General features: G+C 47.4%; 42 protein-coding genes, 3 tRNA genes and 2 rRNA genes (2 of these 47 running past the window's edge). 16 read left to right on the top strand and 31 right to left on the bottom strand.

All coding sequences use genetic code 11. The features are described 5' to 3' along the window. A protein-coding gene (locus tag LOZ80_RS01305) for a YheC/YheD family endospore coat-associated protein (protein ID WP_238169736.1) crosses the window boundary here: on the top strand, positions 1 to 759 show its 3' portion. Its footprint begins 342 nt before the window's first position; the window shows 759 of its 1101 coding nt (coding positions 343-1101); the start codon falls outside the window, past its left edge; the stop codon is at positions 757 to 759. Between the two features lie 1155 nt (positions 760 to 1914). Here LOZ80_RS01305 and nagZ read toward each other — a convergent pair. Continuing rightward, positions 1915 to 3210 carry a beta-N-acetylhexosaminidase gene (gene nagZ, locus LOZ80_RS01300; protein ID WP_238169735.1) on the bottom strand — a complete coding sequence of 432 codons (1296 nt, stop codon included), beginning with the start codon at positions 3208 to 3210 and terminating at the stop codon, positions 1915 to 1917. Between the two features lie 70 nt (positions 3211 to 3280). Next, the gene (locus LOZ80_RS01295; RefSeq protein WP_238169734.1) at positions 3281 to 3580 is read right to left on the bottom strand and encodes a transposase; all 300 of its coding nucleotides are present in this window, start codon (positions 3578 to 3580) and stop codon (positions 3281 to 3283) included. Positions 3581 to 4127: 547 nt separating this feature from the next. Here LOZ80_RS01295 and asd point away from each other — a divergent pair. Continuing rightward, the gene (gene asd / locus LOZ80_RS01290; protein WP_238169733.1) at positions 4128 to 4919 is read left to right on the top strand and encodes an archaetidylserine decarboxylase; all 792 of its coding nucleotides are present in this window, start codon (positions 4128 to 4130) and stop codon (positions 4917 to 4919) included. A 33-nt stretch (positions 4920 to 4952) separates the two neighbouring features. Beyond that, complete coding sequence (locus LOZ80_RS01285) at positions 4953 to 6212, top strand: MFS transporter (protein WP_238169732.1); 1260 nt, start codon at positions 4953 to 4955, stop codon at positions 6210 to 6212. Between the two features lie 73 nt (positions 6213 to 6285). Here the strand turns inward: LOZ80_RS01285 and LOZ80_RS01280 are convergent, their stop codons facing one another. Beyond that, the gene (locus tag LOZ80_RS01280) at positions 6286 to 7725 is read right to left on the bottom strand and encodes an NAD-dependent malic enzyme (protein WP_238169731.1); all 1440 of its coding nucleotides are present in this window, start codon (positions 7723 to 7725) and stop codon (positions 6286 to 6288) included. Between the two features lie 83 nt (positions 7726 to 7808). Further along, entirely contained in the window at positions 7809 to 9239 is a 1431-nt protein-coding gene (gene pdxR / locus LOZ80_RS01275; protein ID WP_238169730.1) for a MocR-like pyridoxine biosynthesis transcription factor PdxR, read from the bottom strand. 162 nt (positions 9240 to 9401) lie between these two features. Here pdxR and LOZ80_RS01270 point away from each other — a divergent pair, with 162 nt between their 5' ends. The 3 genes from LOZ80_RS01270 (at position 9402) to LOZ80_RS01260 (ending at position 11692) form a co-directional block, all read left to right on the top strand. Then, positions 9402 to 9992 (top strand): GNAT family N-acetyltransferase, encoded by a 591-nt coding sequence (locus LOZ80_RS01270; protein WP_238169729.1) that lies wholly within the window; start codon positions 9402 to 9404, stop codon positions 9990 to 9992. Positions 9993 to 10107: 115 nt separating this feature from the next. Then, the gene (locus LOZ80_RS01265) at positions 10108 to 11418 is read left to right on the top strand and encodes an aminotransferase class I/II-fold pyridoxal phosphate-dependent enzyme (RefSeq protein WP_238169728.1); all 1311 of its coding nucleotides are present in this window, start codon (positions 10108 to 10110) and stop codon (positions 11416 to 11418) included. A gap of 172 nt (positions 11419 to 11590) precedes the next feature. After that, on the top strand, positions 11591 to 11692 hold the full coding sequence (locus LOZ80_RS01260; RefSeq protein ID WP_238169727.1) for a YjcZ family sporulation protein: 102 nt from the start codon (positions 11591 to 11593) through the stop codon (positions 11690 to 11692). A gap of 98 nt (positions 11693 to 11790) precedes the next feature. On the opposite strand, the gene LOZ80_RS01255 is transcribed toward LOZ80_RS01260, so the two are convergent. From LOZ80_RS01255 to LOZ80_RS01190, 14 genes are all read right to left on the bottom strand, one after another. Further along, the gene (locus LOZ80_RS01255) at positions 11791 to 13230 is read right to left on the bottom strand and encodes a glycosyl hydrolase family 18 protein (protein WP_238169726.1); all 1440 of its coding nucleotides are present in this window, start codon (positions 13228 to 13230) and stop codon (positions 11791 to 11793) included. A gap of 115 nt (positions 13231 to 13345) precedes the next feature. Next, on the bottom strand, positions 13346 to 14653 hold the full coding sequence (locus tag LOZ80_RS01250) for a 6-phospho-beta-glucosidase (protein ID WP_238169725.1): 1308 nt from the start codon (positions 14651 to 14653) through the stop codon (positions 13346 to 13348). Between the two features lie 13 nt (positions 14654 to 14666). After that, positions 14667 to 15632, bottom strand: a complete 966-nt coding sequence (locus LOZ80_RS01245) for an N-acetylglucosamine kinase (protein ID WP_238169724.1) — start codon at positions 15630 to 15632, stop codon at positions 14667 to 14669. A 24-nt stretch (positions 15633 to 15656) separates the two neighbouring features. Then, entirely contained in the window at positions 15657 to 16670 is a 1014-nt protein-coding gene (locus tag LOZ80_RS01240; RefSeq protein WP_238169723.1) for a LacI family DNA-binding transcriptional regulator, read from the bottom strand. A gap of 58 nt (positions 16671 to 16728) precedes the next feature. Continuing rightward, positions 16729 to 18105 carry an ABC transporter substrate-binding protein gene (locus LOZ80_RS01235; protein ID WP_238169722.1) on the bottom strand — a complete coding sequence of 459 codons (1377 nt, stop codon included), beginning with the start codon at positions 18103 to 18105 and terminating at the stop codon, positions 16729 to 16731. A 20-nt stretch (positions 18106 to 18125) separates the two neighbouring features. Continuing rightward, positions 18126 to 18992, bottom strand: a complete 867-nt coding sequence (locus LOZ80_RS01230) for a carbohydrate ABC transporter permease (RefSeq protein WP_238169721.1) — start codon at positions 18990 to 18992, stop codon at positions 18126 to 18128. After that, on the bottom strand, positions 18989 to 19870 hold the full coding sequence (locus tag LOZ80_RS01225) for a carbohydrate ABC transporter permease (RefSeq protein ID WP_238169720.1): 882 nt from the start codon (positions 19868 to 19870) through the stop codon (positions 18989 to 18991). The genes LOZ80_RS01230 and LOZ80_RS01225 overlap by 4 nt, the downstream gene beginning before the upstream one ends. A 595-nt stretch (positions 19871 to 20465) precedes the next feature. After that, positions 20466 to 20547 (bottom strand) — tRNA-Leu (locus tag LOZ80_RS01220). 10 nt (positions 20548 to 20557) lie between these two features. Next, positions 20558 to 20629: transfer RNA gene (locus LOZ80_RS01215), tRNA-Gln, on the bottom strand. 16 nt (positions 20630 to 20645) lie between these two features. Next, a tRNA-His gene (locus LOZ80_RS01210) sits at positions 20646 to 20718 on the bottom strand. A gap of 131 nt (positions 20719 to 20849) precedes the next feature. After that, positions 20850 to 23764 (bottom strand): 23S ribosomal RNA (locus tag LOZ80_RS01205). Between the two features lie 203 nt (positions 23765 to 23967). Next, a 16S ribosomal RNA gene (locus LOZ80_RS01200) occupies positions 23968 to 25511 on the bottom strand. Together the 16S and 23S rRNA genes with 3 tRNA genes alongside form the textbook arrangement of a ribosomal RNA operon. 311 nt (positions 25512 to 25822) lie before the next feature. Beyond that, entirely contained in the window at positions 25823 to 26092 is a 270-nt protein-coding gene (locus LOZ80_RS01195; RefSeq protein WP_238169719.1) for a hypothetical protein, read from the bottom strand. Between the two features lie 154 nt (positions 26093 to 26246). Further along, positions 26247 to 27449: an S-layer homology domain-containing protein gene (locus tag LOZ80_RS01190; protein ID WP_238169718.1), complete on the bottom strand. Its 1203-nt coding sequence runs from the start codon at positions 27447 to 27449 to the stop codon at positions 26247 to 26249. 223 nt (positions 27450 to 27672) lie between these two features. Here LOZ80_RS01190 and LOZ80_RS01185 point away from each other — a divergent pair, with 223 nt between their 5' ends. From LOZ80_RS01185 to LOZ80_RS01170, 4 genes are all read left to right on the top strand, one after another. Further along, positions 27673 to 29331 carry an FAD-dependent oxidoreductase gene (locus LOZ80_RS01185; RefSeq protein WP_238169717.1) on the top strand — a complete coding sequence of 553 codons (1659 nt, stop codon included), beginning with the start codon at positions 27673 to 27675 and terminating at the stop codon, positions 29329 to 29331. A gap of 129 nt (positions 29332 to 29460) precedes the next feature. Next, positions 29461 to 30237: a DeoR/GlpR family DNA-binding transcription regulator gene (locus LOZ80_RS01180; RefSeq protein WP_238169716.1), complete on the top strand. Its 777-nt coding sequence runs from the start codon at positions 29461 to 29463 to the stop codon at positions 30235 to 30237. After that, positions 30230 to 31054, top strand: coding sequence for an HAD family hydrolase (locus LOZ80_RS01175; RefSeq protein WP_238169715.1), 825 nt, complete (start codon positions 30230 to 30232; stop codon positions 31052 to 31054). The genes LOZ80_RS01180 and LOZ80_RS01175 overlap by 8 nt, the downstream gene beginning before the upstream one ends. Next, positions 31051 to 32229, top strand: a complete 1179-nt coding sequence (locus tag LOZ80_RS01170) for an MFS transporter (RefSeq protein ID WP_238169714.1) — start codon at positions 31051 to 31053, stop codon at positions 32227 to 32229. Before LOZ80_RS01175 ends, LOZ80_RS01170 begins: the two co-directional genes overlap by 4 nt. Before the next feature lie 985 nt (positions 32230 to 33214). Here the strand turns inward: LOZ80_RS01170 and LOZ80_RS01165 are convergent. From LOZ80_RS01165 to LOZ80_RS01150, 4 genes are all read right to left on the bottom strand, one after another. Then, positions 33215 to 33760 (bottom strand): hypothetical protein, encoded by a 546-nt coding sequence (locus tag LOZ80_RS01165; protein ID WP_238169713.1) that lies wholly within the window; start codon positions 33758 to 33760, stop codon positions 33215 to 33217. A 47-nt stretch (positions 33761 to 33807) separates the two neighbouring features. Then, positions 33808 to 35208 (bottom strand): DEAD/DEAH box helicase, encoded by a 1401-nt coding sequence (locus LOZ80_RS01160; protein ID WP_238169712.1) that lies wholly within the window; start codon positions 35206 to 35208, stop codon positions 33808 to 33810. Between the two features lie 112 nt (positions 35209 to 35320). Next, positions 35321 to 35797, bottom strand: a complete 477-nt coding sequence (locus tag LOZ80_RS01155; RefSeq protein WP_238172874.1) for an RNA polymerase sigma factor — start codon at positions 35795 to 35797, stop codon at positions 35321 to 35323. A gap of 208 nt (positions 35798 to 36005) precedes the next feature. Continuing rightward, a complete protein-coding gene (locus LOZ80_RS01150; RefSeq protein WP_443147005.1) occupies positions 36006 to 36830 on the bottom strand; it encodes an alpha/beta hydrolase family protein in 825 nt (274 codons plus the stop codon). A gap of 83 nt (positions 36831 to 36913) precedes the next feature. Here LOZ80_RS01150 and LOZ80_RS01145 point away from each other — a divergent pair, with 83 nt between their 5' ends. Further along, on the top strand, positions 36914 to 37171 hold the full coding sequence (locus LOZ80_RS01145; RefSeq protein WP_189019429.1) for a DUF2573 family protein: 258 nt from the start codon (positions 36914 to 36916) through the stop codon (positions 37169 to 37171). Between the two features lie 36 nt (positions 37172 to 37207). Here the strand turns inward: LOZ80_RS01145 and LOZ80_RS01140 are convergent, their stop codons facing one another. Beyond that, positions 37208 to 37984, bottom strand: a complete 777-nt coding sequence (locus LOZ80_RS01140) for an SDR family NAD(P)-dependent oxidoreductase (protein ID WP_238169710.1) — start codon at positions 37982 to 37984, stop codon at positions 37208 to 37210. 94 nt (positions 37985 to 38078) lie between these two features. After that, the gene (locus LOZ80_RS01135) at positions 38079 to 38537 is read right to left on the bottom strand and encodes a chemotaxis protein CheX (RefSeq protein WP_189019425.1); all 459 of its coding nucleotides are present in this window, start codon (positions 38535 to 38537) and stop codon (positions 38079 to 38081) included. Between the two features lie 285 nt (positions 38538 to 38822). On the opposite strand from LOZ80_RS01135, the gene LOZ80_RS01130 reads away from it, so the two are divergent. Together LOZ80_RS01130 and LOZ80_RS01125 are read left to right on the top strand one after the other, a co-directional pair. After that, a complete protein-coding gene (locus tag LOZ80_RS01130; protein ID WP_238169709.1) occupies positions 38823 to 40520 on the top strand; it encodes a PAS domain-containing sensor histidine kinase in 1698 nt (565 codons plus the stop codon). Then, on the top strand, positions 40517 to 41308 hold the full coding sequence (locus LOZ80_RS01125; protein WP_238169708.1) for a TIGR01457 family HAD-type hydrolase: 792 nt from the start codon (positions 40517 to 40519) through the stop codon (positions 41306 to 41308). The genes LOZ80_RS01130 and LOZ80_RS01125 overlap by 4 nt, the downstream gene beginning before the upstream one ends. Positions 41309 to 41377: 69 nt before the next feature. On the opposite strand, the gene LOZ80_RS01120 is transcribed toward LOZ80_RS01125, so the two are convergent. Both LOZ80_RS01120 and LOZ80_RS01115 read right to left on the bottom strand, forming a co-directional pair. After that, positions 41378 to 41956 (bottom strand): PadR family transcriptional regulator, encoded by a 579-nt coding sequence (locus LOZ80_RS01120; protein ID WP_238169707.1) that lies wholly within the window; start codon positions 41954 to 41956, stop codon positions 41378 to 41380. 12 nt (positions 41957 to 41968) lie between these two features. After that, positions 41969 to 43495, bottom strand: a complete 1527-nt coding sequence (locus tag LOZ80_RS01115; protein WP_238169706.1) for an MDR family MFS transporter — start codon at positions 43493 to 43495, stop codon at positions 41969 to 41971. Between the two features lie 213 nt (positions 43496 to 43708). On the opposite strand from LOZ80_RS01115, the gene LOZ80_RS01110 reads away from it, so the two are divergent. Together LOZ80_RS01110 and LOZ80_RS01105 are read left to right on the top strand one after the other, a co-directional pair. After that, positions 43709 to 44611 (top strand): LysR family transcriptional regulator, encoded by a 903-nt coding sequence (locus LOZ80_RS01110; RefSeq protein ID WP_189019415.1) that lies wholly within the window; start codon positions 43709 to 43711, stop codon positions 44609 to 44611. 44 nt (positions 44612 to 44655) lie between these two features. Continuing rightward, entirely contained in the window at positions 44656 to 45462 is an 807-nt protein-coding gene (locus tag LOZ80_RS01105; RefSeq protein ID WP_238169705.1) for a histidinol-phosphatase, read from the top strand. A 171-nt stretch (positions 45463 to 45633) separates the two neighbouring features. On the opposite strand, the gene LOZ80_RS01100 is transcribed toward LOZ80_RS01105, so the two are convergent. Continuing rightward, positions 45634 to 47949: a putative bifunctional diguanylate cyclase/phosphodiesterase gene (locus LOZ80_RS01100; RefSeq protein WP_238169704.1), complete on the bottom strand. Its 2316-nt coding sequence runs from the start codon at positions 47947 to 47949 to the stop codon at positions 45634 to 45636. Positions 47950 to 48152: 203 nt separating this feature from the next. Here LOZ80_RS01100 and LOZ80_RS01095 point away from each other — a divergent pair, with 203 nt between their 5' ends. Continuing rightward, entirely contained in the window at positions 48153 to 49202 is a 1050-nt protein-coding gene (locus tag LOZ80_RS01095) for a ParB/RepB/Spo0J family partition protein (RefSeq protein WP_238169703.1), read from the top strand. Positions 49203 to 49229: 27 nt separating this feature from the next. Here the strand turns inward: LOZ80_RS01095 and LOZ80_RS01090 are convergent, their stop codons facing one another. The 4 genes from LOZ80_RS01090 to LOZ80_RS01075 all read right to left on the bottom strand — a co-directional run. Continuing rightward, positions 49230 to 49733, bottom strand: a complete 504-nt coding sequence (locus LOZ80_RS01090; protein WP_238169702.1) for a GNAT family N-acetyltransferase — start codon at positions 49731 to 49733, stop codon at positions 49230 to 49232. A 12-nt stretch (positions 49734 to 49745) separates the two neighbouring features. Beyond that, positions 49746 to 52973, bottom strand: coding sequence for a hybrid sensor histidine kinase/response regulator (locus tag LOZ80_RS01085; RefSeq protein WP_238169701.1), 3228 nt, complete (start codon positions 52971 to 52973; stop codon positions 49746 to 49748). Between the two features lie 114 nt (positions 52974 to 53087). After that, on the bottom strand, positions 53088 to 55253 hold the full coding sequence (locus LOZ80_RS01080) for an EAL domain-containing protein (protein ID WP_238169700.1): 2166 nt from the start codon (positions 55251 to 55253) through the stop codon (positions 53088 to 53090). 48 nt (positions 55254 to 55301) lie between these two features. Continuing rightward, on the bottom strand, positions 55302 to 57671 hold the 3' portion of the coding sequence (locus tag LOZ80_RS01075; protein ID WP_238169699.1) for a chemotaxis protein CheW. 141 nt of this gene lie beyond the right edge of the window; the window shows 2370 of its 2511 coding nt (coding positions 142-2511); its start codon lies beyond the right edge, outside the window; its stop codon occupies positions 55302 to 55304.

Here is a 57671-nt window from a genome sequence, read left to right as displayed (position 1 = left end):
ATACATGATATCCTGTTGAAAAATGACCGCATACGCCCCCATCTCCCCGGCACTTATCCCGCTACCATGAAAAACATGAGGATCATGATGTCCGCCTACGATTCGCTCATTATTAAACCCACCAATTCGAGCATTGGCCGGGGTGTAATGAAGATGGATCGTTTGGCGCGCAGTTGGCAGCTCATCTATCCCGCAAGCATGAAGCTCAGCAACAAAATCTATCGCACGGTGCGCTTTCGGCAGTACTTCCCTTTGACGCTGCGTCATAAAATTCAAAGCCGCACCTACATGATTCAGCAGCGCCTGCCGCTCGCCACCTTTGAGGGTCGGCCTTTCGATTTACGAATTTCGGCGCAGCGCGGCGCAACGGGCGAGTGGGGAATAACAGGTATCGTTGCAAAAGTAGCATCGCGCAAGCTCTTTCTGACTAATGTGGCACAAGGCGGAGAAGTCCGTACCTTGCCCGACATTTTAACTACGGAGTACCCGCAGCTGAATCTTGAGCACGTATTGAGTCAAATTACCGACTTCTCGCTGCTGGTTGCCAATCATTTGAGCACGGAACTCCCCTATTTGGCTGATGTAGGACTCGATGTTGGCATAACGAAGGATGGCTTTCCACTCTTCATTGAATGTAACGGCAAGGACCAACGTTACAGCTTTTTGGAAGCCAACATGCAGGACATATGGAAAGCAACCTACTACAATCCGATCGCCTACGCCAAATTTTTACTGGATGGCGGCACGCCGGCCTTGTGACAATCTAGCTAGTTTGGTACCTTATTGGAGGCTCGGTTGGGGCTCAATGGGCTTAATCGGTTCGGCGAAGGGGCGGTTGGGGCTCAGTCGGTTCGGCGGGGGCTCGGTTGGGGCTCAGTGGGCTTGATGCTGGTTCTGTGCTTGATTGGGGATAGCTAGTGACTGATAGGCAAGCTAGAAGTGCTTATTCCCGCTAGATTCGCCATTTTTCGTGAAATAAGATCACAGAACTTGCTTATTTGCTGTATTTTCCCACTTGCCGAGCGAATTAACGAACACTAAGCACACCAACCTTGCTTATGTCTTCCTCACAGGAGCCATTCCAACAAATAAGCACTTTCAACTGTCCTATTTTCGTTCAGACCACCTTCAGTCCACGTTCTGTCCACGTTCCAACCATGATCCAACCACGTTCCAACCACGTTCCAACCACGCAAATGTTCCCACGATTTTGGGGATACGCATATAAGCTCGTCCCATAAGAAAAGCGGCTTTGCCACTCTGAGAGATGAGCATCTTCATAGCGGTTTTCAACAATCTAGCGGATCGTAGTTCCCTTTGGGCTTTGCAATGACAGAGAGCCTCGTGTGAAAAGGAACTATGATCCGCTAACTGGCGGAAATTGGGGTAAACGCAGCATGAAAGGGAACTGAGATCCGCTATTTCAGCGGAAACTGCTGATTCCAACCAGGGAAAAGGTGAATTAGCGGATCGTAGTTCCCTCTGGCGTGGAATATGGCTGTTTTCAGAATTATAACGTACTATAGTTCCCTCGAACTCGCTATCCTGACACATTTTGCTAGTATCGCGGCTTGACGTTCCCTTATCTCCGCGCGTTGGCAAGCTAGCGGATCTCATTCTGCCAAAAAGCTTGTTTACACCTCCAAACCAGCAAGTACGTTCGCAGCTATCTTGTTCTTATTCGCATCTCTTCTCGTCCCTTCGCCTCTCTTCGCATCTCCTCGCATCTCTTCGCATCTCTTCGCGTCGCATCGAACCACTCCATCGTGCTGGTTTGGCCTACAACCCAAGCCTGGAGACTAGCGTCAATCTCCAACATTTAACTTCTAGGCAAGCTTCACTCACCCCAGCCCAAAAACATATAATGTTCAAAAAAACACCGTGCACTGCGCCATTCGGCACAATCACACGGTGTTATTTGCTTTTGGCGATACCGAGTACGTCCTGTACCTCGGCATTTAATTTTTTAACATCAGGCACTTTCACGGCGGCATCTTGGAGATGGTACTTCTGTTTCAGCTTCATCACCTGATTCACACTTTGATCAATCATGTCCACAGGTATTCGTCCGGATCGAACCGCTTCTCGCAGCGCGTTGATGACTTTCATGACATTGGCAGGCTCATGTCCGACCATTACAATATTCGCTCCGGCCAGCACAGACTTCACAGCCGCTTCACCTAAACCATAATTGGTCGTAATCGCCCCCATCGTCATATCATCCGTCATAATTAGACCTTGGAAGCCCATTTCCTTCCGCAGCATATCCGTCATGATCGTCTTGGACATCGATGCGGGATTGTCAGGGTCCACCTTAGGCAGCAAAATATGCGCTACCATCACAGCATCAGCCTGATGCTTTATCGCTTCGGCGAAGGGCACAAGTTCAAGCTTGCGCAGACGGGCGAGATCATTTTGCACGATCGGCAAGCCAATATGCGAATCCACCGAGGTATCCCCATGTCCGGGAAAATGCTTGACTACCGAAACGACCTGCTGACTCTGCAAGCCGCTCATCACCTGAATTCCCTGACTGCTCACAATCGATGCGTTCGACCCAAAAGAGCGGTCCCCAATCACCGGATTGTTAGGATTGCTGTTCACATCTAGATCCGGAGCGAAATCCATATTAAGCCCATAGGCATTCAATTCTTTCCCTAGCAAATGACCGATATTATAAGCAAATTTTGTGCTGCCTTTGCTGCCAATTTCTTTGCTTGTCGGCGTCTTGATCAGTTCATCCGGCAACCTGGTCACCCTGCCGCCTTCTTCATCGACTCCAATCCATAGTGGAAGCTTATTACTCGCATTAGTCTTTTTCAAACTATTCGTTAACTGAACCAATTGATTCGTATTCTGCACATTCGGTTTGTATAAAATAATGCCGCCAACATGCTGCTCGGCCAGCAATTCACGAGCTGCTGAATCCACCGTGTACCCGTCGATCCCGGCAATAATCATCTGCCCGATCTTCTCTTCCACGGACATCGACTGGAGCACGCTTGCAGAAGCAGGCGCCGGTGTCTGGGTAGCCTTCGCTGTCGCTGCTGGTGCTGCCGATACCGCAGCAGAAGGAGCGGAACTGGATGTCGCTATGGGGGAAGCCGCAGACGGCGGCTCTCCTCGATGAGACGAGCAGCCTGACACAACCAGAGCAAGCGAAGTTAGACCAATCAGGCTCCTGAACAAATTCTGCTGATTTCGTTTCATGTGTTGTTCGCCTACCTTCCATTTCAACCATACAAATATGACGCAAGCCTGCCTTAATTAGTTGCATGAATTACTGTTCAGCCCGCATCTCCTGGAGCGTCCATTTCAATAGGATATAAATCCCGTAGCTGCCTAAGTAGCTTCCTGTAACCAGGAAATACTTATTTTCAAACACACGATGAATATTCGTCATAAATACCGTTTCATCTCTAAGAATCTCGTAGACAGCCAGTGCGGAAATAATGCCAAATACATACGCGCAGCAAGCAGCCAGTGCATGAAACACGACACGAAGCGCAGCGAACAGCCAGGACATCATCAGCATGCATAACGGGATCAAAATGATAAACAGTGTGATTACAAAAGACATTTTCATTTCACCTCACTACCATCATTGACGGTTTCCACGTTGGAAATACTAATGACATAACACAAAGGGTTGTGCTATCATTATTGATATAAATGAAGCGTTTACATTTCCCTTTTCTACTAGGATCCGGCTCATATCCATAACAAGGAAGAGAGGTCCGTTTAATGAAAAAGAATGTCGACTTTCAGCATTCGCTATCCCTGGAAATCGCTTTTGAGCTGATAGCAAGGTGCGCGTCCTGTGCGAGTATTTCTGATCATTCCTCACGAACCCCTGTCCAATGTACCAAGTTTGCCGGTTCTTCCACTCCCATCTCGGTTAATCTGGCTGCCTGCCAAACCTGTGGGGATTATAAACTCAACTAGCTTATTTCTGATAAAAACAGCCGCAAGGCTGTTTTTTCATACCTGTAACTCCCCCTAACTTGGCTATTCGACAATTGATTCTTTTACCTATCTGTGGCAAGATTAGCGAAGAACACTATATAGGGATCTTGGATCACGATCTGCAGATCTCTAACCACGAATCGAACAGGAGTAATTGATCTATGTCTAAACCGTTTTTTCGATTGCTTACGGAGCTATCCTCGCGCAAATGGGTGTCCCAATTGACAGGCGCATTTGCCAGATCCAAAGCAAGCCGGATATTTATTACTCGCTTTGCCCAAACCTATGGCATATCGATCCAAGATGCTGAAAAACATGTGAAGGATTATAAGTCCTTGAATGACTTTTTCACACGCAGATTGAAACCCGGTCTACGTCCCATTCACGAGGATCCAACCCGTGTGGTAAGTCCCGTTGACGCGATGATCACAGGGATTGGCGATATCAAAGAAGGGCAGATTGTGAATGTCAAAGGCCAAGATTACACGATCGAAGAGCTGCTGAATCGTTCACCGCGCACCGTCAACTACAAAAACGGTTTCTATTTCGTCTTGTACCTTAGTCCTACTGACTATCACCGCATTCACTCTCCCGTTACAGGCGATATTCTTGAGAAAGAGCACGTGCTCGGCAAGGTGTATCCGGTCAATGAGTTCGGCCTGCGTCATATGAAAAGGGTACTCAGCCGCAACGAACGGCTTATTACCTTTATTCAACATGAAGCGGGTGAAGTCGCCGTTGTCAAAGTCGGCGCTTTGAATGTCAGTTCCATCCAATATGTGAAGCCTCTTCCCAAAAAGCTGGAGCGCGGCCAAGAACTGGCCTATTTTGAATTCGGCTCAACGGTCGTCCTGCTCTTTGAAGATGATATGTTTGAACCTCGTTCAGACCTGCAGCTTGGCTCCAAAGTCAAAATGGGAGAAGACCTCGGCCGTTTCCTAGACAACAAATAAAACAGGGAACAGTGACATCGAGAGGAGAGAATCATGGCTGCTGTTACGACATCATCTCCGGATCCCAGCTCCACGAGCTTGCAGGGTGCAGGAGACATCAAACCTACTGTTTATCGTATTTTATTTGCTATCGGGCTTGTTCATCTACTGAATGATTCCATTCAATCCGTTATTCCTGCAATCTTCCCCATCCTGAAAAGTGAAATGGGATTAAGCTATACGCAAGTGGGTTGGGTGCAGTTCGCGATTAACTTCACGGCTTCCATCATGCAGCCGGTTGTCGGGTTGTACACCGACCGCAAGCCATCGCCATATATGCTGCCGATCGGCATGACATCTACCTTAATCGGGATGCTCTTGCTCGCTTTCGCTCATTCCTATTGGGTTGTGTTGCTGTCTGTTTGCTTTGTAGGTCTAGGTTCCGCTGCTTTCCATCCTGAAGGCTCGCGAGTTTCCCATATGGCGGCTGGCGCACGCAAAGGTCTGGCCCAATCGATCTTCCAGGTGGGCGGGAATGCCGGTCAATCGCTGGCACCGATTATGACCAAATGGATCTTCATACCGCTTGGACTGTTTGGCTCTATTTGGTTCACTGGCGTAGCGGCAGTCGCTATTGCCGTGCAGCTATACATAGCTCGCTGGTACAAAGCCGTACTCGTTTCAACACCGGTTAAAGCCAAAGCGATTGTGAAAAGAACCGTCAATCCCGAGCAACGCAAGCGTGTAACATTCGCTATCTGCCTGCTGATCTTCCTGGTATTTATCCGATCTTGGTACGGAGCAGCCATGAGTGGATACTTTGCTTTTTTCCTGCAAGACTCGTATGGCATTACGATAGACCGAGCGCAGGACTTCATTTTCTTGTTCCTAGCGGCTGGAGCCGTGGGCACGTTTTTTGGCGGTCCGATTGCTGACCGTTTCGGCAAGCGGAATGTCATCTTCTTTTCCATGTTAGGTTCCGCGCCATTTGCCCTGCTTTTACCGCATGTCTCGATCACTTGGGCTTATGTGCTGCTCGTCATTACAGGTATAATCTTACTTTCCAGTTTCTCGGTCACCGTTGTTTATGCGCAAATGCTGTTTCCTGGGAAAGTTGGGACCGTATCCGGCTTGATCACCGGTTTAGCTTTTGGACTCGGGGGCATCGGAAGTGTCGTTCTTGGAAATCTTTGCGATACCATTGGCACGACGCGAGTGATGGAACTGTGTGCATTCCTGCCGCTTTTCGGTATCCTGACCTTTCTCCTGCCCTCTGACCGCAAACTCAAAGAATGGACAGAAGAACAAGCCTAAAACCCAAAAAAACCTTGTCAAGCCATCTGATAGGAATATCAGCTGCTTGTACAAGGTTTTTGTGCATTTGGGCTTACTCGTGATTAGCGTCTTGCAAGTCACGCTGGTTGCGCCGGCGAGCTACACCAGACTCATACGCTGCTTCCATAACGGCTTCGCGCACTTTCTCAACCACCGAGTGATTGAACACGCTTGGAATAATATAATATTCATTGAGTTCGTCTTCACTCACCACGGAAGCAATCGCCTTGGCCGCAGCCAGCTTCATCTCCTGTGTGATGCGTGAAGCCCGGCAATCCAGCACACCGCGGAAAATACCTGGGAAACATAACACATTATTGATCTGGTTCGGATAATCGGAACGTCCGGTAGCCATGACACGTACGTAAGGCTCCGCTTCTTCAGGCGTAATTTCCGGTGTAGGGTTCGCCATGGCGAACACAATCGGATCAGCAGCCATATTCTTCACATCGTCAGCTTTGAGCACACCAGGCCCCGAAAGCCCGATAAAAATATCAGCGCCCACAATCACCTCAGACAGCAATCCCGATTGCCGGAACGGATTCGTATTCTCGGAGTACCAGGTCCACGCTGAATTCGAATAGCTTTCACCGCTAACAATGGCCCCTTGACGATCAACACCGATGACATTGGTTACGCCCGCTGCCAGAAGCATCTTCGTGCAGGCAATCCCTGCTGCCCCGATGCCTGTGATAACAACTTTGCAATCTGCCAATTGTTTGCCTACAAGTTTAACCGCATTGAGCAAACCTGCTAGAATAACAACAGCTGTACCGTGCTGATCATCATGAAATACCGGAATATCCAGTTCGTTGATTAATCTTTCCTCAATTTCAAAACAACGAGGCGACGAGATGTCCTCCAAATTAATGCCGCCGAACCCTGGAGCAATCGCTTTAACAGTCCGAATAATCTCCTCTGTGTCCTGCGTATCAAGGCAAATTGGAAAAGCGTCAACGCCCGCCATCTGCTTGAACAGCATCGCTTTTCCTTCCATAACAGGCATCGCTGCCTCAGGGCCAATATTTCCTAACCCCAATACTGCCGTACCATCGGATATAACAGCAACCGTATTTCGTTTAATTGTCAAAGAGTGCGCCTTCGATGGATCTTCATGAATCGCCATACAAACTCTGGCAACCCCCGGTGTATAGACACGGGATAGGTCGTCCCGGTTTTTGATAGGCATTTTGGGAGTAACTTCAATTTTGCCGCCTAAATGCATCAGGAAAGTTTGATCTGAAACGTTGATTAAACGCACGCCCGGAATATCATTTAAAGCGCTAACAATCGACTCCGTATGCTCGGGATCACTAACTTTCACAGTAATATCTCGCGTTGTTGTCGTTTTACTCGCTCGCGTTACGTCGATCGCAACAATATCCCCGCCTGCATCGCCGATTGCCGTAGCAATCTTACCGAAGGTAACCAGTTCCTTATGTATTTCCAAACGCACAATAACGCTTGTGCCCCCACCGTTTAAACCTGCCATCTTAAGGACCACTCCTACGATTTATATTAATTGACCACATGTTAGATCATAGCACACAATAGCTTTCCTGCCAAAAACATTATTTATCTCAAAAGCTGCACGCCGCGGCGGATCTCGTCTTCGGTCAGATGGGCAAAAGAGAAGCAAGCTCCCGCGCGGCCTGGCGGCAAGCCGTATGAAGCAGCATCACTCCACGTGACGCCCGCTTCTTGGCATTCGGCTGCATAGCTCGCGTAACTGGCGGCATTGCCGCGCCACCAACCGAATAAATGCAGCCCCGCATCGCTCTCTACCCAGTCGAACCGGGTAGACATTCGTTCCTGCAGCAGCCCTTGCAGGAGCAGGAACTTGCTCGCGTACACCCGCCGCATCCGGCGCAGGTGCCGCTCGTAGCCGCCGCTCGCCATGAAAGCGGCGAGCGAGCGCTGCTCGAGCAGCCCCGAAGGGTGCGGCTCGAACAGCCGCTTTGCGGCCACGAAGGCGCCCACCAGCGCCTTCGGCAGCACAACATAGCCGATGCGCAGCTCCTGCAGCATCGTGATGGAGAAGGTGCCGATGTAGACCACTCGGCCCTCTTGGTCCAGCACCTTGAGCGGCTCGATGGGCCGCCCGCGGTGCCTGAACTCGCTGTCATAGTCGTCTTCGACGATGACAGCGCCCTGCTCGGCCGCCCAGCGCAGCAGCTGCTGGCGGCGCTCTAAGCCCAGCACCGCTCCCGTAGGGAACTGGCGGCTCGGGGTCACGAACAGCAGCCGCGCATTCCACGGCTGCGGCACTAGACCTTGCCCATCCACCTCAGCGTGGATGGGCACCCCGCCAGCCGCCAGCACAGCGCGCGTGGCGCCTTGATATCCCGGACGTTCCACGACCACGGGATCGCCCGCATTCACCAGCACTTGGGTCAGCAGCGCTATCGCTTGCATCGACCCATTCACGATGACGATGCGCTCGGGAGGCGCATCGATGCCACGCATACGCCTTAGGTGCTGTGCGATTGCTATGCGCAGCGCTTCATGCCCCTCAGCGGCGAAGGCCTCCTCCTGCGGCGACTCCGTCATGCGCCGCACCTGCTCATACATCCCGCGATTCCACAGCTCTCGCGGGAACTCATCAAGATGGGGATGCCCCATCCTGAAAGAAATGTGATCGGGGCGATACGGCTCTTTCCCCTGCCCCCTTCCCCTTTCTTCCGCACGAACACGCTCCCCCCAATCGGACAAGCGAATCTCCCTTTCTTCGAGCTCATCTTTCTTCCGCTGTCCACTCGCATAGACAACATAAGTCCCTCTCCCAACATCAGCCTGCAAATATCCTTCAGCAATCAACATATCATAGACCTGATTCACCGTCCCCCGCGATAAACCAAATAAACGGGCTAACTCACGACTGGACGGCAGCTTCGTATGCAGTGGGAGCCTGCTCTCCAAGATCTCGTCATGCAGCGCATGATACAAAGCCGCGTACTTGCTTGCATATTTCATACGATAGGCATCGTAAGGCAAATGAAACTCCATGCCGCTCCCCCCAGTCATCACACAGCATCCTCTTTATTCAGTCCATTACAACCTATTGGTACATAAAATTAAAACCAAATTGGATCTTTTGATGAATCCACTTTTCCCTTATGCTATCTAAAATCTCATAAATTTGATCCAATGACAAGGAGAATCAGCACTATGCAATTACAAAACCCCATTCTAGAAGGAACACGTGTCGCTCTACTTCCTATGCAGGAATCCCACATTGACAGTCTAGCGGAGGCTGCTTCTGACCCGCGGATTTGGGATTATATGACGCCGCTGCCTCGAACATCCGATGTGGAAACCTATGTCCAGCAAGCGCTTGAGGAATTCAATGCCGGCCTTGCGATCCCTTACAGTGTCTATGATAAACATACGGATACGTTTGTGGGCAGCACGCGGCTCTTCGACATCTCCACTGCTCACCGCCATCTAGAGATTGGATATACCTGGTACAATCCGCTCGTTTGGCGGACCCGTGTGAACACGGAATGCAAATATTTACTGCTGCGCCACTGCTTTGAAACCCTCAATCTGCTGCGCGTCCAAATCAAAACAGATTTGCGAAATGAACGCTCGCAAGCTGCGATTGCCCGTTTAGGCGCCAAACAGGAAGGAATTCTCAGGCAGCACCGTGTGCTTCACGATGGCTATGTGCGTGACACCGTCATGTTCAGCATTCTGGATCACGAATGGCCTGAAGTGAAGGAGCGATTGGAAGGATTTTTAAATCAAGTCCGCGTCTAAATCCCCGATCACGTTCTTTCCGAAAAAATTTAGCAAGCGCAGTGACGTACTACTGTGAAAGTGGTATAATAACTGCAAAAAATGAATAGCTCATTGGAAGGAATGACCCACTCTTATGAATCCTCTGGCACGACAGTTAAACGAGACCCTGGAACGTGAAAATTCTCACGTGCATGACATGCTTTCTGCATTAGGTAAATCGATTTACTTCCCGAAAGAAGGCATTCTCAGCCAATCGGCTGAAGCAAAGGCAAAGGCCAAGAAATTCAATGCTACTATCGGTATTGCGATCGAAAATGGTCAACCTATGCATTTGAAGGTCATTCAAGACACACTTTCTACCTATGCGCCAAAAGATATATATGAATATGCACCACCTGCAGGCAAGCCGGAGCTCCGCAGCGCATGGCGCAAAAAAATGCTCGAAGAAAATCCAGAAATCGGCAGCAAGCTGATCGGCAATCCAATCGTAACGAATGCCTTGACGCATGGTCTAAGCATTGCAGCTGATCTTTTCGCCGACGTAGGCGACGCTGTTATTATCCCGGACAAAAACTGGGAAAATTACGAGCTGACTTTCGAAATCCGCCGCGGTGCCCAAATCGTGAACTACCCGCTGTATAACGACCAAATGAGATTCAACGCTGCTGGTCTGCGCGATGCACTGCTAGCTCAAAAATCCAAAGGCAAAGCGATCGTTGTTCTTAACTTCCCGAACAATCCAACAGGCTACACGCCTGATGCACAAGAAGGACGGGAAATTACGGCTGCGATCAAAGAAGCAGCAGAAGCTGGTATTAACGTAGTCGTCCTGACAGACGATGCTTACTTCGGTCTTTTCTTTGAAGGCTCGCTGCATGAATCCTTATTCGGTCAATTAGCTGATTTGCACCCGCGCGTGCTGGCAGTCAAAATTGACGGCGCCACCAAAGAAGAATACGTTTGGGGCTTCCGCGTAGGCTTCATCACGTATGCAAGCCAAAGTGAAGCTATTCTCAGCGCTCTGGAACAAAAAACGATGGGAATTATCCGCGCAACGATTTCCAGCGGTCCTCACCCATCCCAGACGTTCGTGCTGCATGCCCTGAACTCACCTGAGTTTGCTGTGCAAAAGCAAGAGAAGTACGACATCATGAAGGGCAGAGCCAACCGTACCAAAGCGATCCTGGACAGTGGCAAGTTCGATGATGCCTGGGGCTACTACCCATTCAACTCTGGTTACTTCATGTGCCTGAAGCTCAAAACGGTAGATGCCGAAGCCTTGCGCGTACACTTGCTGAACCAGCATGGTGTTGGAACAATCGCTCTTGGTGCAACGGACCTTCGCGTTGCTTTCTCTTGCATAGAAGAAGTGAACCTCGAAGAGCTGTTCAACCTGATTTATCAAAGCGTAAAAGAAATCGAAACGGTTGCTGCAAGCAAATAATACGAAGAGGCTGCTCTAGGTTTTCAACCTTGGAGACAGCCTCTTCTTTTTATCCAAAGTATTCCGCTCTGCTAGGCATAAGCACAATCATACATTTCGCCCATACGGTTCCGCACTTACCTCATACAATGATCACGTAGCACAAACAAATCAAGTTGAAAGGGTGATTTGAATGTCTGGTGTCGCAGGTGCAGGTATTGGTTATACGTCTTCCGCAGCTATTTTGGTACTTTTCATCTTGTTAGTCATTATCACAAGCGCATTCGTTTGGTAGTTCACAATTGATGTATAAAGCAAGGCTGCCCCACAAGTCATATTTGACTTATGGAGCAGCCTTTTATCATCTTCTTAAATTTCGACTGGGTCGATAGCTTAAGGTGTTTTCACAAAATTCAACCAGTTCAAGTTCGGTTCACCTTTTACAAGATTTACTCTTAACGTTTGACTGCCTGCTGGCAGCGTAATCGTTGTATTCACCGTTTGCCAAGTTTGGTATCCGCCCGTTTTGGGGATGGTGACCGAAGCCAGAACGGTACCCGAGGCATTTTTGATTTGGAATTGCCCCCCTGCAACTGGGCTGGCTACCCGGAGACCAACCGAATAGCTGCCTGCGGTTTGGACATTCACTTTGTAATCCATCCAATCGCCTGCATCGATATAGCCCACATTCATGCCGCCGCCAGTATCCGTCGTAGTCTCCTTCACAACGCCTTGCATCGCAGTGAAGCTTTCAGCTTCAATCTTCCCGGGAATAGCTGCCCCGTCTGGTGCTGGTGTATTCGTAGCCAACGCTTTCCAGAAGCTGGTATCATCCAAGCCGATTGCCCACACCGAAATACCACCCAAGTGATACTTCGCATAATACCCGGACTTTTCAGTAATACTGCGCTCATTCTCATACCAAACCACGTGTTTGGAACCATCGCTTGCTTGATAATTGAAATAAGGAGAGGATGAAGCCGTGTCCCATTTCACTGCAGCTTTGGTCTTGGAAATAAGGGCAGGGATTTCCCTCCAAGGAACTTGTTTACCATCGCTGGCGTTATTCGTGGTTAAATTCCAGTCATAACCGTAAGCGGGAAGTCCCATCAGCACTTTGGCTGGCGGAACCGCGGAAACTGCATATTGCAAAGACTCTTCCATCCAATCCTTTCCAGCTACAGGGCCTGGCGAAGCCCATATACCATGCTCATCGTAGGTCATGACTTGCACATAATCCACCAGTTGACCCAGAACTGGGTAATCGAAGGCTCCTCCCCAATCATCATTCGGGTCCTCAACTGTTTTGGCAGGAACTGAGATTAAAGCTTGCAAACCTAGTGAATGCATGGAAGTTGCCAGTTCGCGCATGAAACTAGTCAATGCCGCCCGATCCGTATTAGGCACAGCTTCGAAATCGAAATTAACACCTTTATAGCCGTTGTTTTTCACCAAAGCGATCAAGTTCGCCATAGCCTTGTTCCTAATTGTCGGATTCGTTAAAATCGTATGTGCTAAATCAGCATCAAAGTCATTTGGACCATAATTGGAAATGCAAGCATACGTGGTAATATTCTTGGACTTCGTAAAGGCAATCGCTGTGGTCGGAATTGTTCCTACAATATTCCCTTCACTATTGAAGTTGAAACTGTCCGTAGACACATGTGTGATGTAGCTATAGTTCGTCGTTAAGGAATTATCTGATGCCTGATCTGGTGTGTAATAACCTAAAATGACAGGTGAACTGGCGCTGGCCGTAGAAACACCACTAACAAGCACAGCGGAAAACATGGCACCGGAAATAAGCAGCTTGATTGATTTTCTCAAATTCATGAAAAATCCTCCTTATTGGTTGCATATATGAAACATCGTTCCAAACGGGCTGTCTCCATCCAGCCTGACACAAGATCATATAGAAGAGAGCATCACCCCCTTAATATATAAACGTTTATATTTTAGGGTAAAATTGAGGAAGCAATTCTTTGTTTTGTTCCAATAATTCCTCCAGCATTTTCTCCGCCACATTAATTGAAGGAACAAGTGGATGATGAGCCAAGGCTTGCAGAGCTAAACCACGATCACCCAGTACGGCTGCTTCGATAGCAAGCTGTTCATACGTTTTGACTGAAGCAATGAGTCCTTTAACCGCCTCAGGAACTGTCGTCACTTGCAAAGGAATCGGTCCCTTCTTCGTAATGATACAGTTGACTTCAATACACGCATTCTCCGGAAGAAAATCAAGATTCGACCCATTGCGAACATTCAGTGTCTGAACATCCCTTGTATCGTTGTAGATTGATTTCATCAATTTCACAGCTGCTTCTGAGTAGTACGCGCCACCGCGCTGCTCCAGTTGAGCCGGTTTATGATTCAAATTCGGATCTTGATACAATTCAAACAATTCATCCTCAAGCCTCTTAACAACCTCAGCGCGTGTTCCTTCCTGGGCCGAGGAAGTCAACTGATCTTCCAACATTTCTTTATTTAAATAAAAATACTTCAAATAATACGACGGGATCGCCCCCAAAGACCGCATGAATGCTGCGTTCCAGCTGTACTGCGGCACGTTTTTCGCTGAATAGCTGTCATTGCTTTGCAGCAGTTCCTCCAGTTTGGATTGGCCATCCACCTGAATGTCCGTCACCCAATGCAGATGATTGAGTCCGGCAAACTCGGCATAAATCCGACTAGGTTCTACTTCATACAGCTTCGACAACCATTTGTAAACCGAAATAGGCGAGTTGCATATGCCAATGGCTTTGATGGATGAATGGGTATAGATCGCTTCAGTGACCATTCCTGCGGGATTCGTGAAGTTCAGCATCCATGCTTCAGGACATAACTCTTCCATATCCTTGCAAATATCGAGCAGTACCGGAATTGTACGGAATGCTTTCATCATCCCGCCAGGGCCTGTTGTTTCCTGACCAATTACACCATACTTCAGCGGTATCGTCTCATCCCAAACCCGTGCTTGCAGCATCCCAACCCGCATCTGCGTAGATACGAAATCCGCATCCTTCAGAGCCAACCTGCGATCAAGCGTCATATGCACATGAATCGGAAGACCCGATTTCTCCACCATTCGCAAAGCCAGTTTCCCAACAATATCCAGCTTATGTTTGCCAGCTTCAATATCTACAAGCCAAATATCTGTTACAGGAAACTCTTGATAATGTAAAATAAATCCTTCAATCAGTTCCGGCGTATACGAGGAACCGCCGCCGATCACGACCACTTTGACTTGCTTCTTCAATCGAGACAACTCCCTATACGTGAGATACTTGCGTAATATTCGCATAGATGGCATCGGAAGGAATAATGCCATCTCTTTCCATGGCTAAGTAAACAGCCCCGATGACGGGCTCAATGCCCAGTATCTTTAATTGACAGCCTTTGGCGACTTGGGCGACTTGCTCAGCAATGTAAGGATGCAAGAAGGAACTCTCACCTTTCGTCAGCACGCTGCCCGCCAATACCAGATCAAACTCTTCATTCTGCATCCCCAGCTTTTGAATAACAGCCTTGGCTGATGTTCCCAGCTCTTCACCCTGCTTTTTAAGAATCTCACGGGCAATCACGTCTCCACCCGAAGCGGCAGTGAACACCAATGGAGCCAAATCTGCCGGAATCTGCAGATGAGTATCCAGAGAATGATGAAATAATTGCTCGACAGAATCATATTTCAGCTGGGCAAGAACTAGATCCGTAAGCAGTGTTGGTCCTGTACGACCTTCCCATGCACGTATGACGGATCGAAATGCTTCGACAGACAGCTCGCTACCGCCGCCAAAGTCACCGTAGGCGTAGCCAAATCCGCCGCACTGAAAGATCTCGCCCTGCGGATTCATACCTGCACAGTTCGTGCCGGTTCCACATATGGACACAACCCCATAGGCCCTTGTTGTCCCTGCCCGCAACGCAATAATCGTATCGCATACGATTTCAGACTGGGCAAACCCAAGCTCTGCAACAATCGGATGCAAGATGCGATAATCCGCCTCGCGATCAGCTCCCGCTAAACCGAACCATGCAACGGAGATATCTTTGACCTGAAGCGCTGCGCTCCTTAACGCCTCTTGAACAGCGCTATGAATATTGGTTCTGGCCATTTCAACATCAATTTGGTGATTGCCTGGACCAGCTTTACCGATGGCAAGCAATCTGCCTTCTGCATCGGTAATCATGGCATTCGTTTTTGACCCGCCGGCGTCCACACCTAAATAAGCTTTCAAATTCGTTCGGCTCCATCCTTTTAACTACGTATGTTCTTTCCATTCCGCTGTCGATTCCCGGACAATGAGTTCAGGCGTCAAACAAACCGATTTACTCCGTTTGGAAGATCCATCTATCATTTCGAGCAGAATCCGCACAGCCTCTTGACCCAGTTTCTCCATGGGCTGCCTGATTGTTGTTAACCGCGGATGAATCGCCTTGGCAAAATATTGATCATCATAGCCCACAATCGAGATATCACGCGGGATGTGATAACCTTCATCCCGGAACGCATCCATTGCGCCAAGCGCCAGACCGTCCTCACCGGCAAATACAGCCGTAGGCCTAAGCCCGTGCTCAAGACATGTTTTGACGGAATCGAACCCGCAGCGTATATCAAATTGCTCTGCTGTGATAACCGTTGGCGCTAAATCAGCTTCCGCCATCGCCTGTTCATAACCTCTTCGTCTATCCCTGGCACTGAGGTATAACTCAGGTCCGCTGATATGCATGATCTTCGTATGACCAAGATTCAATAAGTGCTTAGTCGCCTCATATCCGCCCAAAAAGTTATCCACATTGATTGTGATAGCCTTCGTATCTTCAATATGATTATCAATGATGACGAAGGGAATCTTCTTTCTTTTCAACTCCAGCACATACTCCTTCTCCGCAAAAGTGGATAGCAAAATGATACCGTCTACCCGATCCTCCTGGAACAAAAAGTGATTCACTGCGCTATTGTCCATTTGAGCTGGAGAGGCGATGGATAAAGCCAAGAAATATCCTTTGGCCTCCAAGCTCTCATTCACAGCGTGAATAATACCATCAAACACAGTGTCCCCGAGCGTTTGCAGAGTAATGCCAATGAGTCCGGTCGATCCACGCGCCAGTGAACGGGCAGCAGAACTTGGCGTATAGCCCAAATCCTTCATGGCTTGCAGAACTTTCTGCCGGTTGATCTCCCGAACCGTCGTCGAGTTATTCAACACTCTGGAAACCGTTACCAGAGATACGCCTGATTTTTCTACCACATCTAAAATACTAACTTTTTTCATCCTCATGATCTCCCGAAGTTGATAGTATAATCGTTTTCGGTTCCATTATAGCAGATTCCTAATTCTTCTTATATTTCGCATTCAATTCTGTCAGCAGTTCATTCACTTTCTTATCCAAAACGGCATTTATCGGTGCTGCATTCGCCTTTTCATTATCCAGCTGATCCATCTCGTTATTGACCAAGTCCAAAATATGTGAATAGCTTGAGATTAAATGGTTGTAGGATTCCGTGCCATGCTTTAATCCGCCTTCAACGACTTTCTTTAAATCTTTAGGATCAATAGCTGGCGCGTAGAGATTGAAATACTTCTCAGCGGCCTGCTGATTAGATGGCGGCGTACCACCGCTTAGTTCTATCGCTTTCTCTTGTACGTCTTTCTGCAGTTGGTATTTAATCCATTCATAAGCTTCCTTCGGATGCTTGGAATCCTTCAAAATGACGAGCGGATCGATATACAGCACATCGCGTGCCTTATCATTGTAGCCCACTGGCACAGCAGCGACACCGACTTTAAAACTGTAATCCTTCACTGATGCAAGAATCCATGCGCCTGCTACAGACATGCCGACTTTACCTGTTGCAAAGGGATCTCCACCTTGACCCGCAACCGCTTTCGTAAACTCTTTGGATGGCATCACTTTATCTTTATAAATCATATCGTGTATCCTTTGATTCGCTTTGATAGCCTCAGGGGAGTTGAAGTAGGATGCCGTCGGATGGCCGCCATTGGTCCATGTATCGTCCGAATATACTTTGGCCCCGAAATAAATGAGCCTCATGTCTTTCTCAGCCCAACCCCAATCAACGCCAAATTCGGCTTTTTGCGGATCATCACTCGGCTTGGACAGCTTCTTAGCCACTTCTATCATCTTATCGAAAGTCCAAGATTTGTCCTCAAAATCTGCTGGAGGATACGGCAATCCCGCTTTATCGAACATATCCTTATTGTAAAGCATCAAGGAAGTATAGCTATAAACAGGTATCCCGTAGTTTTTGCCATCCACTTTGTAAATGTTCATTACATCGTCGGTCATTCCGTGATCTGTCGCTTTGAAATTATCTGCTTTGATCAGATCTGACATATCCCTTAGCATGCCTTTGTCTATGAACTCAGCGAAACCCATCTCCCCCCAGTGGGAAGTTACATCCGGCGCAGTCCCTGCTGCCACAAGAGATTGTAGCTTCGAATCGAATTCCGAATAAGGTGCCTTCATAATCTTCACTTTGATATTCGGATGCGCGGCTTCAAAATCCGGGACAAGCTTCTCGACGAAAGTTTTGTCGGGCAAGTCAGGCACAAACTGCGTAATCGTCACATTTTTACTATCGCCGCCTTCATTGTTTGTACCTTTCGTATCCGAACATGCCGTTAAAACCGAACTTACCAAAAGCATGAAAGCAAATGAACCTACCGTTAGCTTGCTTTTTTTCATAGCTAGATCCTCCCTATTTTTCACTTTACTCCGGTCATGGCAATACTTTGAACGAAATACCTTTGTGCGAATGTAAATAAGAGCAAAATTGGAATCACTGCCAAAATAGCCGAGATCATTACCAAATTCCAAGGAACCAGGCGAGTAGCCGACGAATACATCGACGTCATGCCAATCGTAAGCGTGAATTTCTCCGTAGAACTAAGGTATAGCACCTGTCCGAGCAAATCGTTCCAACTCCCAATGAATGAGAAAATGGCAACAGTCGAAAGCGCCGGACCTGATAACGGTAATGCGATGCTCCACCACTGACGAAACTCCGAACACCCATCCATTCTCGCTGCATCAAATAGCTCATTCGACAGGGAAGTGAAAAATTGCCGTATGAGAAAAATCATATAAGCAGAACCGAAAAATGCAGGCACGGTAATCGGCAAGAATGAATCCATCCAATTCATTTGTTTGAACAGAATAAACTGAGGAATCATGAGCACAGGATAAGGCAGCATCATCGTACTGAGCAATAAAGCGAACAAAAGATGTTTGCCCTTCGCTTGGTATCGCGCAAATCCAAAAGCTACGAATGAGGACGAGAGAACCGTTCCCAGAACAGTAATAAAGCTAATAAATAAGCTATTTCTGTACCACAGGCCGTATTGGTAAGTAGTGAAAAGCTTTTTGAAATTGCTTAATTCAATATGTTCAGGGATGATTTTTGGCGGAAATCTGAGAATTTCAGCTTGTGACTTCAAGGCCGTTGAGAACATGTTAATGGAAGGAAACACCATGATAACCGCTAAAGCGGTGAGAATCACAAACACTAAAATTTTCGGAAGATTACTTGTAAGCGTATTCTTTTTAGATAATTTGACTGAACTCTGACTCATGCACCATCCCCCCCTTCATAATGCACATATCTCTTGGAGATCTTCATGACCAAGTAGGTCATCACCATGACTAGGATTAACAGCACCCAGGCCAAAGCCGATGCGTACCCCATTTTGAAAAATTTAAAGCCATTTTGCCATAAATAGTACACGTAGAATTGTGTCGCATAATGCGGCCCGCCTTTGGTCATCACAAACGCTTGCGTAAACACTTGAAACGAATCATTGATCCCCATGATTAGCTGGAACAAAATGACTGGTGAGATCGCCGGCAGCGTAATGCTGCGCAGCATTTGCCAGCGGCTTGCGCCTTCCAATCTGGCAGCCTCGTACAAGTATGTCGGCACGCCCTGCAGCGCAGCCAGGAAAATGATCATCCCTGCACCTGCTCCCCACATCGTCATTATGACCATGGCAGCAAGCGCCCAACGCTCGCTCTCCAACCAGCTCGGTCCATCGATGCCGATCAAACCTAGCATGTAGTTCATCATGCCTGTTTGTGAATTGAACACCCACAACCACAAGAGTGAAAGCGCTACGCCAGAAATCATACTTGGAAAATAGAGCGCTGTACGAAAAAACCGCCTGAATGGCACTTTCTGATTCACCAGTATAGCGAACAGCAAGGACAGGATCAGCTGCAGCGGTACACTGAAGACTGTGAAGATCAGCGTCGCTTTGACTCCCCGCCAGAAAAGCTCGTCATGGAACATCTTCGTGTAATTCTTTAACCCTATCCACTTTGGCGAATGAATGATATCATATTCTGTAAAGCTGAAATAAAGCGAAGAAATAATCGGAAAAACCATGAACACGAGAGCTCCAATCAGCCATGGCATGATGAAAAAGTAAAAATAGCGCGTATTGCGTGTTAACATCTTTGTTTCCCCCCCTTCTATATGCACACAAAGTATAAACGTTTATACTTTATGAAGATAATATTAATATGGGCTGATGAAGTTGTCAATCGCTTTTTAAAAAATAACAAAAAACCCTTAATTAGTAAGGGTTTTCTGCTAGCGTTGAGATTCGGGGCGGAGCGATTTGAACATACAGTCACTCGTGGATGAATAAGCAAGCTTGATGGTCTTATCACCACTATTTCCCCACAGCCTGAATGATGAGCCTCTTACTAGGGAGAAATACTAGTAAGGGAACTATATGACGCTATTTGGGCAAATAGCATGGATGCTAGGGCATTAGCGGAACTACAGGGTCCTATTTCCACGAAAATAGCTAATTTTCCCTTCAAACAGCAAAATAGCGCCCTGTAGTTCCCTTACACTAGCTAAAATGCTACTTTTTTCTACAATAGCGAACTGTAGTTCCCTTATCTTCGAGCGAGGCAGCTGTATTAACTCCGTGATCATGCCAAAACTTATCACCATTTTCTTCCTAATCGAGCAACTTAAAGCCTCTTGAAGTAAGTAAGAAATGAAAAAAAAGCCTTATATAATAAGGCTTTTCTTGGGATGCGGTCGGAGGGATTTGAACCCTCACGCCTTGTGAGCGCCACCCCCTCAAGATGGTGTGTCTGCCGTTCCACCACGACCGCTTAAGGTAAACTGGGGATCTAGGATTTGAACCTAGGCATGACGGAGTCAAAGTCCGTTGCCTTACCGCTTGGCTAATCCCCATTAGTAAAGGGAAAAGGGCGACCGATGGGACTTGAACCCACGAATGCTGGATCCACAAACCAGTGCGTTAACCCCTTCGCCACGACCGCCACAGTAGGGAATTATTCCCTGAAGACTAGATACGAAACTTACGTAAAGTTAGGTGTTCTTAGGTTTTCTGGGCCCCAATCAAGTATTCGGAATTCGCTACAAAGCTTTTCTTCACTTGGTTGGGATTAGTTTGGTTAAGCCCTCGACCGATTAGTATTCGTCAGCTGCATACGTTGCCGCACTTCCACCTCGAACCTATCAACCTCGTCGTCTACAAGGGGTCTTACATACTGGGAAATCTCATCTTGAGGGGGGCTTCGCGCTTAGATGCTTTCAGCGCTTATCCCCTCCGTACATAGCTACCCAGCTATGCCTCTGGCGAGACAACTGGTACACCAGCGGTACGTCCATCCCGGTCCTCTCGTACTAAGGACAGCTCCTCTCAAATTTCCTACGCCCGCGACAGATAGGGACCGAACTGTCTCACGACGTTCTGAACCCAGCTCGCGTACCGCTTTAATGGGCGAACAGCCCAACCCTTGGGACCTACTTCAGCCCCAGGATGCGATGAGCCGACATCGAGGTGCCAAACCTCCCCGTCGATGTGGACTCTTGGGGGAGATAAGCCTGTTATCCCCAGGGTAGCTTTTATCCGTTGAGCGATGGCCCTTCCATTCGGTACCACCGGATCACTAAGTCCGACTTTCGTCCCTGCTCGACTTGTAGGTCTCGCAGTCAAGCTCCCTTATGCCTTTGCACTCTGCGAATGATTTCCAACCATTCTGAGGGAACCTTTAAACGCCTCCGTTACATTTTAGGAGGCGACCGCCCCAGTCAAACTGCCCACCTGACACTGTCCCCATACCGGATCACGGTACCAGGTTAGAACTCCGATACGATCAGGGTGGTATCCCAACGGCGCCTCCACCCAAGCTGGCGCTCAGGCTTCAAAGGCTCCCACCTATCCTGTACAGATCGTACCAAAGTCCAATATCAAGCTGCAGTAAAGCTCCATGGGGTCTTTCCGTCTTGTCGCGGGTAACCTGCATCTTCACAGGTATTAAAATTTCACCGGATCTCTCGTTGAGACAGCGCCCAAGTCGTTACGCCATTCGTGCGGGTCAGAATTTACCTGACAAGGAATTTCGCTACCTTAGGACCGTTATAGTTACGGCCGCCGTTTACTGGGGCTTCAATTCATAGCTTCGGGTTGCCCCTAACCACTCCTCTTAACCTTCCAGCACCGGGCAGGCGTCAGCCCGTATACTTCGCCTTGCGGCTTCGCACAGACCTGTGTTTTTGCTAAACAGTCGCTTGGGCCTTTTCACTGCGGCCCCCTCGGGCTATTCACCCTACCGAGGCACCCCTTCTCCCGAAGTTACGGGGTCATTTTGCCGAGTTCCTTAACGAGAGTTCTTCCGCGCGCCTTAGAATTCTCTTCTCACCCACCTGTGTCGGTTTGCGGTACGGGCACCTTCGCCTGGCTAGAAGCTTTTCTTGGCAGTGTGAAATCATGACCTACGGTACTTAAAGTTTCCCTCCCCATCACAGCCCAGCCTTACGGTTAGCGGATTTGCCTACTAACCAGCCTCACTGCTTGGACAGACATCCATCAGTCTGCGTCACTATCCTTCTGCGTCACTCCATTGCTCATAACGGCTACGGTGGTACAGGAATTTCCACCTGTTGTCCATCGACTACGCCTTTCGGCCTCGCCTTAGGTCCCGACTTACCCTGAGCGGACGAGCCTTCCTCAGGAACCCTTAGGTTTTCGGCGGATCAGATTCTCACTGATCTTTTCGTTACTTATACCGGCATTCTCACTTGTATGCGCTCCACCTGTCCTTACGGTCAGAATTCAACGTACATACAACGCTCCCCTACCCATGCACAAAGTGCAAGCCATAGCTTCGGTGGCGTGTTTAGCCCCGTTACATTTTCGGCGCAGAGTCACTCGACCAGTGAGCTATTACGCACTCTTTCAATGGTGGCTGCTTCTAAGCCAACATCCTGGTTGTCTGTGCAACTCCACATCCTTTCCCACTTAACACACACTTGGGGACCTTAGCTGATGGTCTGGGCTGTTTCCCTTTTGACAATGGATCTTAGCACTCACTGTCTGACTCCCGGAATAAAGTTTGTGGCATTCAGAGTTTGACTGGACTTGGTAACCCTTGGCGGGCCCCGCACCCAATCAGTGCTTTACCTCCACAACTCATCTTCCGAGGCTAGCCCTAAAGCTATTTCGGGGAGAACCAGCTATCTCCGAGTTCGATTGGAATTTCTCCGCTACCCCCACCTCATCCCCGCATTTTTCAACATGCGTGGGTTCGGGCCTCCAGTGAGTGTTACCTCACCTTCACCCTGGACAGGGGTAGATCACACGGTTTCGGGTCTACGTCCACGTACTAAAGCGCCCTATTCAGACTCGCTTTCGCTGCGGCTCCGTCTCTTCGACTTAACCTCGCACGGGAACGTAACTCGCCGGTTCATTCTACAAAAGGCACGCCATCACCCATAAAGAGGGCTCTGACTTTTTGTAAGCACACGGTTTCAGGTTCTTTTTCACTCCGCTTCCGCGGTGCTTTTCACCTTTCCCTCACGGTACTGCTTCACTATCGGTCACTAGGGAGTATTTAGCCTTGGCAGATGGTCCTGCCGGATTCCGACGGGGTTTCACGTGACCCGCCGTACTCAGGATACCTCTAGGGATTTCGTTCGATTTGGGCTACAGGGCTTTTACCTTCTATGCCGGACCTTTCCAGATCACTTCGCCTATCGAACTAACCCCATATCGAGGTCCTACAACCCCAAGGAGCAAGCTCCTTGGTTTGGGCTATTCCGCTTTCGCTCGCCGCTACTGACGGAATCACTTTTGTTTTCTTTTCCTCCAGGTACTTAGATGTTTCAGTTCCCTGGGTATGCCTCTACAGCAGCTATGTATTCACTACTGAGTAACTGCGCATTACCACAGCTGGGTTCCCCCATTCGGACATCCCCGGATCAAAGCCTGCTTACGGCTCCCCGAGGCATTTCGTCGTTCGCCACGTCCTTCTTCGGCTCCTAGTGCCTAGGCATCCTCCGTGTGCTCTTTCTAGCTTAACCTAGAAAAAACTTTAAAGATTTTTGTGCAACCCGAAGGTTAACACAACCTAAGTTCTTACTTTACGTTTCATTTCGTTATCTAGTTTTCAAGGAACAAGGCTGTTGCTCTTGAAAGATTGCTCTTTCAAAACTGAACACGAGTGAGTAAGCGATTTGTGTGTTAAACACACTTGACTGGATCTATCAGATCCGAGTCTCCATAGAAAGGAGGTGATCCAGCCGCACCTTCCGATACGGCTACCTTGTTACGACTTCACCCCAATCATCTACCCCACCTTCGGCGGCTGGCTCCCTTGCGGGTTACCCCACCGACTTCGGGTGTTGTAAACTCTCGTGGTGTGACGGGCGGTGTGTACAAGACCCGGGAACGTATTCACCGCGGCATGCTGATCCGCGATTACTAGCAATTCCGACTTCATGCAGGCGAGTTGCAGCCTGCAATCCGAACTGAGATCGGCTTATAAGGATTCGCTCCGCCTCGCGGCTTCGCTTCCCGTTGTACCGACCATTGTAGTACGTGTGTAGCCCAGGTCATAAGGGGCATGATGATTTGACGTCATCCCCACCTTCCTCCGGTTTGTCACCGGCAGTCATCTTAGAGTGCCCACCCGAAGTGCTGGCAACTAAGATCAAGGGTTGCGCTCGTTGCGGGACTTAACCCAACATCTCACGACACGAGCTGACGACAACCATGCACCACCTGTCTTGGGTGCTCCGAAGAGGGGCACTATCTCTAGTGCTTACACCCAGATGTCAAGACCTGGTAAGGTTCTTCGCGTTGCTTCGAATTAAACCACATACTCCACTGCTTGTGCGGGTCCCCGTCAATTCCTTTGAGTTTCACTCTTGCGAGCGTACTCCCCAGGCGGCATACTTACTGTGTTAACTTCGGCACCGAGAAATCGAATCCCCGACACCTAGTATGCATCGTTTACGGCGTGGACTACCAGGGTATCTAATCCTGTTTGCTCCCCACGCTTTCGCGCCTCAGCGTCAGTTATAGGCCAGAAAGTCGCCTTCGCCACTGGTGTTCCTCCACATCTCTACGCATTTCACCGCTACACGTGGAATTCCACTTTCCTCTCCTACACTCAAGTTCACCAGTTTTGGATGCGAACCGGGGTTGAGCCCCGGGCTTAAACACCCAACTTAATGAACCGCCTGCGCGCGCTTTACGCCCAATAATTCCGGACAACGCTTGCCCCCTACGTATTACCGCGGCTGCTGGCACGTAGTTAGCCGGGGCTTTCTTCTCCTATACCGTCACACACAAGGCAGTTACTCCTCATGCTGTTCGTCTAGGGCAACAGAGCTTTACGATCCGAAAACCTTCATCACTCACGCGGCGTTGCTCCGTCAGACTTGCGTCCATTGCGGAAGATTCCCTACTGCTGCCTCCCGTAGGAGTCTGGGCCGTGTCTCAGTCCCAGTGTGGCCGTTCACCCTCTCAGGTCGGCTACGCATCGTCGCCTTGGTGAGCCGTTACCTCACCAACTAGCTAATGCGCCGCAGGCCCATCTACCAGCCACAGATTGCTCCGTGTTTCATAATTCTCTCATGCGAGAAAACCAATTATCCGGTCTTAGCTATCGTTTCCGATAGTTATCCCGATCTGATAGGCAGGTTGCCTACGTGTTACTCACCCGTCCGCCGCTAACTTGTCCCCGAAGGAACAAATCCGCTCGACTTGCATGTATTAGGCACGCCGCCAGCGTTCGTCCTGAGCCAGGATCAAACTCTCCATAGTAGCGAACGATTGCTCGTCCGTATATCTGAAAGCTGAGATGCTCAATTGACTTGCTAGCGAGATTTTGCAATCTCTTTTTGAACGATTTCTCGTTCGTGCTTACTCACTCGTTGTTCAGTTTTCAAAGATCAATTTCTTGCATTTCCCAAGCTGCTCTCGCGGCCGGAATTACAATATAGCATATTCACCCAACCGAATGCAAGCTTTTCTTTTACATTTTTCGATAAAATTTTCAGCTCGTTTTGGCCGGAATGACAATATACCACGCTCACTGCCAGATTGCAACTGTCATTCTTAAAGTTTCCAAAAAACTAACGATCAAGCACTTTCTGAACCAACTCCTGCTCGAAATGTTCTTTCAAAGCATCGGTACTTGAACCTTCGGAAAAGCGAAGTTCCCGGAACTCGCGCATAAGCTGCTGGATATCCTCCAGGCTTCCCTGATTAGCGAGCTGCTCCGTTTGATCAATAACATGATAGGAAATTGCGTGATAAGCGTCGGCGAAGCTTTCATCAACGTTGGCAGCGCTGCGGTAATCAGCGTAATAGCGTTTGAATGTGTCCATTAAAGATTCGTTCATAATAGAAAGTCACTCCTTCCAAGATAAAAATCAGTTTCCCTCCTTGTATGGAAAATTATACAACAACCCTCATCTTATTCTTAAGATGAGGGCTGCTGCGTGAATCTAACCTTTTTCTATATCTATCTATTTAGAGCTTTTTTATTAACTTCATTTATTTCACATCAATAGAAGTAACTTCTTGGTTTTGACCTTTAAGCTGGATCAAGTGGCCTGATGTGAATGAACCAAGATTTCCTGTTAAAGCTACATTAGCGGAAACATTGTACACCGTCGTCTGGTTGACGCCATTGATGTTTTGGTTGATCGAAATCGTCGTAATCTTTCCTTGTCCATTTACAGTAGTTGCATTCAACGTACCTAATACATCAAATGTTTGATTCACTTGACCTAAAGTCGTTACTTCAATAAAGACGACCGTATTATTGAAGGTACGCACTTTCACTTGATCGCCAATTTGCAATGCGGATGCAGCGACTTTCACGCCGTTACGCAGAATGAAGGCATCTGGATGCAGTACGTATTGCGTAACGACACCAGCTTTGGTAACAGAAAGCACATTGTTGTAAACAATTGCATTCACTGTTCCTGTGTTGCCAGCCTGCTCATCAGGCAATTGACTGCCCGTACGATCAAGCAAAGCGGCCAATTGAGCACGTGTTACGGGTTGATTCGGACGGAAGGTATTGTCTTCAAATCCATCAACGAGGTTTTTGTCTTTGGCTACAACGACATAGCCAACAGATCCTGCAGGAATTTGCTTAGCATCTTTGAAAGTAAGCGTTGTGTTCATTTTTGCTTTTGCTTCCGATTCCAATTTAAGCGCCTTCACTAAAAGCGTAGTTGCCCATAGGCGATCTGCTTCTTTTTGCGGCTGAACAGAATCATCGCTTTCAGTGAACAGATCATTTTCCAAGGCTACAGCTACATAACCTACTGCCCATGCTGGAACTTTATCGGCATCTTTGAAATTCAATTTGGTTTGCATTTCAGCAGCTGACTCCGCTTGCTCACGTAATCCCATCAAACGAACAGCAGCCGTGATCGCCTCAATGCGGGAAACTGTTTTGTCAGGCTTGAAAGTACCGTCTTCGTATCCTTCAAAAACTTGCTTGGAAGCTAGGCTGGCAATGTAACGCATTGCCCATTCCGCACTTTTGAGGTCATTGAAGTTGATTCGTATTTGAACATTGCCTTTGATATTTTGAGTATAGCTATTATTGTTGTTATTGTTGCTGTTCCCTTTACCACGATCATCATGGTCATTACCTTTGGCAAACGCAGCTGACGCGCCCCCCATTACCATAGTTAAGACAAGTCCTGTTGCTACTGCTTTTTTCAATAAGTTCTTTTTCATTCAAGTTCCCTCTCCCTTATTCATCTAATTTCATAAATAATTGGAGCCTTCGCGAAGGGTTCCTGTGTTATGCTAAATCAATTCGCCTTCCTGTTTATGTTTTTGGGGGTAGATTAGCAAATCTTTTAAATACGAAATATCCCGACCCTGAAATCCACTATCAAAACCCCTTTGAAACTGCTAAACTTAGGGCATAGAAGACTATCGTAAAAGGAGCTAACACATGCGTTTACGTAACCCGCGAGTTCAACTCGTTATTGCTCTGGCCGTTCTGTTTATTGGTATTTCTGGATTCTATTTTGGGAAAATTGTGCTGAATCAAGGGAAAGTGGAACCAAATAACGTCTCCGCTCCTTCCACGATTCATGAAGACAAGCCTAGTGTAAGTGTGCCTTCAACAGTCCCCGCGGCAGGAACCAAAAATGAGAGCATTAACTCTTATCCGACTGAAAATGTTGATGTTGTGGTTATCGGCAGTGAGCTGGAAGGACTTTATTTGGCCCGCGCAGCTGCAGATGAAGGGTTGAAGGTGAAGGTATTAGATCCTCATCAGGCTTTTGGAGGTCAAATTCTTCAGAGCCAAATGCTATTCCTAGATGAGACTCGCGATGATCAAGGCCATTTGCTTGTACAAGGTCGGGTCAAAGAATTATTCGACGGATTCAGAAATGCCAAAATTCGCAAACTGCCCGAATTCACTTCCTATATGAATAAACTAGTCAAAGATATTCCCATCGAATCGGGTATTGTCATTCAAGAAATCGAGCAAGTCCAGACACCGGACCATATGCACAAAGTCGCTTCCCTTGTATATTCGAACGAGAAAAATGAAAAGAAGAAAGTAACAGCTACATATTGGGTTGAAAACAGTGATTACGCAGCACTTATCAGCCGCCTTGACGCGAAACGGCTTCCGGGTCTCGAGAAATTTTACGGTCAAAAAGAGATTGAATACATGAGTGCCGGGATGATGATGAAGTTCAAAAATGTGGATTGGAAGAAATTCAATACCGCGTTTAACTTGCTGAAGCCTGAGGAGAAGTCCAAACAATTCGGTGGCGGCTATGTAAGCGACAGCTTCGCTATCGGGCTTAGCGGGATGACGAAAGCTTACCATCCATCGAACGATCGCGTTTTTCTAAGAGGATTAAATGCTGTGAATCAGCGTGATGGCGACGTCTTAATTAATGCGCTTCTTGTTTACACTGTTGATCCATCCAAACCTGAGTCTATCCAGGACGCGGTGAGTCTGGGCAACAAAGAAACAGCTCTGATTCTGCCTCACTTCCGCAAAACCTTGCCAGGCTGGGAACATGCGGAGTTAGGGGAACTACCGACATATCCTTATGTCCGTGAGTATAATCATTACGAGATGGATTACGTCCTCAAACCTTCTGACTTACTTTCGGGCACCATGTTCTGGGACAACGTCAGTATTGGCGGCTACCCGCTTGATTTGCAGGGAACAAGCGCTAACAAGTGGGGGATTGAAATGGGGCGTCCTGATAAATACGGCATGCCGCTGCGCAGCTTTTTACTGAAAAATTATGAAAATGTCATCGCCGCGGGTAAAAATGTGGGTTCCTCCGCAATTGCCTATGGCAGTACAAGAATTCAGCCAAATACAAGTTTAGCTGCCGAATCCATTGGCGTTATCCTTGGTCAAGTACACGGCAAACAGAAATTAAGAGAAATCACACCGGAGGAGATGGCCAAGCTTCAACAGTACTTGTCCGCTCATTATCAAATTAAATTAACAGGCGTTACAGCTGCGAATAAAATCAGCGGTTGGAATGCAGATGAAATTGCAAAGCTGGATACCGGTGAAATTACCTATCCAAGCTACATCCAAACAAGAAAAAAACCGTTAACTAAAAAATAATAAAAAACGTGCATTCGCGCTTTCGAAGCGGTGCACGTTTTTTTAGTTGAAATTTGCTGTGTTCAGACATATAATAAGCAGTATACTTATAAACACTTATAAACACTTAAAGAAAGGAGATAACACTACTTGTTTCAGGAAGAACGACTTATATCAATTGTTGAATACTTAAAATCAAATAAACGCATTACGGTAGATCTTATCTGCGAACTCTACGATGTCTCTCGCGACACCGCCAGAAGAGATATGGTGAAGTTGGAAGAACAGGGCCTGATTGTCCGCACGCGAGGCGGCGCTATCCTCCCTACCCTCTCCAAAGAAGTAGGCAATTATGACGAAAGGCTGCAAGCCGAATCCTTATCCAAGCTGACGATTGGCAAGGCAGCGGCGCAGCTCATTCAAGATGGCGATTACATTATGATGGATGCTTCAACAACGGTACTTCACGCCGCAACAGCCCTATTTTCCCGACAAAATGTGGTTGTCACAAGTTCCATTGAAATTGCTGCTATCTTAACACGTAAAGAAGAAACAACCATTCATATTCTTGGCGGCGTGCTTGATAACAAGCATCACAGCGTATATGGAGCCAAAGCGATTGAAATGCTTAATGATTACCATGTCGACAAATTGCTTATCGGAACCTGCGGGATTACGGAAGAAGGTCTCTCCGCTCCAAACGAAGAGGATTGTTATTTGGTGAGAGCCATGATGCAGCATGCTGATCAAGTTATCGTACTTGCGGATCATTCCAAATTCGGCAAAAGACTTTTTCACCGTGTAGTTGGCTTTGAAAGCATAGATATTCTGATCACAGATCAGGCTCTGAGCTCTGAGATCAAAGATAAATTACTTGCCGCTGAGGTAGAAATTGTATTAGCAGGAGGAGAAGAACAACATGATTAAACTTATCGTAAGCGATTTGGATGGAACCTTGCTGGATCACAGTAAAAAAGTGAGCGACAGAGAATTAGCCGCTTTGGCCAAGGTCAAAGAAGCCGGGATCGCTTTATGCCTAGCTTCCGGAAGAATGAATGTGGAGATGCAGCAGGTTTTGGAGGAGATTGGACATCGCGCTTACTCCGTCTCGCAAAATGGCGCATTCATTCACTTGGAGGATGGCAGCTATCTCCAATCCAAGCTATTTGAACCCCAATTGGCATATAACGTATACCAACTCTTGAAAGACTTTGATCTCGTGAAGCTGATTTGTTCAGGAGAAGCGAATTACATTACACACCTGACACCAGCCTCGGATGCCATCCAAGCCCGGACCTTCCGCCCTTTCCTCATCAAAGAGGATCTTGAACAATCCCTTCAAAATGAGTTTGCGGTATGTAAATTCTCAATGTTTGGCGAAATTGACATCCTGTTAAATTTAAAAGCACGAATGGAAGAAGAGCTCGGTGAGCACTTGGAAATGTTCATCTCGGACAAAGATTGTTTGGATATTATGCCGCTGCACGTTTCCAAGGGGAGTTCCTTGCTGCAATTAATTGAGAAACTAGGTTTGAAGACAGAGGAAATCGCCTGTGTCGGGGATTCCTTTAATGATGTCTCCATGTTCGGTATCACCCCTCACAGCTTTGCTATGTCAGGAGCCCATCCCGACGTCAAGAAACAAGCCGCCTACCAAGTGGATTCAGTCGCCGATGCGATTGTACATGTTTTTAACCACAATGAGGCCTATCTCACAACACAAAAAGGAATAACTGGTCGATGAAAAAATTACTCTTTATGAGCTGCTTGTCCTACTTATTGACAGGCTGCACGCACGTTATATTCGGAGCTGTCTTACCTGAACTGCTCGCGCATTATGGCCGGAGTTACAGTGACGGCGGATTTCTCGTATTCCTGCAATTTGGCGGTTTTCTGCTCGGCGTGCTGAGCATGCCGGCCATGGCTCGCCGCATCAGCAGGAGAACGACCATTACAACCGCATTTGGCCTCCTTTTCTTAGCCATGGTGTCCATCGTCTTGCTGCCTCCCTGGCCTCTTGCGGTTAGCCTGACTTTCATTGCCGGCGTAGCGTTCGGACTTGTTGAAGCTAGTATAAGCACCTTCGTGCTCATGGCGGCCAAAGATAATCAAGCAACAGCTTTCAGCAAGTTAGAGGTGGCTTTCGGACTTGGCGCCTTGATTATGCCGCTCATATCCAGTATTTTGATCGCAAATGACCTATGGAAATATGGATTCATGCTGCTGGGAGTAAGCGCGCTGGCAACAGGCATCATCTGGTCGAAGCTTTCCTTGGGTGAACACGATGAACTGTTGGCGCATAAGGCGGATCGCACGAAGTCCGCTAATAAACCTCCTGCACTTGTGAAAAGCTCTTTAACTTTCCTTATCCTGTTTATGTTTGTCTTCTTCTTGTATGTAGGGATGGAAAATACGATTGTCAACTTCTTGCCGTCGATCTTTATCGATCAGCTGCAGGCATCAAGTTCCGTGGCTTCTCTGGCTGTAACAGCCTATTGGTTGGCCATGGTCTTCGGTCGGGTTTTCGCAGGCATCATCGCTGAGAAATTGACCTATTTTCGCTACTTGCTTTTCTCCTTTGCAGCGAGCGTAGCTACCTTACTGTTATGGATGTTTAGCTCTGAATTGTGGAGCAGCTTCGCCATCGTCCTTTTACTCGGCCTTTTCATGTCTGGGATGTATGCTGTTGCGCTGATCTATGCGAATCAACTATTACCCGGTCGCACAGAGCAAATCACAAGCACGCTGATCGCCGCTGGCGGTTTGGGTGGTTCCATTCTTCCTTTAGGGGTTGGCTGGGGAATGGATAAGTTTCAGGCAGGTGTGTCCATCTGGTTCGTGCTGATCAGCATGTGTTTGGTGCTGGGGATCGTTATCTATACGAAAAAATGGCGTATTCAGGCAGTTGAGTCGAATTAAGTCCTTGAGCGCTGTGGTCAAAGCCAAAGAAGTCTACAGGCAAGTCCAAAAAGCGCTTAATGAACAAATCGCCGTTGATCCTAGTTCCCTTTGGGTTAATGCGATAACACAGAGTGCAGAGTGAAAAGGAACTACGTTCCGCTAATCGGCGGGAACCGGGGTAAATGCAGCATGAAAGGGAACTGAGGTACGCTATTTAAGCGGAAAATGCTGATTCCGACGTGGAAAAGGTGGAATAGCGGATCGTAGTTCCCTTTGGAGTGGCAAATGGCGGTTTTCAGCCATATAGCGGATCCTAGTTCCCTTTGGGTGAATGCGATGACACAGAGTACAGCGTGAGAGGAACCTACGATCCGCTAGTCGGCGGGAACCGGGGTAAATGCAGCATGAAAGGGAACTGAGGTACGCTATTCAAGCGGAAAATGCTGATTCCGACGTGGAAACGGAATGGTGGAATAGCGGATCGTAGTTCCCTTTGGCGTGGAATTAGGCAGTTTTCAGCTTTTTAGCGGATCCTAGTTCCCTTTGGGTGAATGCGATAACGCAGAGCGCAGTGTGAAAAGGAACTACGTTCCGCTAATTGGCGGGAACCGGGGTAAATGCAGCATGAAAGGGAACTGAGGTACGCTATTTAGCCGGAAGATGCTGATTCTGACGGGAAATGATGAAATAGCGGATCGTAGTTCCTTTTGGAGTGGCAAATGGCGGTTTTCAGCCATATAGCGGATCCTAGTTCCCTTTGGGTGAATGCGATGACACAGAGTACTGCGTGAGAGGAACTACGTTCCGCTAATCGGCGGGAACCGGGGTAAATGCAGCATGAAAGGGAACTGACTGTGTTCCCTTACCTCAGCACGAGGCAGCTAAGGTAACTCCGCGACCATTCATTCCACAACATATAAATTCTAGCGTGTTCAAAAAAACCTCCGCACCCACTTAACCAAGTGGATTCGGAGGTTTTTGGTTAAACATCGTGTCGCTCAACTTAACGCAGAACCTTTAATTGAACGACAACAGCTTTATCCTGGAAGACAACATTTTTCACACCGATCAGAGCCGGCAAGTGTTCTTCTAGCGAAAATGAGATGGGTTCAAGATGCAGCCATTCATTGGGGAGCTGCATCCCTTTCACGCTTGTGCGCACAGGCTGTATGACTACATTAGGCGGATTCCACGCAAGCGCGAACTGCATTTGGGCTGCGATTGGAACTTTATCACGCCATCTGAGATTCAAATCGGCCTCTAGATGAGAGCCATTCAGCGTAAGCTTAGCCCCTTCCAGCCGAAAATCATGGGGCAACTGCTGGTGAGCGGACAGCTGCTTTTTGACCAAATCATTGAGGTCCTGTTCGGTAAGCTGCACATCCAACTTGCGAGTTTTTATGATGTCAGCAATTTTGCTGCCAATCGAAATCTCTTGGTACGATAAGTCTAACGTCTCTGTCGGCTTGACGTGCCGGATAAGAAGGACCACGGCAAGTAGAAGAATAAGAAGAAGACAAATGGCCGTAATCAATATTTTTTTCAGCACGTTTCACACCTCGCAGATGACAATTTGGGCTAGCCCAGGGCTCAGGGCTATTCTTCTTTGTTCTGCTGCTTCTCTTTGAGCCAGCGAGGAGCGCCCTTGCTCTTGCGATCTCGCTCGCGTTGGGCTTTGCTGACGGCCTTGCCTGCGGCGGCCGTCTTAACTGGCGCTGCCGGCTTCGCCGCGGCAGTGCCGAGCGGAGCGCGCTCCGCAGCGCCTGTCTCCCGCGCGTCGGCAGAGCCCGCGCGCGCAGGCGCCGCGCCGCTCGGGCGCGCCGCTTCACGGCGGCTGCGCATCGTAGCCGCGCTGCGGTCTTGGGCCGGATCGACAAGCCGGCCCTCGAACATCGCCTTAGGCGCGATCGTGATCCCAAGCTGTTTCTCGAATTTATCGAGAATGAACAGCTCTTTGGGCGTCACGATAGAGATCGTTGTGCCCTCACGGCCCATTCGCCCGGTACGACCTACGCGGTGTAGATAATACTCCGCGTTCGTGGCAGGGTCCAGATGGAAGACGTGCGTTACGCCTTCAATATCCAGCCCCCGTGCCGCGACGTCAGTGGCCAGCAGCAGTTGGAATTTCCCTTCACGGAAATTCCCCATGACTTTGGCCCGATCCTGTTTGCTCGCTTCCCCATAGAGGGCTTCAACCGACAAACCAACATATTGGAGCTTGCCCACCACTTGCGCAATGTCATCCGTAACGTTGATGAACACAATAGCAGAAGTTGGTTTAATCAAACGGACCAGCCTTCTCAGCGTGTCGATCTTCTCCCGCTCCTGACAAACCACATACATGTGCTTCAATGTTTCTGCCGTGCGCTGACTCGGATTGATTTTGATAATAACAGGTTCCTTCAACCAACGTTCGGCTGCCTGCTCCGTGCTTTGGGGAATCGTCGCTGAGACAAACACCATTTGACTCGACTTGAGCATCCCTTTCAGAACCGCTTCTACATCCTGCATAGAACCCAGTTCAAACACCTGATCAACTTCATCCACGATCCCCATTTTCACATGGTGCAGCGTCAGCTTTTTGATCTTCGTGAGTTCTAATAAACGTCCTGGCGTTCCTACCACAATATGGGGATGGAGTCTTAGTTTCTCCACTTGTCTAACAATGGCAGCGCCACCGATCAAGGATTGGGAACGAATCGGTCCCCCCTCTGTCAGCTTTTCAATTTCCTGCATGATTTGCATGCCTAGTTCCCTTGTAGGAACAACAACAAGCACTTGCAGTTGTTTCTGTGCAGGATCGATACGCTCCAGCGCTGGCAGCAGATAGGCCAAGGTTTTGCCTGTGCCTGTTTGCGACTGGATAATCGCGTCTTTCCCTTCTTTCAAAACCGGTATCCCTTCAGCCTGAATAGGTGTAGGCTCGCCTATGCCTAATTGCTGTAATTTATCTAAATAAGTCTGTGCGATTTGCAGTTGCTCAAAGCTTGTACTCAATTTATGAAAACCCCTTTTCTCTTCCTAGCTAATGAACCTATTATATGTCACAAGGGAAAACGATACAAATAAAGATCCCGCAAACAGCAGAAATAAGAGTCCATAAGGACTCCTATCCGCCTGTTCCCCACTCCTCGAAAAGTTTCTGTTTAATGACATCCCTTGCTCTGAATAAGCGCTGTCGCACGACACCCTCTGTAACACCTAATTCGCTGGCCATTTCCTTGTAGGATAAATTATGTATCCATTTCATCGCGATAATTTGTCGGTATGCAGGACTAAGTTGATTGATATACATAATGATGGCTTCACGCATTAATTTCAGTTCAACTTCTTTATCTAGAGAGTCCAAACATTCCGAGGTGGGAGCTGCTTCTTTCAAGCTGAGCAAGAGCTCTGTTTCAAGTTCATCCCGGTTGCGTTTGTGCTTGCGCAGATGATTGAGAGTAACATTACGGGTTAGCTTCTTAACCCAACTCTCATATTTATCTATTTCTTGAAGCATGGGTGCTTTACGAACCGCCCGTAGAAAAGATTCCTGAATGATATCTTCCACACCGGCATGATCACGTAAAATAAAGTAAATCATAGGATACACGAGTATATAGAACTCTTGGTATATCTGCTCTTGTATGCTTTTGTCCAACTTGTAAAAGTCACTGCAAAATATTTGTCTCAGAGACTGCGTAATAAACGCCCCCTAGCCTACCAGGTCAAACTACCAACTTTGTTCTTCCCTTATTTTAGGCCATTCAAGAGGAGTAAACAATAACCAGCGGCAAATTAAATGAAGAAGGCTATTTCCCTTGAGCAATCAGGGCTAGTTTCGTGTCCAGCCAGGCGAATACATCGTCCAACGCTTTCTCGTCTTCCTCTCTCGCGAAGCGGTGTTCGAGTCCATCATACAGTGCCATCGTATAGCTTTTGCCGGCTTGATCCAGTGCTTGGGCCAGCTTTCTTGCTTGACTAATATCGACTTGCGAATCCTTCGTCCCATGGATGATATAAATGGGGGTATGTATGTCTGCTACCCATAGCGCAGGTGAACGATCCACATACGCCTCAACTTGTTTCTTGGGGTGCCCGACAACCCGCTTTAGCATCCGGCGCAGATCGACTCGCTGCTCATAGGTGTCCAGCATATCGCTTACGCCTCCCCATACCACGACAGGGCCAACACCACGGCATTCTCTGGCAGCCCGCATAGCCATCACAGCGCCTCGGGAAAATCCGATTAATGGGACTGGGCCAGGCTGCACTTCGGTTAAAGCTTGGACGACTTCAATCGCATGGATAACATCATAGCGGTCCTCCCCGCCGAAATCCTCGCGACCTTCGCCGCCCTCATTCCCCCGATAGTAGGGAGCAAATACGACATATCCCCGCTGGGCCATGGAAACGATTCGTCGTTTGCGGACCATCCCGACACGCTTGATACCGCCGCGGCAATAAATCACTGCAGGCCTGGGAACAGATCCGTCAGGTACAGCCAAAAGCCCCTTCACTTTCAGCCCTTGGCTTACATATGTTAGAATAAAAAGAGAGATATGCTTCATGAAACAGCGAATTTGTACTCTATCCAGCAATTGCCCATCCTGCAAATCCGTTTGCGTCATCGACATCCGGGTCTCCTTTTTGACAGCTTTCCAGCCATCAGATAAACTAATAGTGCTCCATCCTATTTTCCATCCGAAGGGATGAAACTATGAATACAGATTTTGAGAACGCATTTGACTCTTTGGTAGCTAAGACGGCTGAACTCATCACCGGTGATACTTCACCTGAAATGATGGAGAAAATTAAGATTTGGGCATTTTTTAATCATGTTCATAAATCGCTTCCGGCATTGACCTCTCACTGGAACCAAACTCATCCAGAAGGCAAAGCTGAAGTACGCCGCATTTTCGAAGAAATTCGCGCATTGAATCAAGCCTTGCAAGCAAATAAGCCTGATCAGAAGTAAAAAAGCGGACGTCCAATCCAACGATTGGACTCCGCTTTATTTCTTATTCAACAACCCTGAGGCAACCAGGTCAAATAAACGCGGAAACAGGTGAAAAAATTTAATGCCTACGCCAGCAACGAAAGGCAGGTCTTTCTCCGGGATATTCTTCTGTATGGCATGTATGAGCTCTTTGACAACTTTTTCCGGTTTCAGCATAAACCAAGCGACATTTTTGACATAGTTGCCAGTCGGATCTGCTTTATCAAAGAAAGGGGTAGAAATAGGACCAGGATTAATGGCCGTCACGGCAATTCCCTTCTTCACAAGTTCCTGCCGCAAACTGTTCGTAAAGCCCAAGACAGCATGCTTCGTAGCCGAGTACCCCGTCGATTTGGCTGAACCTACCTTCCCCGCCATAGAAGCGATATTCACAATATGTCCGCTGCCCGCTTTCACCATATGCGGCAGCACCGCCTGGGTCACTCGAACAATCCCCAAGTAATTCACGTTCATCATCTCTTCAAAATGGGAGAAAGGCGCTCCCTCAAAAGATTCAAATATGCCATACCCGGCATTGTTAATCAAAATATCAATACGGCCAAATTTTACCGCTATTTGCTCAATTACCTCGTTCACTTGCCCGCTATTCGTCACATCCATCTCATACACAGCATGCTGACCTTGCAAAGTTGCAGCAATCTCGTGCAGTTTATCTGTGCTTCGCGCTGTCAGAATAGGTATCGCTCCCTTGGCTGCAAATTGCTGCGCCATGACGGCGCCAATGCCGCTGGATGCGCCAGTGATTAAAACAATTTTGTTCGATATGTTCAATGTTCGTTATCCTTCCTATCGGTAATTGCAAAAAAATGGAGACCCTGCTCTCGCAGTCCTCCATTCATTGTAACCTATTTATCCCAATTCGTTTCTACGTGAGCAATACCTGAATATCCAACTCACCGATACTATCCATAATTAAAGGTATGGTCAATGCTTTTTTAGGTACAAATCCCGCAGCCGTTGCTGATTGAACAATTTTGGGTGGTGTAATATCTACCCTTACCCCTTGATTAAATAACATCGTACTCGCATTGCCGCTGATCATATTGCCGAGCTCCGAGATCGCGCTCTTGCCCATTTCATCCATTTCAGTAATGACGAATCCGCCCATCATGGCAGAAACCATTTTCAGAGCAACATCTTCCGCTAAGCCAAAAACAATGTCGCCTTCCATTTGCCCGGTCATCCCGATTTGGATCCAAATATACTTTTCCACAAATTTGACGTCTTTAACGCCGAGCTGCCCCGTCGTTGGGCGAATGTTAGCAACTTGCTCGATGACAATTCTAGCCGACTCCAAAAAGGGATTAATGTACTCAGCCTTCATAGCTCCGCTCCGATCTCATTTGTGAATAAGTTCCACAGAAAAACGACCTTTTTCAACATTATACCTAAAAAATTAGGACAAGTATACTGTCATTTTTCTTAAAATAGTTCCTTCTACTCACATACATAAACGAATCCTGCCTTCATACTGAAATTGTCAAAACTTATGATAATTCGTTTCTTTTTAGAAGGAAAAGACCATAGCCGCAAGGAAGAATATATATAACTATGTCGAATCCTAGGCACATTCATCGAAAAAACTCATAAAGGAGCACTCGAGTCTACTATGATTAAGCAGCAGCCATCGACAAGCGAAACCTGGACTTTATACCGCATTGCACTCGTTTATCATATTATCGCTATCGCCTTGATCAGCGCAGACTTCTTTTTTCTGCATCAACTTGACTATCTCCAGACCCATCGCCTGCTAGGCATCAGTATCGACATCCTTATCTTAGGATTCATTCTCGTGCTGGCTATACAAGGCATTAAAACAGTCAAAAGAAAAGAGGCTTACATCCTAGAACAAGCAGAACGTTACAAATCTTTGTATGACAATCATCCAGATTCGATCATTTCCTTCAGCTTGGACGGCGAGGTGCTGTCCGCTAACCATGGGTTGGAAAGTCTTCTCGGTTTAGGCCGGGAGAGCGCCATGCTCACGTCTTTCATTCCTATGATCAATCCGCCTGATCTGCTTAAAGCTTTGCATCACTTTCAAGTGGCATCCGCTGGAATGCCGCAAAATTTCGAGGCTGCTTTTGTCCATCAAAAGGGCTTTCCCATTCCATCTAATGTGACTTTTGTCCCAACCATGATCGACGGGCAAATTGTTGGCGTTTACGCCATTCTCAAGGATTTGACGGAAGTCAAAGAACAGAAGAAGGAGATCGACAAACTCTACAAGCAGAATCAGCTGATTCTGAATTCTGTCTCCGAGGGGATCTATGGGATCGATTTGAGCGGCCGTACGATATTCTGGAATCAAGCTGCTGAAGCGATTACCGGTTGGAAAGTGGATGAAATGCTGGGCCGTCAGATTCATAATCTGATTCGCCCCATCAAATCCGATGGCACCTTCTACTCCAATGAAGAGAGCCCTATTTTGAACACGATTCTGGGCCACGAATTTTCTGTGATGAAAGAAGATCAGTTCTGGCGCAAAGATGGTACGGCATTCCCGGTTGAATATATGTCCAGTCCCATGTTGGAGGGCAGAGGTCAGATTCTGGGTACGGTCATTACTTTCAAAGATATTACAGAGCTTAAAAAAACGCAGGAACTGTTGATAAAATCAGACAAGCTGTCTGCCGTCGGTCAATTGGCTGCCGGTGTGGCTCACGAAATTCGCAATCCGCTCACGGCATTGAAGGGATTCCTTCAACTTTTGAAAACCAACAGCGAGAAAGAACAATATTACATCGATATTATGCGGAAGGAACTGCAGCGTATTGAGTTTATTGTGAATGAGTTTCTTTTTGTTTCCAAGCCGCAAGCAACCCATTTTGTTACCAAAACCGTAGACTCCATTGTGATGAGCACTATTGAGCTGCTTCAACCTCAGGCCCTTCTTGGCAATATTGAAATTGAAGCGGAAATCGCCCCAGGCTTGCCGGCAGTTTCCTGTGACGAGCATCAAATCAAACAGGTATTCATCAACATTCTGAAGAACGCCTTGGAATCCATGGCTCAGGGCGGCACCATGCGCATCCAGGCCGAGTCAGATCTTCCTGGACGCAATATTACGATTCGGTTTATTGACGAAGGATGCGGCATAGCGCCTGAACGACTTCCCAAGCTCGGCGAACCCTTCTACAGCACCAAAGAAAAAGGGACAGGCCTAGGACTTATGGTCTGCTACCGAATTATTGAAGCACATGGCGGTTTGATGCAAATTCGCAGCAAGTTGGATGAAGGAACAACCGTTGAAATTACACTTCCTTCCACCACGATCAACGAGAATGAGGAAGTGACTGTTAGATGAATGGCTTTTTAATCGATTTGGACGGTACCTTGTATCGGGGGCATGAGCCTATCCCTCATGCCGCGGCTTTCATTGCATGGCTGCAGGCGGAGCGCCTGCCGTATTTACTCGTGACGAATAACTCGTCACGTACGCCTGAACAAGTGGCCGATCATCTCCTTGCGCTCGGCATTGAAGTTCCCGCTGCGGCTGTCTACACGTCGTCACAGGCAGCCGCTCAGTACTTGACCGAGCAGCGCGGCGTACGTCAGCGCGTGCATATGATTGGCGAAGCCGGCCTGCGAATCGCCTTGGAGGCGGTCGGCTTCGACCTGGTTGAGACGACGCCGGACTACGTCGTCCAAGGCATTGACCGCAGCTTCACCTACGGGAAGCTGACGGAAGCCGTCCGCCACTTGAAGGATGGCGCGGCTTATGTCTTAACCAATCCTGACCGCATGCTGCCGTCGGATGGAGGTCTTATGCCAGGGGCAGGCTCCCTGGCTGCTGCGATCACCGCCGCCTCCGGCGTGGAGCCGGTGGTGATCGGCAAACCCTCGCCGATCATCATGGCGTACGCCATCGAGCGGCTTGGACTTCCCGCCGCCGATGTCTGGGTGATCGGCGATAACGTGCACACCGACATCCGCGGAGGCGCGGTGTCGGGCTGCCGCACAGCCCTTGTGTTGACAGGCGTCGCCACACCGGACAACGTGCAAGAGCAGTTGGCGTCGGCGGGCTTGACGCCAGACCTCGTGTGCACAGACCTGCAGCATTTCATGGACCAATTCCAGACTCCCGCAAATTGAAAAGGCTGCGCGTTAAGGTCATAGTTAACACTAACCTTAACGCGCAGCCTCTTTGTAATGCTACTGTATCTACTCGATACAATCCCAGTCCACATCCAGAGGTGAATTTCGTTCCTGAAACCGTCCTTCTCTGGCATCTCTCTGCAGACCTTCTAACCATTTGAGCTCGCAGAAAGCTCGTTTATAACCGCCTACCATCATTTGCAGGACAACGCGCGGGACGGTATGGATGTGTTCCTCATACACACTCTTCGTGCGCTGCATAATGATTTTTTGGGCCATAATCTTATGCTCGAGAATTTCTGCAATTTTGGCTTGGTCGCCATGAACGGTGAAAGGAAGAGCAACATAGAGCGGGTGGTAATGTTTAATTTCTTCATGCAACTGCTCGACCAGCAGTTCTTGAAATTTATATTTACCGGCTTCTGTAATTTGATAGACCGTTTTCTCAGGACGATTCGTATCCCGTACGACTTCAAGCGCTTCTACTAAGCCGTCCTTGCGAAGCTGATCCATCGCATAGTACAGGGAACCATCCTGCAGCTTCATGTAGTTATGCATGTTTCTTTCTTTCATCGTTTGACGAATATCGTACGTGTGCCGGTTGGCTTCCATCAACAGACCCAGAATGACAAGCTTCATCGACATCCTTGCTACCCCCTAGTGTCCTACTGGCGCGCTTCCTTTGACAGGAGCACTCCCCACTTCAAGTTTAGCATTTCCCATCATAAGAATGAACACAAGCCCAACTACAGCCAAAACGATCGTCGTTTGAAAAACAACAGCAATGGAATCCGCCAAGGCAGTCAAAAGCTTATGCAGCACTTCCTGCGGAATGTTGGAACGGACATCCGGCTGCAGCAAGATACGCGCATCATGAAACTTCTCTGCCATAGCAGGATCATTCAAAGATTCTGTGATATTCGTCCGAAGTGAATTGACTTGAATGCTGCCAAAAATCGCTACACCGATAGCTGATCCAACGGAACGGAAAAAACCAACGAGGGAAGTTACCGTACCTCTGCGGCGGAAGTCTACTTTATGCAAAGCGGACATCGAAGTAATGGGGAAACAAGCGCCGATCCCTAGCCCTAGAAGTATCATATAGGTCGTGATTAGCCAACGCTCGGAATCAATGGAAAGTCCACCTAACAACGAGGTAGCAACGAGCATTAATGCGGCAGAAACCAACATGACATTGCGGTACGAATATTTTCCGATAAAACGTCCACCCAGCGCACTGCTGACAACAACGCCCAACATCATCGGGGTTAACGTCGATCCAGCACTGGTTGCTGAGCCCTCGAATACACCTTGAATAAACAGCGGAATATACGTTCCGGCAGAAATCAAGACAGCACCGTAAGCAAAACTTACGCCCATGCTGGAGGTAAACAAACGATTTTTAAATAAATCCAAGGGTACGATCGGCTCTGCGGCATACTTTTCGACGGTGATAAAAGCACCCAGCAAGATAATAAAGCCAATAAATAGACCAATAATTTGCCAGGAAGCCCACGCATATTCTTTGCCCCCAAGTTCCAAAGCAAACATCAAGGAGACAATCGAAGCAGTCAGCAACACCGTACCGCTCCAATCAATTTTGGCTTTGCTGTGTTCAACAGAACCGTGGTAAGAGAAAATAATAAGCAGTAAGGCAACAACACCAAGCGGAAGATTAATAAAGAAAATCCATTCCCACGTGACGTGGTCGGTGAAATAAGCGCCAATAATCGGACCAAGGACACTGGACAGTCCAAAAACAGCTCCGAAGAGCCCTTGCATCTTCCCTCTTTTCTCCGGAGGGAAAATATCAAAAATAATAGCAAACGTAATTGGCATCAAAGCACCGCCACCAATACCTTGGATAGCCCGGTAAATGATGAGTTCAGTCATGGATGTTGCTGTTCCACAGAGCGCAGACCCAATCATGAAAACAATAATCCCGATAATAAAAAACAGCTTGCGGCCGTACATATCAGATAGCTTGCCGAAAATCGGCATTGCAGCGACGTTGGCAATCAAATACGCTGAGAATACCCAGACGAATTGACTGAACCCTCCTAATTTCGAGACGATGGTAGGCATCGCCGTGGAAACGATTGTTTGATCCAGGGACGCGAGTAAGAGCCCTAGCATCAATCCGACAACCGTCCATGTTGTGTTCGACTTACGTGTTAACGACATGAGGTGAATCTCCTTTTAACTTTAATTAATATATATAAATTATTATAGTCAAATTTGAGTATTTAGCAATGGAATTTCCACTGTTAGACAGAAATATTTGCCGATGCTGCTCTTCCTATCATATAATAAGCTTACAAAAGGTTTTTATGTCCTTTACAATTTCGATAAATTTTATTTGTAAGCCTAAACCTATTATAAGCAGGAGGTATGCGCATGAATATGAACCAGTTAGAAACATTGCTCACCATATCCAAAACGATGAGCTTTCGCAAAGCTGGCGAAATTCTTAACTTGACCCAACCTGCCGTTTCCGCCCAAATTAAGAGTCTTGAAGACGAATTCGGCACGATACTTATTGATCGTAATCAACCTGTTACGCTGACGGATAGCGGCAAACTGTTCTTGGAACATGCTGAGAAGATGCTGCGAATAGCCAGTGATCTCAAACAGCGATTGTCCGACTTGCATTTAACGCCACAAGGCCATATTCATATTGGCACAACGACTTCTATCGCGATGCAGATTTTACCCAGGGTGCTCTCCTATTTCCAGGATCAGTTCCCTTTGATCAAAACGACGATTCACTCCATGACTTCCTCGCAAATTATGACCTCCGTCGAGAACAGCCAGATCGATATCGGAATCACGTATTTATTCGAAAAAAACCAGGCTTTGGAAACATCGGTCCTTTACTACGATACCTTTGAGCTGATCGTCTCCACCCATCATCCACTTGCCCGTTTTGCCCATTTGTCCATTGAAAAGCTGCGCAACATTCCGTTCATTACGCTGTCTCCGGAAACAGCCGGGCGTCGGTTTGTCGATCAAATCTTCAAAACCTATGACGTTTCGCCGCATATCGTGATGGAGCTATCCAGCAGTGAAGAAGTGAAGCGGATGGTCGAGTTGAATCTTGGCGTCGCCATCATCTCTAAGATGTCCGTTGCTGATGAACTCAAACACGGGTCACTCAAAATGGTAAAGGTAAATGAATTGGATATTACCCATCCAGTAGGTGTAGTATATAAATCAGGACGCTACTTGAATTCTGCCATGCAGCAGTTCCTGCGTGATTTGAAAGGAATGCCGGAAACCCAATTTCTCGGCTCTGAATAATATTTCCTCATGAAGCTCTTGTACTATTTTATAGGAGGTCACTTATGAAATTCGATCTACATACCCATCATGACCGCTGTGGACACGCACAGGATACCATTCGCGACTATATCGAGGCTGCGATAGCAGGTGGCTTGCAAGTCATCGGCATCTCGGATCATTCCCCCTATTTCGGAAGCAGCGAGGATCATGCCCAGCCCTTAATTGCCATGGCGAAAAGCGAGTTCCCGCGTTATATCGAGGAAGTCCTCCAGCTTAAAAAAGAATACGAAGGCAAAATTGACGTCCTGCTTGGGGTCGAATCCGATTATTTCCCTGAGCATACCGCTATTTATCAGCAGGAATATGCCAAATACCCGTTTGACTATATCATCGGTTCAGTTCACTTATCCGGTGGTGTCAGTATTTTCAACCGCAATAGATGGAACAAATTAAATGAAGCACAGAAGATCGAGCAGAAAGAAGAATACTACCGACTTATCGCCGAATCTGCGCGTTCTGGCATGTTCAACATCTTGGGCCATATCGATGCCATGAAAGGCTTCTATCCGGCTTTCTCTGATATCGTTACCCCTAAAGTCAATGAAACCTTGAAAATCATCGGGGAATCCGGTGTAGCCATTGAAATTAACACTTCCGGTAAAACCAAAGATGTCGGAGGTTGGTATCCTTCCCACGAAATCCTGGAACAAGCGCTTCATTATGGTGTTGAAGTGACCTTCGGCTCCGATGCCCATATCCCTGGCCGCGTAGCGGATGACTGGGAGGAAGTTCGTCAAACCTTGAAAGAAATCGGCTTCAAACAGTGGGTCTATTTCAAAAATAAACAAAAACAAGTTGTTCCACTGTAGCATAACAATTTTTCTGGCAGATCCTCGTGCTGTTGCAGTTTCTTCTCCATTTCTGCAGCAGATAAGAGTCCTTCGAGACTGCTATTCCGTGTAAAATCGCCTTTTCAACGCAAATAGCAGCTCTCAAAGGCTCTTATTCCTTTGGGCAGCTGCTATTTTTCTATGTTCATTTCACGAAAAGTATTGGCGGGTGGTCCCCGTGGTCAAGAACCCCAGCTTCTGCTGCAAGCTTTCCTGCATGGCTGATAGCATTTGCTCGGCATTCATCGGACGGAAGAAATAGAAGCCTTGGATGTGGCTGCAGCCGTTAGCAACCAAGAATCTGGCTTGCTCTTCTGTTTCAACGCCTTCTGCAATAATTTTCAGCTGAAAGGAAGTCGCAACAGAAATAATGGCAATGATCATCACGCGATCCTTATCATCCGTTTGTACGCCGCGGACAAAGGATTGGTCGAGCTTGATTTTGGTCACTGGGAACCTTTTTAAATAACTTAACGAAGAGTAATGGGTGCCGAAATCATCTACCGATATGGCAATGCCCAACAGCCTCAAGCAGCGGAGCGCATCCAACTGCTCGTCCTTCATAGCGACATTCTCCGTAATTTCCATCTCCAAATATTTTGCTTCCAGTCCGGTTTCAGCCAAAATTCGGCTCACTGTTTCTACAAAACGCTCATCATTCAATTGTTTCACAGATAGATTGACGGAGATGGTCAGGGGTGTCGCTGTTTCCCTGTGCCAAGCTTTCATCTGCTTGCAAGCGCCGCGAAGCACCCATTCCCCAATTTCCACGATGGTTCCAATTTCTTCAGCTAATGGGATGAAGTCCGCTGGCGATATATAACCTTTGGTCGTATGATTCCATCTCAGAAGAGCCTCCACACCGACGATTCGGCCTAAATGGCAATCCACTTGAGGTTGATACACAATTTCAAGCTCATTGCGCTCAAGCGATTGGCGCAAATGATTACCCATTTCGAGCTTGGATAGCGAATTTTTTGCCATTTGCTCATTAAAGAAGCTGTAGGAGCTGCCGCTCACTTTCTTCGCTATATACATCGCTATATCGGCATTTTTGAGCAGAGCTTCCCACGTCAGACCACCATAGGGATACTGCACAATCCCAATGCTTGCGCTAATAAAAAATGCACGATTCGAGAGCAGGCAAGGCGGCTTCAATACTTCGATAAGTTGTTCACAGAACAACTGGATATCCAGTTCACTTGTACAATTGTTCAGCAAAATAGCAAATTCATCGCCACCAAACCTGGAAAATGTGTGAAATGGCAACCCTGATTGTTGAATCCTCCCCACAACTTCCATGAGCATCAGATCCCCCATATGATGACCATGGGAGTCATTCACCATTTTGAAGTTATCCAAATCAAAGAAAAGTACCGCCAAGGAGGAATGACAGGTTTCGCACAAAGTGATTTGTTCTTTCAGAACCATTTGAAAATGGGCACGATTATGGATGCCTGTCAGCACATCATGATACGCCAAGTAGGAGAGCATCTGCTCTGATTCCTGCAAGCGACTATTGGAATTAAACAATTCTTGCTGCCCAGCAAGCAGCTTATCATTCATTTCCGTTAATCCCTCATTGGCTAGCCGCAGCTCTTGCGTACGATCATTTACCGCGCGACTCAGTTTATCCCGCTGTCGATTGATATATAGGATAAACAAAATACCCAGCAGCAGGACGGAGATGAATGAACTGCGGATCATCAGGATGGAGCGATCGATGCTGTGGACGGCACTTTCCTGCGGCAGCGCAGCCAGTTCCCATTGGTTTTCCGAGAGTGCAATGTGAGCGATCATAGGATTTCGTTGGAAAACTTGATCATCTCCAAAAAAGGCTGGCTGTCCAGGACTGCGAATCGCAATTTGCAGCGCTTGGGTATCCTTATCGTTAACTTCCGCTTCGTTCAGCAACTGCTTCAAATCTACGCCAACCGAAACGAAGCCCCAGAATACGCCGTCCTGATATAAAGGCTTACGCGCAACCACACCACGGATACCCTGCAGCAAATCAAAGGGACCGTCCATGGTCATTCGCTTGGCATGCAAAGCCCTTACAATTTGCTGTTGGACATTCGGCCGCGGATCATTCAGTAAATCCCATTGCTGAATACTCTCGTTGCCTTCGATCGGATAAACGAATTTGACTATCCCTTTGGGAGCAATAATCAAATTGAGCGTTGATGCCTGAGCCCCGACATATAAAGAGGCTATGTAATTCAGGACTTCTTGGTCATCTTTATTTCGCAGATACGTTGAACTCACATAAGCTTCTAAACTGACCATCAAATTAAAATTACGGTCAATGACAGATTGCAATGCCAACGCTTTCGATGATAATTGCGATTGTTCGGTTACGGTTAACTCATGAAGCAAGGATTTGTGATACTTCTCCAGCACGAATTCAGACGATGAAAGCAATAGGACGAAAATTAGTGCGATTATGGTGTATTGCATCGTTTTCATACTAATCTACTCCTAGGCAATGCTGTTATTAGATCCTGTTGCGACCACTATTCTCTCTATTATTTCATTTAAAATCCTCTTGATGCAATCTTTTTTATTGTGAAAGGACTCAGGCGCCGTCTACACAAGCAAAGGCTGCTCGCCACGATTTCAACCTTGTTATATACTAAGTAGAAGAACAATTGATGGAATGGAGATCTCACATGAATATACATGAAATCCCGATAGCTTTAATTGACGAAGATACTGACCAACCTAGATACCAATTCGATGAAGAAGCGCTGCAGGAACTTATGAAAAGCATTGAGGAAATCGGTTTGCTTTCCCCGATTAAGGTAAGATCGACAGCGGATAACCGCTACAAAATTATTTATGGAAACCGCCGTTACAAGGCAAGTAAAATGCTTGGAAAAGCAACCATGTCCTGCATTGTATCTACAGTTACGGACGAGCTTGAGATCTATTTGGAGCAAATTGCGGAGAATTTGACACGCGAAGGCTTCTCGCCAATTGAGGAAGCTGAGGCTTTCCATAAATTGATGAATGATGCCAAGTTTAGTTCATCGATTAAATATCTTTCCGGCAAGCTGGGCAAGCCCGAAGCTTATATCAAAAACAAATGTGATTTGCTGAAATTCGGCAACAGTGTCAAAAAGCTAATCGTCAGCGGAACGGAGATTCGCAAAGACAAGCTGACCGAAGATCAATTGCTGCCGCTCAAAGATTTGCCGATAGAACATCGCGATCCGCTCGCGCTCATTATGGCACGGGACGAAATGCCTGTCAGCGATGTCAAGAAAATCGCCAAAATGTTTAAGGATAAAGACATTTCCGAAAGCACCAAAGGCAAGCTGCTCTACAAATCCGGACGCGATCTTGTTGAGACGTGGTCCAACTTCCAAAACAACCGCGCAGAACGGGCCAAGCCCGCTCCTGCTGCTCCTGTCAAAGCACCTGCGAAAGCGCCCAAAGTTGATGCAGCTGCGTCCATCCTGGTTGCTGCTGCCAGCGAGACGATGACTCCAGCCATGCATACAACCGTAGAGCATGGAGGCTTAAGCGTCATTCACAGCAAAGTTCAGCAGCTATTGTCCGTTTTGCCTGCTCCCGTTGAACTTCTTCAAGGAGAGGATTTGGACCTGCAAGGTGCTGACCAAGACCAGCTAGTGACAGATCTTGCCACGCTGGTCGAACAATTAGAGAAACAGTTGGAAGCCTGGAAAAAAGTGAAGGAGCTCGCCGCTTCCCACTAGTCAGCAAGGGAAGCTACGGGCACCCTGTTACTCTAACCTTTTGGCGTAGCAAAGCCGAGGAAGCCCGCCGTACATCAAGCGCGAGAACTGCACGGTTAAACCGGCAGCTTCCAGGTTTCTCCGGCTTACGCCATTGTCAGGATGCACGGTTGCATACAAATACTTCATTCCCTTTTCGCGTGAACGCTGCTCTCTCCATGCATGGAAATGCCGCTGCAATCCTCTCCCCCTCACCGATTCATGAACAATCGATCCCTCCAGCGAAGCTACTTTGGCGAGATCACTCTCGGGTACGCCAAATTCACGCCCGAGATTGCTTTCGCTTAATGCCGGGAAGGCAAGCATCGTAAAAGCCACCAGCTTGTCAGCTTCATAAACGCCATAAATCTCGCTATCCTGTTCCAAATAAGCATACAATGCTTCAATACGATCCATCGCATACAGGGCATCGGAAGGAAGTCGCGAAACCACATCCACCATCAATTCCTGCACTTGCGGAATTTCTTGCTCCCTCAGTCGAATCAACTCCAAAAGCAAACCCTCCTAGACAAAATTCGCAATTCGCTCGATCTGCACAGTAACGTCACGAAGCGGCACAAAGAAGTCATCTCGCAGCAGAATCGCCGTTTCCAACCGGCATGCTGCTTCATGCAAGTCGTTCGCGGATAGACTTCCGGCAACACCGATCAAGGTATGCACAGCACGTTTGGCTGCGGCCCAATCCTGATTCCGCATAGAATCCGTTACTTGTTCAGCAAAGGTCGTATAATTCCGTTTAAACAGTTGAAGCATGACCATTAGAATGGCTTCTTTGCCTTCCAGACGCGCCAGCGCTGTCCTCCAATCAATGGCTTCAATTCTCTTATAGAAGGCATCTCCCTGCTCTTGCAAGCGTGTTGGACGAGCAACTGGCGGCAAAAGCCATTTGCCTATAACACTGAACAAGCGATTCACATCCAATGGTTTGCTCAGGACATCATCCATCCCGATACGCAAATAGCGCTCATGGTCCTGTTTCACAACATTGGCCGTCAGTCCAATTATCGGGATGTGCCGATATGCCTCATGCTCTCTGATCAGCTTGGTAGCTTCAACGCCATCCATAATCGGCATATGGATATCCATAAGGATCAAATCAATCGCTTCAGAGGCTAGTTTATCGATGGCATCCTGCCCATTCTCAGCTATGATAATGTCATATCCCCGTTCCTCGAGGATCTCCAAGGCCACCTGCTGATTAATTTCGTTGTCTTCTACGAGCAGAATCCGACCATTCAAATGTTCAATCGTTGGAGCCGCCAACAGCTGCCCGCCTGCCATAAGATGCGGATGAAACAAAGCATTCAATGTTTGGTAAAGCTCCAAACGACAAATCGGCTTCATCAAAACGGCATCTGGGCGATCTTGGATCGGCAATTTCAGCATTTCCTCTTTGCCCAATGGAGAGGTCAAACAAACCACAATCGTCTTGTCACGATCAATCGAGCGGATGAAGGTTTCCCAGGTATCAATGCCGTACATATCATCAATTTCCATATCCAGCAGAATGGCATCGTAGAGCTCATTTTCAAGTTGCTGACGCTCTAAGCGTTCGAACATTTCTTTCCAGGAAGACTCCGTTGAGACAATCAAGGCAAAAGATTCAAGTGTATCCTGCATGGCACTTCGCATCAGCGGATGATCTTCAACCAAAAGGATTTGATACGGGGTATGCTCCTGAGTCAAATCCCACTCATTCGGGTCGGCTAATTCAATGACATGGAAGGGCAGTGTGAACGTGAAACTACTTCCTTGCCCTACTACGCTTTGAACCTGCAAAGCTCCCCCCATCAGTTCAATCAAATGTTGACTGATGGTTAAGCCCAGTCCTGTTCCACCGTACTCTCTGCTCGTAGAACCATCTGCTTGCGAAAAAGGTTCAAATATGATCGCAAGCCGATCATCGGTAATGCCAATGCCACTGTCTTCCACAGTGAAGGTAAGAAATATCTCTTCCGCAGAATGGCTCGTAGCCATTTGAATTTTGAGCATCACATAGCCTGAACTTGTAAATTTAATCGCATTGCTGCAAAGATTCAAGAGAATTTGACTCAGTCTCAGCGGGTCACCCAGGATATGATTCGGCAGTTCTGCCGCGGTATTGAAAATAAGTTCAATTTGGCGGCTGTCCGACAAGACACTTAATATACTGGAGAGATCCTTGAGCAGTTCGTCCAGATGGAAGCCCGTCCGTTCAATTTCCAACTTGCCGGCTTCTACCTTCGATAGATCCAGAACATCGTTGATGATGCCGAGCAAGGTGTGAGACGAAGCTGTTATTTTGTGCAAGTAATCCTTTTGGTGATCCGAAAGCGGCGTTTTGCCGAGAATTTGAGAAAGTCCAATGATCCCATTGAGGGGGGTTCTGATTTCGTGGCTCATTTTCGCAATGAACTGGCTCTTCGCTTGGCTGGCTTGATCCGCGGCATGCCGCATCGTCACTTCTGTGAATTCATGAACGGTTCCAACGATTCCCTCCAAGTCCCCAGCAGCATTCTTGTAGGCTGAAAGCGTAACGCTATAATCTCTGCGCTCTTCTTCCATGGACGGAATACTGAGCTCAAAGCGAATGTTGCCGCCCTTCAGCACGACCTCCTTGAAGTGACGATTCCAACGGAATTGCTCGGTTTCCGGAAGAAATCTCGTCATCTGATGACCAATGATAGATTCGGCAGTTCTATGAATAATCTGAGCTATTCTAGGGTTTGCAGAGCGGATATGACCTTCCTTCGTAAATCCCAGAATCCCTTCCTGTGAATTTTCAAATAGAATCCGGTAGCGCTCTTCACTCTCCTGAATCCGTCTTTCGGCTTCCGTACGTTCGGTAATGTCGGTGGTGGAACCGATAATCTCAACCACTTGCTCATCTTCATAAACGGGTTGTAAAGTCGTAAAGACCGTCTTTCCGCGTAAATTCGCTTCATAAGCAACTTGATTGCCCTGCCAAGCTTCTTCATATTTATCATGTAAATATTGGGAAAATGAGGTCGAAATATGCGGCATATTCCGCATATCCTTATCCTTTAAATCCAATGGGTTAAGTCCCAATTTACGTAGTAATTGACCGTCAATCATCGAATATACGAACTGATTCTGGATCTTTTTTAATTTAAAAGTAAAGCCGGACTGCAGCCTCAGAATATCTGATAATTCCTGCTGTATGGACCGAATCTGGCCCTTCAGCTCCTCGGATCGTAAGAAATAGCGGATTAAAGCGCCTACGAAAGCCCCGGCTGCTAAGTGCAGAAGTAAGCCCGGAATGACCAAATCTGTCGCTGGCAGATGATAGATGACGATCATATCCATGAATAACACGACTATGGGACATAAGATAAGCAGCGACCACTTCCTAACGTAATCTTGCACGAAGTGATTGACTAAAGCGCAGCCAGCGAAGATCAGGAAGGCGACAATTGTTACTCGCAGGAAAACGGTCGGATCGATGAGCGTTCTGCCAATAATCATAATTACCGTCGCTATGAAACCGGAATAAGCTCCCCCAATAAACGTTGCCATAAGAATCGCAACAGCTTTGAGATCCATGATATGACTCGTACTGAGATGAACGCCAAGAAACGCTAACGTGACGCCATATAGCCCATGCAGAAGACCTACGAATAAACGATATTTCCATTTCGAAATGGCTTTAAATTTAGGATTGTAGAACAATTGAACGGAAATAAAAATAAAGACAGCCAAGACGGAAAAATTATTAAGCAGGTCTTTGAACAAGCCATCACCTCATCGCTAAGTTACCACTACCCACTTATTATATGACGTCGAATTATGCCGGGTCTAGTTCATTTTCCAATAACATTGAAGCACAAAAACGCCGCCGATAAATGCTTATTCCCGTAGCGGCGTTTGACTGTTGGCAAAGAGGTCGGGAACTTTACTTGCCTCAACTGGAGGGCTAAAGAAATAGCCTTGAGCCATATCACAATGGAATTCTTGCAGCAGTTTCAAATCATTCTCATTTTCTACGCCTTCGGCAATGACGACTAGCTTCAAGTTGCGCGCAAGAGCAATGATTGTATTCACAATAGCCGCATTCGTCGGATTGATCGAGATATCTTTGACAAACGATTGATCAATTTTTAAATTATGGATGGGAAACTCTTTGAGATAGCTTAGTGAGCTGTAGCCTGTTCCGAAATCATCCATAGCAATTTTTAATCCCATATTGCGGAAACTATTTAATGTCGCCAAGGCAACTTGAACATCCATGGTCATGCTTTCCGTAATTTCTAATTCCAAGTAATGGGGTTCTAGCCCTGTATCCTTGAGGATGTTGAGAATTTGCTCTTTGAGCGAATGATCATAGAATTGTTTGGATGACAGATTCACAGCGATCGTCACTTTGGGGAAACCAAGCTCCTGCCACAGCTTATTTTGTCGGCAAGCCTCTTGCAGCACCCATTTGCCAATGTTAAATATCAACCCTGTTTCTTCCGCAATCGGAATAAATTCAAGCGGTGATACACGTCCAAGCTCCGGACTATCCCAGCGTATTAAGCTTTCAAAACCAATAATTCGCTTCTCCAGCAAATCAACCTGCGGCTGATACATGAGAATAAATTCATTTCTCTCCAAGGCTTTCCGCATATGTTTTTCAAGCTTAATGCGCCGTTCAATTTTGGCATAAATTTGCGAATTGAAATACTGCACCTGGTTCCCGCCCATTTCCTTGGCATAGTCCATTGCAATATTGGCATAACGGATCAAGGTTTCCGAGTCATGGTCATCTTGTGGATACCGACTTATCCCGATGGATGGAGAAATATAAATTTCATGATCCAGGATACGAATCGGTTGGTTAATGCTTTGCATGACGGTGTTCACGAACCTATCAAATTCACTCTCCGAATGATTCTTCACCAAACCGACGAATTCATCGCTGCCTACCCTGAATACCGACAATTCCTCAGAAAAAGCATTGTTCTTGAGTCTGCGGGCAATGACTTGCAAGATACGGTCTCCCGTTTCATGGCCAAATGTTTCATTCGTTAGCTTGAAATGATCCAAATTCACAAAAACAACGGCAAATCGCTCCCGCTGCTTAATCGTGTCTTCCAACCACTTCATCAACCCATGTCGATTAGGCAGCCCTGTCAATGCGTCATGATTCATTAAGTAGCGAATGCGTTCCTCCATACTTCTCGATTCTGTAATATCGACAGTTAGCGAAATAACTTCCGAGATGACGCCATTCCGTTTCATCGGCCGCAGCACCGTTAAGTAATAATAACCATGCCACTCCGTTTCAAAATCGATGACCTCGGCTTCCTGATCCCAAGCCGCCTGATAAAAGGGCAGTATGTGATCTGCTAGCTCCTCGGGGAACACATCATAGAGCCCCTTCCCCACGGCTTCGTCAGCTTTAGCGCCAAGCCGATTGAATAAAGATCCCTGCCATTCCAGGTACCGAAATTGATCAGCCTCTTTGCGAAATTTCTTGAGCAGTCCATTTTGTTGTTTGATTTTTTGTTTCAGCTCATCATGAAATTGGAGCATTTCCTCTTCCATTTTCAGCAGAAACGTAAGCATTTCCAAATGCATTTTAATCGATTGCTCTTTGCCGAGCTTACTGGTCTCATTATGGAGGAACAGTTTCTTGCGCGTAGCGGTTTTGCAGCGCAAGAGAAACTCCTCTTCCATTACCACATTTCTCGTCTTTTGGAATAGCTGTTCTTTGTGAAAGAAATCCATGGCTCCCAGCTCAAGTGCCTTCAGCGCAGCCCTGGATCCTTCTTCTGTATAGCTGCTCAGCATAATAACAGGCACTGGGTGAAAGGTCATGATCTGATGAAGTGCCGTTAGTCCGTCCATCTCTGGCATTTCTATATCAAGTGTCACGAGATCGGGCTGCAATTCGACGATTTTGTCCAGCGCATTGGCCCCGTTAACCGCGAAGCCGACAACCGTAAACTGTTCATCTTTGGCAAAGAGCGTGGCGATCATGTTCCTCATGACGATGGAATCATCAACGATTAACACACGGAATGTTCTCATTCTTGTCACCTAATTCTTTTGAATTCGTCTTGTCCAGACAAACGTTTCTTATACCGAAACAGTTTTCAACCGCGAGAGCAGACTTTCTCTATCGAAAACTTGTATCAATCGCTCATCCTTCTTGTAGATGCTTCGTATCATGGACAAAGAAGCCTTCTGTTGTGCTATATCCTCATCCAACTCATGCTCGTAGACCGTGAGAATTTCGGTTACCGAATCTACCGCAATTCCGAAGGATTGATCTCCGTCCTGAACGATCAGCACACGAGAATAACTGGACGCTGGTTGAATAGATAAACCCATGCTGGCGCGCAGATCATAAACAAACAGCAGTTCATCACGGATCTGCATGATGCCCAGCACATGCGGTTCAGCACCCGCAATCTTCGTGATCGGGGGAATCGCCAAGATTTCTTGCACGTGCTCAAGATGGAAGCCATACCACTCAGCATCGAAGCGAATAGTCACTAGCTCTTTCTTCATGGTGTGTTTCCCTTTGATCGCACGCTCTCTGGAACCAAAACGCAGGTGGGCCGAAGTGGACTTCTGCATAATGGCATTTACATCCAGGATTAGGGCAACCAGTCCGTCGCCCAATATCGTCGTACCTGAAATAAAAGGAACATGCCCGACAATTTCATCCAACGATTTAATCACAATTTCCTGATTGGCAATCAATTGATCCACTACGAGACAAACGCGCTTCTCTGCCATACCGATCATGAGAATCGACTGTCTGGTCTTCGTCATTTCTTGCGTCATACTTTGACCAGGCGACAGCAAGTGATTCAATCTCAGCAAGGGTAAAATTTCACCGCGCACATGACAGATTTCCTGACCGTGCAGTGTCTGAATTTCTTGTTCATCATAACGGAAGATTTCGATAATATTAGAAAGCGGAATAGCGATCGTACGCTGTTCTTGACGAACAAGCAACGAACGGATAATGGCAAGTGTTAAGGGTAGTTTGAGCGTGATCGTTGTCCCGCTGCCAACTACGGTATCAATATCGATCAAACCATTCAACTTCTCAATATGGGAGCGCACGATATCCATTCCCACACCTCTGCCGGACAGTTCCGTCACCTGCTCGGCTGTGGACATGCCGGAATGAAAGATCAGCGAAATCACTTCTTTTTCCGTCAAATGAAGCGATTCTTCCTCACTAATAAAGCCTTTGTCCACCGCTTTCTTGCGTATGCGCTCAGGGTCGATCCCCCGTCCGTCATCTTTCACCGTAATCACAATCGAATTCTCTTCATGTGCAGCTTTCATCAGAATTTGGCCTTTGCGCGGTTTTCCGGCAGCCTCTCGACCCTCCGGACTTTCCAGGCCATGATCAGCCGCATTGCGGATAATATGGATCAAAGGATCGCTGATTTCCTCGATAAGCGTACGGTCTAACTCGGTTTCTTTCCCCTCGATGGTCAATCCGATTTCTTTGTTAGCTGTCTGCGACAAATCTCGAATAAGCCTCGGGAATCTACTGAACAATTGCTCAATTGGAATCATCCGCGTTTTCATCATGCCATCCCGCATATTGCTAACAATTTTGCCTAAATGATGCGTGATATCTTCCAGCAGATTCACATCCGGGTCCTGTTTATATTTATCCTGCAGCCGTTTCTTCACATCAACTAACCGCGTATTGTCAATCAGCAATTCACCGACTAGATTAATGAGATGCTCCAATCGTTGCACATCAACACGTACAGTATGAGAAACCTGCGCGGTTTCTTTCACTGTGGAGGCAGCGGTTTTCCCCGGATTTACTGGCGTACTTTGTGCAACTACCGCTTGAGGTGGTTGATACTGCTCTTTCTCAGACGGTGCTGGCTGATCATTATTCATTAGTGCAACGACGACCTCTGACAATTGGGAAATCTGGTTTATTCTCTCCTGAATGGTGCGGCATTCCTCATTGGAAGTCAGGATAAAGAGAATCGGTCCATCCAACTCTTCGTCCGTCGTCGTATCCGTAAATGTGGGCTGCATGGACAACACAGTGCCAAGTTCCTGCAGCTCCCGGAGTACGAGAGCCGCTCGCACCACCTTCATAACGGCATCGGATTCAATCCGGATACGAACTGACGTAAGATACTGTTCTACTGGTGTACTTAGAATATCTTTGGAAGGTAGTTCATCCATAAACTCCCCAGCTAAAGCCGTTTCCGCACGTGAAGCTCGCTCAAGCATAACGATAAGCTGATCCACGGATTGCTCTTCATAGACGCCCTTCATAAATAGTTCTCGCTGATGTTTGATATAATCGACGCTTTGAAAGAACACATTCATTAATTCCGTGCTGACTTGAATACGGTCATTGCGAAGGTGATCAAAAATATTTTCCAAATTGTGCATAACCGCTTTGAGCTTATCAAACCCCATGGCAGCCGAGGAGCCTTTGAGCGTATGAGC

Source organism: Paenibacillus sp. HWE-109, from assembly GCF_022163125.1.
Taxonomy (GTDB): domain Bacteria; phylum Bacillota; class Bacilli; order Paenibacillales; family NBRC-103111; genus Paenibacillus_E.
This window is presented reverse-complemented; position numbering and strand designations above follow the sequence as displayed.

Bases quoted from the DNA above. Each gene is read 5' to 3' on its own strand.
- nagZ (WP_238169735.1), bottom strand. From the start codon at position 3,210: ATGAAACGAAATCAGCAGAATTTGTTCAGGAGCCTGATTGGTCTAACT.
- LOZ80_RS01295 (WP_238169734.1), bottom strand. From the start codon at position 3,580: ATGTCTTTTGTAATCACACTGTTTATCATTTTGATCCCGTTATGCATG.
- asd (WP_238169733.1), top strand. From the start codon at position 4,128: ATGTCTAAACCGTTTTTTCGATTGCTTACGGAGCTATCCTCGCGCAAA.
- LOZ80_RS01285 (WP_238169732.1), top strand. From the start codon at position 4,953: ATGGCTGCTGTTACGACATCATCTCCGGATCCCAGCTCCACGAGCTTG.
- LOZ80_RS01280 (WP_238169731.1), bottom strand. From the start codon at position 7,725: ATGGCAGGTTTAAACGGTGGGGGCACAAGCGTTATTGTGCGTTTGGAA.
- pdxR (WP_238169730.1), bottom strand. From the start codon at position 9,239: ATGGAGTTTCATTTGCCTTACGATGCCTATCGTATGAAATATGCAAGC.
- LOZ80_RS01270 (WP_238169729.1), top strand. From the start codon at position 9,402: ATGCAATTACAAAACCCCATTCTAGAAGGAACACGTGTCGCTCTACTT.
- LOZ80_RS01265 (WP_238169728.1), top strand. From the start codon at position 10,108: ATGAATCCTCTGGCACGACAGTTAAACGAGACCCTGGAACGTGAAAAT.
- LOZ80_RS01260 (WP_238169727.1), top strand. From the start codon at position 11,591: ATGTCTGGTGTCGCAGGTGCAGGTATTGGTTATACGTCTTCCGCAGCT.
- LOZ80_RS01255 (WP_238169726.1), bottom strand. From the start codon at position 13,230: ATGAATTTGAGAAAATCAATCAAGCTGCTTATTTCCGGTGCCATGTTT.
- LOZ80_RS01240 (WP_238169723.1), bottom strand. From the start codon at position 16,670: ATGAAAAAAGTTAGTATTTTAGATGTGGTAGAAAAATCAGGCGTATCT.
- LOZ80_RS01235 (WP_238169722.1), bottom strand. From the start codon at position 18,105: ATGAAAAAAAGCAAGCTAACGGTAGGTTCATTTGCTTTCATGCTTTTG.
- LOZ80_RS01230 (WP_238169721.1), bottom strand. From the start codon at position 18,992: ATGAGTCAGAGTTCAGTCAAATTATCTAAAAAGAATACGCTTACAAGT.
- LOZ80_RS01225 (WP_238169720.1), bottom strand. From the start codon at position 19,870: ATGTTAACACGCAATACGCGCTATTTTTACTTTTTCATCATGCCATGG.
- LOZ80_RS01195 (WP_238169719.1), bottom strand. From the start codon at position 26,092: ATGAACGAATCTTTAATGGACACATTCAAACGCTATTACGCTGATTAC.
- LOZ80_RS01190 (WP_238169718.1), bottom strand. From the start codon at position 27,449: ATGAAAAAGAACTTATTGAAAAAAGCAGTAGCAACAGGACTTGTCTTA.
- LOZ80_RS01185 (WP_238169717.1), top strand. From the start codon at position 27,673: ATGCGTTTACGTAACCCGCGAGTTCAACTCGTTATTGCTCTGGCCGTT.
- LOZ80_RS01175 (WP_238169715.1), top strand. From the start codon at position 30,230: ATGATTAAACTTATCGTAAGCGATTTGGATGGAACCTTGCTGGATCAC.
- LOZ80_RS01170 (WP_238169714.1), top strand. From the start codon at position 31,051: ATGAAAAAATTACTCTTTATGAGCTGCTTGTCCTACTTATTGACAGGC.
- LOZ80_RS01155 (WP_238172874.1), bottom strand. From the start codon at position 35,797: ATGATTTACTTTATTTTACGTGATCATGCCGGTGTGGAAGATATCATT.
- LOZ80_RS01150 (WP_443147005.1), bottom strand. From the start codon at position 36,830: ATGTCGATGACGCAAACGGATTTGCAGGATGGGCAATTGCTGGATAGA.
- LOZ80_RS01145 (WP_189019429.1), top strand. From the start codon at position 36,914: ATGAATACAGATTTTGAGAACGCATTTGACTCTTTGGTAGCTAAGACG.
- LOZ80_RS01135 (WP_189019425.1), bottom strand. From the start codon at position 38,537: ATGAAGGCTGAGTACATTAATCCCTTTTTGGAGTCGGCTAGAATTGTC.
- LOZ80_RS01130 (WP_238169709.1), top strand. From the start codon at position 38,823: ATGATTAAGCAGCAGCCATCGACAAGCGAAACCTGGACTTTATACCGC.
- LOZ80_RS01125 (WP_238169708.1), top strand. From the start codon at position 40,517: ATGAATGGCTTTTTAATCGATTTGGACGGTACCTTGTATCGGGGGCAT.
- LOZ80_RS01120 (WP_238169707.1), bottom strand. From the start codon at position 41,956: ATGTCGATGAAGCTTGTCATTCTGGGTCTGTTGATGGAAGCCAACCGG.
- LOZ80_RS01115 (WP_238169706.1), bottom strand. From the start codon at position 43,495: ATGTCGTTAACACGTAAGTCGAACACAACATGGACGGTTGTCGGATTG.
- LOZ80_RS01110 (WP_189019415.1), top strand. From the start codon at position 43,709: ATGAATATGAACCAGTTAGAAACATTGCTCACCATATCCAAAACGATG.
- LOZ80_RS01105 (WP_238169705.1), top strand. From the start codon at position 44,656: ATGAAATTCGATCTACATACCCATCATGACCGCTGTGGACACGCACAG.
- LOZ80_RS01100 (WP_238169704.1), bottom strand. From the start codon at position 47,949: ATGAAAACGATGCAATACACCATAATCGCACTAATTTTCGTCCTATTG.
- LOZ80_RS01095 (WP_238169703.1), top strand. From the start codon at position 48,153: ATGAATATACATGAAATCCCGATAGCTTTAATTGACGAAGATACTGAC.
- LOZ80_RS01080 (WP_238169700.1), bottom strand. From the start codon at position 55,253: ATGAGAACATTCCGTGTGTTAATCGTTGATGATTCCATCGTCATGAGG.